The 55,791-nt window shown below is 68.2% G+C and carries 56 protein-coding genes and 3 tRNA genes (1 of these 59 only partly in view); 23 read left to right on the forward strand and 36 right to left on the reverse strand.

Annotated features, from left to right (window positions below; all coding sequences use genetic code 11):
- The 14 genes from C8D93_RS18220 to C8D93_RS20800 form a co-directional block, all read right to left on the reverse strand.
- A partial coding sequence (locus C8D93_RS18220) for a GTP-binding protein (RefSeq protein ID WP_146216657.1) occupies positions 1-95 on the reverse strand: 95 nt, incomplete at its 3' end.
- Between the two features lie 202 nt (positions 96-297).
- A tRNA-Thr gene (locus C8D93_RS18225) sits at positions 298-373 on the reverse strand.
- A 27-nt stretch (positions 374-400) separates the two neighbouring features.
- Positions 401-474 (reverse strand) — tRNA-Gly (locus C8D93_RS18230).
- Between the two features lie 29 nt (positions 475-503).
- Positions 504-589: transfer RNA gene (locus C8D93_RS18235), tRNA-Tyr, on the reverse strand.
- 216 nt (positions 590-805) lie between these two features.
- Complete coding sequence (hrpB, locus tag C8D93_RS18240) at positions 806-3,322, reverse strand: ATP-dependent helicase HrpB (protein WP_110266677.1); 2,517 nt, start codon at positions 3,320-3,322, stop codon at positions 806-808.
- Positions 3,323-3,458: 136 nt separating this feature from the next.
- Positions 3,459-5,246, reverse strand: a complete 1,788-nt coding sequence (locus tag C8D93_RS18245) for a pilus assembly protein TadG-related protein (RefSeq protein WP_170124101.1) — start codon at positions 5,244-5,246, stop codon at positions 3,459-3,461.
- Positions 5,247-5,291: 45 nt separating this feature from the next.
- Positions 5,292-5,810 (reverse strand): TadE/TadG family type IV pilus assembly protein, encoded by a 519-nt coding sequence (locus C8D93_RS20785; protein WP_170124102.1) that lies wholly within the window; start codon positions 5,808-5,810, stop codon positions 5,292-5,294.
- Entirely contained in the window at positions 5,807-6,667 is an 861-nt protein-coding gene (locus tag C8D93_RS21445) for a TadE/TadG family type IV pilus assembly protein (protein ID WP_110266679.1), read from the reverse strand. The genes C8D93_RS20785 and C8D93_RS21445 overlap by 4 nt, the downstream gene beginning before the upstream one ends.
- Positions 6,573-7,346, reverse strand: a complete 774-nt coding sequence (locus tag C8D93_RS18260) for a type III pantothenate kinase (RefSeq protein WP_245903992.1) — start codon at positions 7,344-7,346, stop codon at positions 6,573-6,575. The genes C8D93_RS21445 and C8D93_RS18260 overlap by 95 nt, the downstream gene beginning before the upstream one ends.
- The gene (locus C8D93_RS18265; protein WP_110266680.1) at positions 7,343-8,317 is read right to left on the reverse strand and encodes a biotin--[acetyl-CoA-carboxylase] ligase; all 975 of its coding nucleotides are present in this window, start codon (positions 8,315-8,317) and stop codon (positions 7,343-7,345) included. The genes C8D93_RS18260 and C8D93_RS18265 overlap by 4 nt, the downstream gene beginning before the upstream one ends.
- Positions 8,302-8,949, reverse strand: coding sequence for a glycerol-3-phosphate 1-O-acyltransferase PlsY (gene plsY, locus C8D93_RS18270; RefSeq protein WP_110266681.1), 648 nt, complete (start codon positions 8,947-8,949; stop codon positions 8,302-8,304). The genes C8D93_RS18265 and plsY overlap by 16 nt, the downstream gene beginning before the upstream one ends.
- On the reverse strand, positions 8,946-10,730 hold the full coding sequence (locus C8D93_RS18275) for a M61 family metallopeptidase (protein ID WP_110266682.1): 1,785 nt from the start codon (positions 10,728-10,730) through the stop codon (positions 8,946-8,948). Before C8D93_RS18275 ends, plsY begins: the two co-directional genes overlap by 4 nt.
- Before the next feature lie 50 nt (positions 10,731-10,780).
- Positions 10,781-11,485: a DUF4197 domain-containing protein gene (locus tag C8D93_RS20795; protein WP_170124104.1), complete on the reverse strand. Its 705-nt coding sequence runs from the start codon at positions 11,483-11,485 to the stop codon at positions 10,781-10,783.
- Between the two features lie 43 nt (positions 11,486-11,528).
- A complete protein-coding gene (locus C8D93_RS20800; protein WP_170124105.1) occupies positions 11,529-13,154 on the reverse strand; it encodes a CehA/McbA family metallohydrolase in 1,626 nt (541 codons plus the stop codon).
- Between the two features lie 70 nt (positions 13,155-13,224).
- Here C8D93_RS20800 and C8D93_RS18285 point away from each other — a divergent pair, with 70 nt between their 5' ends.
- From C8D93_RS18285 to purD, 7 genes are all read left to right on the forward strand, one after another.
- Positions 13,225-14,148 carry an alpha/beta hydrolase gene (locus tag C8D93_RS18285; protein WP_110266684.1) on the forward strand — a complete coding sequence of 308 codons (924 nt, stop codon included), beginning with the start codon at positions 13,225-13,227 and terminating at the stop codon, positions 14,146-14,148.
- A 19-nt stretch (positions 14,149-14,167) separates the two neighbouring features.
- Entirely contained in the window at positions 14,168-15,052 is an 885-nt protein-coding gene (locus C8D93_RS18290) for a hypothetical protein (RefSeq protein WP_110266685.1), read from the forward strand.
- 86 nt (positions 15,053-15,138) lie between these two features.
- Positions 15,139-16,020: an alpha/beta fold hydrolase gene (locus C8D93_RS18295; RefSeq protein ID WP_110266686.1), complete on the forward strand. Its 882-nt coding sequence runs from the start codon at positions 15,139-15,141 to the stop codon at positions 16,018-16,020.
- Between the two features lie 78 nt (positions 16,021-16,098).
- Complete coding sequence (locus tag C8D93_RS18300) at positions 16,099-17,427, forward strand: serine/threonine-protein kinase (protein WP_110266687.1); 1,329 nt, start codon at positions 16,099-16,101, stop codon at positions 17,425-17,427.
- Between the two features lie 4 nt (positions 17,428-17,431).
- Complete coding sequence (locus C8D93_RS18305) at positions 17,432-18,094, forward strand: DUF6989 domain-containing protein (RefSeq protein ID WP_110266688.1); 663 nt, start codon at positions 17,432-17,434, stop codon at positions 18,092-18,094.
- A gap of 49 nt (positions 18,095-18,143) precedes the next feature.
- A complete protein-coding gene (locus tag C8D93_RS18310; RefSeq protein WP_110266689.1) occupies positions 18,144-18,698 on the forward strand; it encodes a glycine zipper 2TM domain-containing protein in 555 nt (184 codons plus the stop codon).
- 119 nt (positions 18,699-18,817) lie between these two features.
- Entirely contained in the window at positions 18,818-20,110 is a 1,293-nt protein-coding gene (gene purD / locus C8D93_RS18315) for a phosphoribosylamine--glycine ligase (RefSeq protein WP_110266762.1), read from the forward strand.
- Between the two features lie 3 nt (positions 20,111-20,113).
- Here the strand turns inward: purD and C8D93_RS18320 are convergent, their stop codons facing one another.
- The 3 genes from C8D93_RS18320 to C8D93_RS18330 form a co-directional block, all read right to left on the reverse strand.
- Positions 20,114-20,605, reverse strand: a complete 492-nt coding sequence (locus C8D93_RS18320; protein WP_110266690.1) for a nuclear transport factor 2 family protein — start codon at positions 20,603-20,605, stop codon at positions 20,114-20,116.
- Between the two features lie 13 nt (positions 20,606-20,618).
- A complete protein-coding gene (locus C8D93_RS18325; protein ID WP_110266691.1) occupies positions 20,619-21,386 on the reverse strand; it encodes an SDR family NAD(P)-dependent oxidoreductase in 768 nt (255 codons plus the stop codon).
- 63 nt (positions 21,387-21,449) lie between these two features.
- Positions 21,450-22,937 (reverse strand): FAD-dependent oxidoreductase, encoded by a 1,488-nt coding sequence (locus C8D93_RS18330; RefSeq protein WP_245903994.1) that lies wholly within the window; start codon positions 22,935-22,937, stop codon positions 21,450-21,452.
- Between the two features lie 158 nt (positions 22,938-23,095).
- On the opposite strand from C8D93_RS18330, the gene C8D93_RS18335 reads away from it, so the two are divergent.
- Positions 23,096-23,614, forward strand: coding sequence for a hypothetical protein (locus tag C8D93_RS18335; RefSeq protein WP_146216658.1), 519 nt, complete (start codon positions 23,096-23,098; stop codon positions 23,612-23,614).
- Positions 23,615-23,638: 24 nt separating this feature from the next.
- On the opposite strand, the gene C8D93_RS18340 is transcribed toward C8D93_RS18335, so the two are convergent.
- From C8D93_RS18340 to C8D93_RS18370, 7 genes are all read right to left on the reverse strand, one after another.
- Entirely contained in the window at positions 23,639-24,142 is a 504-nt protein-coding gene (locus tag C8D93_RS18340) for a hypothetical protein (RefSeq protein ID WP_110266693.1), read from the reverse strand.
- Between the two features lie 85 nt (positions 24,143-24,227).
- On the reverse strand, positions 24,228-25,031 hold the full coding sequence (locus C8D93_RS18345; RefSeq protein ID WP_170124106.1) for an outer membrane lipoprotein-sorting protein: 804 nt from the start codon (positions 25,029-25,031) through the stop codon (positions 24,228-24,230).
- 41 nt (positions 25,032-25,072) lie between these two features.
- Entirely contained in the window at positions 25,073-26,074 is a 1,002-nt protein-coding gene (locus tag C8D93_RS18350; RefSeq protein ID WP_110266695.1) for a HupE/UreJ family protein, read from the reverse strand.
- A complete protein-coding gene (locus tag C8D93_RS18355; protein WP_110266696.1) occupies positions 26,074-27,012 on the reverse strand; it encodes a peptidylprolyl isomerase in 939 nt (312 codons plus the stop codon). Before C8D93_RS18355 ends, C8D93_RS18350 begins: the two co-directional genes overlap by 1 nt.
- 2 nt (positions 27,013-27,014) lie before the next feature.
- Positions 27,015-29,009, reverse strand: coding sequence for a DUF3604 domain-containing protein (locus C8D93_RS18360; protein ID WP_170124107.1), 1,995 nt, complete (start codon positions 29,007-29,009; stop codon positions 27,015-27,017).
- A gap of 118 nt (positions 29,010-29,127) precedes the next feature.
- On the reverse strand, positions 29,128-30,090 hold the full coding sequence (locus C8D93_RS18365) for an alpha/beta fold hydrolase (protein WP_110266698.1): 963 nt from the start codon (positions 30,088-30,090) through the stop codon (positions 29,128-29,130).
- A gap of 12 nt (positions 30,091-30,102) precedes the next feature.
- Positions 30,103-30,876 (reverse strand): SDR family oxidoreductase, encoded by a 774-nt coding sequence (locus C8D93_RS18370; RefSeq protein ID WP_110266699.1) that lies wholly within the window; start codon positions 30,874-30,876, stop codon positions 30,103-30,105.
- A gap of 157 nt (positions 30,877-31,033) precedes the next feature.
- Between C8D93_RS18370 and C8D93_RS18375 the strand changes: the two genes are divergently transcribed.
- The 8 genes from C8D93_RS18375 to C8D93_RS18410 all read left to right on the forward strand — a co-directional run bounded on the left by C8D93_RS18375 (position 31,034) and on the right by C8D93_RS18410 (position 37,727).
- On the forward strand, positions 31,034-31,864 hold the full coding sequence (locus C8D93_RS18375) for an alpha/beta fold hydrolase (RefSeq protein ID WP_170124108.1): 831 nt from the start codon (positions 31,034-31,036) through the stop codon (positions 31,862-31,864).
- A gap of 2 nt (positions 31,865-31,866) precedes the next feature.
- Positions 31,867-32,664, forward strand: a complete 798-nt coding sequence (locus C8D93_RS18380; RefSeq protein WP_110266700.1) for a fumarylacetoacetate hydrolase family protein — start codon at positions 31,867-31,869, stop codon at positions 32,662-32,664.
- Positions 32,661-33,566, forward strand: a complete 906-nt coding sequence (locus C8D93_RS18385; protein WP_110266701.1) for an acetaldehyde dehydrogenase (acetylating) — start codon at positions 32,661-32,663, stop codon at positions 33,564-33,566. Before C8D93_RS18380 ends, C8D93_RS18385 begins: the two co-directional genes overlap by 4 nt.
- Before the next feature lie 168 nt (positions 33,567-33,734).
- The gene (dmpG, locus tag C8D93_RS18390) at positions 33,735-34,796 is read left to right on the forward strand and encodes a 4-hydroxy-2-oxovalerate aldolase (RefSeq protein WP_110266702.1); all 1,062 of its coding nucleotides are present in this window, start codon (positions 33,735-33,737) and stop codon (positions 34,794-34,796) included.
- 11 nt (positions 34,797-34,807) lie between these two features.
- On the forward strand, positions 34,808-35,353 hold the full coding sequence (locus C8D93_RS18395) for a VOC family protein (protein ID WP_110266703.1): 546 nt from the start codon (positions 34,808-34,810) through the stop codon (positions 35,351-35,353).
- Entirely contained in the window at positions 35,350-36,315 is a 966-nt protein-coding gene (locus C8D93_RS18400; protein WP_110266704.1) for an SDR family NAD(P)-dependent oxidoreductase, read from the forward strand. The genes C8D93_RS18395 and C8D93_RS18400 overlap by 4 nt, the downstream gene beginning before the upstream one ends.
- Positions 36,316-36,329: 14 nt before the next feature.
- Positions 36,330-36,809: a carboxymuconolactone decarboxylase family protein gene (locus C8D93_RS18405; RefSeq protein WP_110266765.1), complete on the forward strand. Its 480-nt coding sequence runs from the start codon at positions 36,330-36,332 to the stop codon at positions 36,807-36,809.
- 39 nt (positions 36,810-36,848) lie between these two features.
- Positions 36,849-37,727, forward strand: coding sequence for an alpha/beta hydrolase (locus tag C8D93_RS18410; protein ID WP_110266705.1), 879 nt, complete (start codon positions 36,849-36,851; stop codon positions 37,725-37,727).
- A 12-nt stretch (positions 37,728-37,739) separates the two neighbouring features.
- Here the strand turns inward: C8D93_RS18410 and C8D93_RS18415 are convergent, their stop codons facing one another.
- The 3 genes from C8D93_RS18415 to C8D93_RS18425 form a co-directional block, all read right to left on the reverse strand.
- Positions 37,740-39,362, reverse strand: coding sequence for an ABC-F family ATP-binding cassette domain-containing protein (locus C8D93_RS18415; RefSeq protein WP_110266706.1), 1,623 nt, complete (start codon positions 39,360-39,362; stop codon positions 37,740-37,742).
- Between the two features lie 282 nt (positions 39,363-39,644).
- A complete protein-coding gene (locus C8D93_RS18420) occupies positions 39,645-40,172 on the reverse strand; it encodes an REP-associated tyrosine transposase (protein WP_110266707.1) in 528 nt (175 codons plus the stop codon).
- A gap of 40 nt (positions 40,173-40,212) precedes the next feature.
- Complete coding sequence (locus C8D93_RS18425; protein WP_110266708.1) at positions 40,213-41,832, reverse strand: phytoene desaturase family protein; 1,620 nt, start codon at positions 41,830-41,832, stop codon at positions 40,213-40,215.
- 160 nt (positions 41,833-41,992) lie between these two features.
- Between C8D93_RS18425 and C8D93_RS18430 the strand changes: the two genes are divergently transcribed.
- Positions 41,993-42,679, forward strand: a complete 687-nt coding sequence (locus tag C8D93_RS18430; RefSeq protein WP_110266709.1) for a hypothetical protein — start codon at positions 41,993-41,995, stop codon at positions 42,677-42,679.
- A 9-nt stretch (positions 42,680-42,688) separates the two neighbouring features.
- Here C8D93_RS18430 and C8D93_RS18435 read toward each other — a convergent pair whose 3' ends face one another.
- The 3 genes from C8D93_RS18435 to C8D93_RS18445 form a co-directional block, all read right to left on the reverse strand.
- Complete coding sequence (locus C8D93_RS18435; protein ID WP_110266710.1) at positions 42,689-43,495, reverse strand: substrate-binding periplasmic protein; 807 nt, start codon at positions 43,493-43,495, stop codon at positions 42,689-42,691.
- Between the two features lie 133 nt (positions 43,496-43,628).
- Positions 43,629-44,216, reverse strand: a complete 588-nt coding sequence (locus tag C8D93_RS18440; protein WP_110266711.1) for a TIGR00645 family protein — start codon at positions 44,214-44,216, stop codon at positions 43,629-43,631.
- 112 nt (positions 44,217-44,328) lie between these two features.
- Positions 44,329-44,826 (reverse strand): nuclear transport factor 2 family protein, encoded by a 498-nt coding sequence (locus tag C8D93_RS18445; protein WP_110266712.1) that lies wholly within the window; start codon positions 44,824-44,826, stop codon positions 44,329-44,331.
- 240 nt (positions 44,827-45,066) lie between these two features.
- Here C8D93_RS18445 and C8D93_RS18450 point away from each other — a divergent pair, with 240 nt between their 5' ends.
- From C8D93_RS18450 to C8D93_RS18475, 6 genes are all read left to right on the forward strand, one after another.
- Positions 45,067-45,612 (forward strand): DAHL domain-containing protein, encoded by a 546-nt coding sequence (locus tag C8D93_RS18450; protein ID WP_110266713.1) that lies wholly within the window; start codon positions 45,067-45,069, stop codon positions 45,610-45,612.
- Positions 45,510-46,925: an ATP-binding protein gene (locus tag C8D93_RS21255; protein WP_110266714.1), complete on the forward strand. Its 1,416-nt coding sequence runs from the start codon at positions 45,510-45,512 to the stop codon at positions 46,923-46,925. Before C8D93_RS18450 ends, C8D93_RS21255 begins: the two co-directional genes overlap by 103 nt.
- Before the next feature lie 14 nt (positions 46,926-46,939).
- On the forward strand, positions 46,940-47,878 hold the full coding sequence (locus C8D93_RS18460) for a response regulator (RefSeq protein ID WP_110266715.1): 939 nt from the start codon (positions 46,940-46,942) through the stop codon (positions 47,876-47,878).
- Positions 47,879-48,098: 220 nt separating this feature from the next.
- Complete coding sequence (locus tag C8D93_RS18465) at positions 48,099-49,208, forward strand: DUF1214 domain-containing protein (protein WP_110266716.1); 1,110 nt, start codon at positions 48,099-48,101, stop codon at positions 49,206-49,208.
- Positions 49,205-50,374: a sulfotransferase family protein gene (locus C8D93_RS18470; protein ID WP_110266717.1), complete on the forward strand. Its 1,170-nt coding sequence runs from the start codon at positions 49,205-49,207 to the stop codon at positions 50,372-50,374. The genes C8D93_RS18465 and C8D93_RS18470 overlap by 4 nt, the downstream gene beginning before the upstream one ends.
- Positions 50,375-50,561: 187 nt before the next feature.
- On the forward strand, positions 50,562-51,353 hold the full coding sequence (locus C8D93_RS18475) for an SDR family oxidoreductase (RefSeq protein WP_110266718.1): 792 nt from the start codon (positions 50,562-50,564) through the stop codon (positions 51,351-51,353).
- A 104-nt stretch (positions 51,354-51,457) separates the two neighbouring features.
- Here the strand turns inward: C8D93_RS18475 and C8D93_RS18480 are convergent, their stop codons facing one another.
- The 6 genes from C8D93_RS18480 to C8D93_RS18505 form a co-directional block, all read right to left on the reverse strand.
- Positions 51,458-51,937, reverse strand: coding sequence for a DUF2306 domain-containing protein (locus C8D93_RS18480; RefSeq protein ID WP_110266719.1), 480 nt, complete (start codon positions 51,935-51,937; stop codon positions 51,458-51,460).
- A 27-nt stretch (positions 51,938-51,964) separates the two neighbouring features.
- Positions 51,965-52,315, reverse strand: coding sequence for a DUF2200 domain-containing protein (locus C8D93_RS18485; RefSeq protein WP_110266720.1), 351 nt, complete (start codon positions 52,313-52,315; stop codon positions 51,965-51,967).
- Positions 52,312-52,746, reverse strand: a complete 435-nt coding sequence (locus C8D93_RS18490) for a hypothetical protein (protein ID WP_211307418.1) — start codon at positions 52,744-52,746, stop codon at positions 52,312-52,314. The genes C8D93_RS18485 and C8D93_RS18490 overlap by 4 nt, the downstream gene beginning before the upstream one ends.
- Before the next feature lie 6 nt (positions 52,747-52,752).
- Entirely contained in the window at positions 52,753-53,211 is a 459-nt protein-coding gene (locus tag C8D93_RS18495) for a styrene oxide isomerase (RefSeq protein WP_110266721.1), read from the reverse strand.
- A 200-nt stretch (positions 53,212-53,411) separates the two neighbouring features.
- On the reverse strand, positions 53,412-54,182 hold the full coding sequence (locus tag C8D93_RS18500; protein ID WP_110266722.1) for a YtfJ family protein: 771 nt from the start codon (positions 54,180-54,182) through the stop codon (positions 53,412-53,414).
- Positions 54,175-55,791, reverse strand: partial view of a TonB-dependent receptor gene (locus C8D93_RS18505; RefSeq protein ID WP_245903996.1) — the 3' portion only. Its footprint extends 1,005 nt past the window's final position; 1,617 of the gene's 2,622 nt are visible here — the last part of the coding sequence; its start codon lies beyond the right edge, outside the window — the gene reads right to left on this strand; it ends in the stop codon at positions 54,175-54,177. Before C8D93_RS18505 ends, C8D93_RS18500 begins: the two co-directional genes overlap by 8 nt.

Below are 55,791 nucleotides of genomic sequence, written 5' to 3' on the forward strand. Positions count from 1 at the left end.
AAAGCCGCCGTCGTCGTCGTCTTGCCATGGTCCACGTGACCAATCGTCCCCACGTTCACGTGCGGCTTCTTGCGCTCAAACTTTTCCTTCGACATGTCTCAGGCTCCGATCTTCTTGGGTCACGTGGCTAAAAAAGGAACAGCTCGATGGCCGCCGGCTTCTGCAAGTCCGCGACCGTCAAAATCTGGTGCCCACCACTGGAATCGAACCAGCGGGACTCGCTTCGCTCGTTCCCGCATGGCGGGCCATCTTCGCGCGGTCGCTGGTTCGATTCCCAACCACCGCGCGTACCGAAACTGGTGCCCACCACTGGAATCGAACCAGCGACCTCACCCTTACCAAGGGTGTGCTCTACCGACTGAGCTAGGTGGGCAAATGTTCTCTAAACGCTGCTACTTACTGGAGCGGGTGAAGGGAATCGAACCCTCGTCGTAAGCTTGGAAGGCTTCTGCTCTACCATTGAGCTACACCCGCTTCACGCCGCAACAGCGACACACTATCTATGGTGGAGGGAGGTGGATTCGAACCACCGTAGGCGTAAGCCAGCAGATTTACAGTCTGCCCTCGTTGGCCACTTGAGTATCCCTCCGCCGGGCCTGCCGAGGCGCATGCGCCCCGAAAGGGCCGCGTATTGTCTTCGTGTCAACCCACTGCGTCAAGGCAAACCGTGCACCTGCCTTCCATGGCGCGACAGCGCTCGATTTTCAGCCCCCTGCCCGCCCCTCCATGGCGGGCGCCGCCTCCTTCGCCCTGATCCACTCCCGGCGGATAGGCATGCGCCCATTGGACTTCCGGCCCGTCCGCCTCACCCCCGCGGTTTGGCGCGCCGGGTCGGCGCCGCCGCCAGCGGATCCTCGGGCCACGGGTGCTTCGGATAACGTCCGCGCAGGTCCTTGCGGACGTCGGCATAGCCGCGCGCCCAGAATCCGGCCAGATCCCCGGTCACGGCCACCGGCCGCTGCGCCGGGGACAGCAGGTGCAGCACCACCGGCACGCGACCATCGTCCACCGCCGGATGCCGCGCGCAGCCGAACAGCTCCTGCAGCCTGACCGCGAGCACCGGCGGCTCGGGCAGACGGTATTCGAGGCGGATGCGCGAACCGGTCGGCACCTCGAAATGCGTGGGTGCCAGCCGGTCGAGACGCTGCTGCCGGGGATAGTCGAGCTGCAGGCGCAGGATCGCCGCCAGGTCCAGCCGGGCCAGATGATCGCGCCGGGTAACGCCGTCCAGATGCGGGCGCAGCCACGCATCGAGACCGTCCAGCAGTGCCGCGTCGCCCAGGTCGGGCCAGTCCTCGTCGGCACGCCAGGCGCGCAGCGACATCACCCGGGCCTGCAACTGGCGCGCCGCTTCGGTCCACGGCAGGGCTTCCAGGCCCAGGGCCCGCACGCCCTCGCACATCGCATGGGCCATGGCGTGCGGATCGGCCTTCGCCAGCGGTTTGCGCGAGACGAGCAGGGCGCCGATCCGCATCTGGCGTTCGGCGACGACGGCCTGCGTCTGGCTGTCCCAGTACACCCGCGTGTCCTCGACCGGCGGGTGATCCTGCAGCAGCCGGACCTCGTCCGCCGCGCAGGCGAAGCGCACGCGGCGCGCGCCGCGGCGCGTGCCGGCATCGACGCTCCAGTGCGCGATCGCCAGCCACTCGCGGACCGACAGCGCATCGGACGCCGGCAGCGTGGCCTCGCCGCCGTCGGCGCACTGATAGGCTGCGTCGCGCCCGTCGCGAACGCCCGGACGGCGACGGGCGATGCGCTCGGGGTAGGCCCAGGCGACGACGCGCGCCACGTCCGCTGCCTCCAGACGCGCAGGCTCGGGCGTCGTGTCGGCCTCGACGTCGAGCAGACGCAGCATCTGTCGCACTGCCTCGCGCACGCGCCGCTGCGCCGCCGCGTCCCCGCGTCCCCGCAGATAGCGCTCGACCGCATCGACGAGATCGGCGCTGCCGGCATCGCGTTCGTCGAGCACCGCCGCCACCCAGCAGGCCAGTGCGCCGAGGCCGTGCTCGCGCGCGCGCAGCAGCATGTGCGCGCGTCGGGGCGTCGCCGGCAGACGCACAAGTGCGCGCCCGTGAGCGCTGATGCGGCCGTCGTCGTGCAGCGCCTCGAGTCCGCGCAGCAAGTCGCGCGCATAGGCCCACGCCGCCTCCGGCGGCGGGTCGAGCAGGGCCAGCGCGGACGGATCGGTCACGCCCCAGGCGGCCAGTTCGAGCGCGAAGCGCGTCAGGTCGGCTGCGAGAATCTCCGGCGTGTCGTGCATCGGCAGGCCGGCATGCTGCTCGCGGCTCCACAGGCGGACACAGACGCCGGGGCCGAGACGCCCGGCGCGACCGGCCCGCTGGTCGGCCGAGGCCCGCGAGACGCGCTCGGTATCGAGCCGGTTGGCCCCGGCACCGAGATCGAAGCGCGCCACGCGCACCAGCCCGCCATCGACCACGGTGCGCACCCCTTCGACCGTCAGACTGGTCTGCGCGATGTTGGTCGCCAGAATCACCTTGCGTCGACCGCCGGCATCCGCCAGCAACGCCGCATCCTGCTCGCGCGGCCCGAGCTCGCCGTACAGCGGATAGACGCCGATGGCGTCGGTCAGGCGCTCGCACAGCAGCGCCTGGGCCGCACGGATCTCGCGCGCACCCGGGAGGAAGGCGAGGATGTCTCCGTCCGCTTCGCCGCTCCCGCTCTGCTGCAGGACCTGGGTTGCGGCCTGCGCCACCGCGCTGCCGTGATCGAGATCGGCGCGAACCGCGACGTGGCGGACCTCCACGTCGTGAAGGCGTCCGCCGCTCTCGATCACCGGCGCTCCGCCGAGCAGCGTCGACACGCGGGCAATGTCCAGCGTGGCCGACATCACCAGCACCCGCAGATCCGGGCGCAGGTTGGCGCGCGCATCAAGCGCGAGCGCCAGCGCCAGATCGCCGTCGAGCGAGCGCTCGTGGAATTCGTCGAAGATCAGCAGGCCGACGCCCGGCAGCTCCGGGTCGGCCTGCAGCCGTCGCGCGAGCAGGCCCTCGGTCACGACCTCGATGCGCGTGCGCGCCGATACCTTGCGCTCGAAACGCACCTGATAGCCGACGGTCTCGCCAACGGATTCGCTGAGCAGACTGGCCATTCGTGCGGCCGCCGCGCGCGCAGCGACCCGGCGCGGTTCGAGCATGACGATGCGTTGCCCGGCGAGCCAGGGTTCGTCGAGCAAGGCCAGCGGCACCACCGTGGTCTTGCCTGAGCCCGGCGGCGCCGACAGCACCGCGCAGCCCTGCGCCAGCGCCGCACGCAGACGCGGCAGCGCGTCGAGAACCGGCAGCTCGGGAAGATCGAAAGTCATGGCGTCGTCAGCCGCGCAGTGTAGCGAGCACGCCGCGCCCCGGGACTGAGCCGAAGTTCTTTGCCCAAGGCATTCGCCGCTTCACTCCCCGGGCGCCGCTCGTCACCGGAGCGGGGCCCGCAGGCCGGGGACTCGCTCATTCCACGAGCGTCGCAACCCCCAGATTGCAGCTCAACCGCGCGCCGATCTCGGCGTTGGCCAGATTGACACCGAGAAGATCCAGCAGGCCGTTGAGGACGGGATCCAGCAACGGGCTCAGCAGGCTGCCCAGCAGTGCTCCGACCACCCCCAGCACGGCTTCCAGCAGATTGCCGAGCAGACCGGAGTTCAGGACTTTCACTTCCAGCTCGAGTCCGGCGAGGGTGTCCGTCAAGCTGCCGACGATATCCTGTGCCGAGATATTCTGGTACATCGCCGCGGTCTCCGCAGCGCCGATTTCCGGCAGCGGATCCGGATTGGCCGGGGTGGCGGAGTAGGTCAACGATCGGCTGGATCCGGCCACCGGCACATTGGCGGCGATGCCGATTTCGGCCACCGGGATCCCGAGAACCTTGAGCGAAAGAATGTTCAGCACATCAGCGTCCGGGAACGGCGTGCCGGAGCCGAAGAAGTCATTGAGGTCTGCGGCGCTGAAGGTGCCGATCGCCAGGCGGGCCAGCGCGGTCTCGGTATCGACCTCCAGCGCCTTGTCGCCGTTGAGGGCGCACTCATAGCCAGTCACGTAAGCTTCCGCGCCCCCTACATCCACGCCGACATCGAGATCGCTGTCCAGCACCTGGAGATCGAGCAATGGCAGGGCGTCGAGAACCTTGTTCAAAAAACCGATCACCCCGAGATCCACGCTCACCAGCGCCCGCACCTGTGCCGTACGCACATAGATTCGGCGCTCGCCTCCCTTGGGGTCGGCCGGATCGATCAGGGCCGGGTTGCCGATGACTGAAATCTGTGGTGGCTCAACCACCGAAGCGGCGATGCGGATGCCGAGCAACCCGGGAACATTCACACCCACGTCGGCGGCCAGCGCATGCTCCTGACTGGCCACCTGTACGAGCGCCTGCAGCAGATCGAAAGCGTTCAGTCCCAGATTCAGGCCGGAGGCTTCGCCGCCCGTCTGCAGGGTCAGCAAATCACCCAGGCGGATCGGCAGCGGCGGCAGGCCAAGGCTCAGCAACTGCGCCCCGAACGCCGACAGCACGACTCCGGCCGTGCTGCCGCTGCCCACTGCCTCGATCTGGGCCTGAATCAGGTTGAGCAGGTCCACCTCGGCATCGAGCAAGGCGTCGTAGCCGCCAACCTCGAGATCGACGTCAATGCCCTCCAGAAACGCGACGTTGTCGAGGAACTCCAGGAGACTCACGTTGACGTTGGCGACACCGTCCCAGCCGACCACGGTGAGCGCAACGTTGCTGCCCAGCAGTGCGCCGAGCAGGGCATTGACCACACCATCCTGCAAGGTCGCCACCGTCGAGCGGATGTTCAGCGCCGCCTGCGGCGTGCTGATCGTGGCGGTGGCCCGGCGGCTGATCTGCGGCGTGGCGATGAATGGCATGACGCCCGGGGGCGTACCGGAAATCACCACCTCGACAGTGTCGTGCAAACTGACGTCACCGCCAGTGTCCAGTCTCGGCGTCTCAAACGGCCGCCAGCGTCCGCAGGTGACCACGATCTGATAGTTTTTTCCGCCCAGATTATTCGCGGCTGCGAGTTCTGCCGCCGGCCGGGCCGTGCCACCGCAGGATTGCAGTCCGGCCTCGTCGTAGAGGTCCCGGGCGCCCGCGATTGCAGCCAGGTCGGCTGCCTTCTGATACTCGATATCGTAGTAGTAGAGCAGGCCGATGTCGGCCAGCGAGAGCATGATCACCAGCACGCTCAGGCTGATGGCCGCGAAGACGCTGGCCGAACCCTTCTGGCCCTTTTTGATCACCGGGAGGCGGGATCGGAAAGCCGTTCTCTGCACTGGCGCATGCCCCTACAAGTTGGCGACCGCACAGCCGGTCAGCGTATCGAACAGGCCGCCGCCCACACTGCCGACCATCGGCAGGGTGATGGGCGGCAAGATTCGGACGAGGTCATAGGGAAAGCGCACCTCGACACGCACCAACCCGGCTGCACCGTCGGTGCCGCAGCCCCCTCCATCGACACGGATGCGGGGCAGCACCTCACTCTGCAACAAGGCCAGGCGTTCCGCGTACTCGCCGCTATCCGCGGTCATCGCCAGCGACACCGCCAGCGAGTTGATGACCTGCTGTTTGATCGAATCCTTCTGTGTCTCTGTCAGCGTCTCGAGGCTGGACACTCCAGGCAACACCACGAGGGCGCGGGCGCCGTCTGTGGCCGCACGTGAAACCACCAGCTGGGCGTAAAACAGAACACCGAAGCTGATCAGGATGTACAACACCAGCACAAAGATCGGCAGCACCAGCGCAAACTCCACGACTGCCGCGCCGGATTGTCGCGGCTGCCGGACGTCCTTCAGGGGGCTGTTCACAACGTGAACCCCCGGGCGTCGATCAGCAGACGCCCCTGCCCGGTCAGCTCGTCCGGAGTCACCAGCCCCAGGCCAGGCAGACGCGGGACGAAGGGTGCGGCGGCGTAGTCGTAGCGCACGGTGACCACGATCTGACAAGCCGAAGCACCGCAGTCCGGCGGCGCTACGGCCGGACAGGCCTGCTGGTCGCAACTGGCCGAGGTGGCGTCGGTGCACTCGGCGCCGTCCGGGCAGATGCGCGCCACCACCTGCAGCGCCGTCGATCCATCGCGCAGCATCCAGCTCGCCTGCGCTGTCGCGACACCAAAGGCGGCTTTCAGCCGCTCGTTGAACTGATGTTGCTGCCGGTCCTCCGGATCGCAGGGAGCGCCCATCGCCTGCGCGCAGCTTTGCAGTGGATAACGCTGGGCGGCGCGCGCGCCGCTCTCTGCGGCATGCTGCAACCCGAGCCGCATCAGGAAGATCAGGCCGTAGGTCAGCGCGCCGTAGAACAGGACGAGCATGATCGGCAGCACGAATGCGAACTCGATCGCCGTCGCGCCGCCCTGCCTGTTGTTGCCGATCGTCCTGAATCCGTAGCTGCGCATCCTGGGTCCCCGCCGGTCCTGCGTGGACGCCGCTCCTGCACCGGGGAACCGGCACCTGGAGCCGTGCGTCCTGCACTCGGCTACACGATGCCCGGCCGGTGACCGGCATGGAGGGATGGCCCGCCCAGCGGGGGCGGCCGGCCGACGAGTTGCGCGGACGACCGTTTGTCGCCGATCAGCGGTCGTCGGCGAGCACGCGCAGGCCTTCGAGGACGAGGTCGGGCCGGTGCTCCCAGTCGCCGTGCAGATGCGGCAGCAGTACGCTCGCATCGCCGCCCGTGACGATCCGCCTGACAGCGGCGGTCGCCGACAGTGCCCGGTCGATCGCGCCAAGGCACGCCAGCATCGCGCCCTGACTGACGCAGGCCTCGGTGTCGAGGCCGAGGCCTGCGTGATAGGTGGTGCCCTGCTCGCGCGTCGCGAAGCGGGTCTGTCCCAGAACGGCGCGCTGCTGGGTCAGCAGACCGGCGGCGATGATGCCGCCAAGGTGGCGGCCGGCTTCGTCGAAGCCGTCGACGGTCAGTGCAGTGCCGGCATCGACGATGCAGGTTGCGACCCGGTGCTCGCTCCAGGCCGCAACCATGACCAGCCAGCGGTCGACGCCGAGTCGCGCCGGCTCGGCGTAGCCGTTGCGCAGGCCACGCCACTGTTCGGCGCTGCGGGCGAAATGCGGTGCACGGCCGAAGCGTTCGCGCACCGCTGCGGCCAGCGGCGCTTCGTTGGCGGGGCCGGTGACATGCGAAATCCAGACCTCGGCCGGCTGCACCGGCGCCAGGCTCGGCAGCGCCACGGCGGGCTCGCCGGCATGGACGATCACGCCGCAATCGCCGAGACCGGCGTCGGCCTGCCACGCCCACTTGAGTCGCGAGTTGCCGATGTCGAGCAACAGTCGCGGCGCATGGATCTGCGCCTTGCGGTTCCGCGGCGACCGTGCCGGGGCGTCGGTCACGACGCGATCCGCAGGCTGACTTCGCCCGAATGCAGGCGATGGCGGGTCCCGGCGGCATCGACCAGCAGCGCGCCATCGTCGTCGATGCCGCGGGCGACGCCGTCGAGCACCCGATCGCCGAGCTGGACCTTGACGGCGCGCTCGCGAGTCGCATCGAGTTCCTCCCAGGCCTGGGCGTGGGGTGCGAAGCCACGGCGCGGATAGTCGGCCAGCAGCGTCGCCAGCGCGCCGAGCAGGTCGGCGGCCACGGCATTGCGCGACGGCACCGCGTCGAGCAGCTCAGGCAGGTTGACCCAGGGCTGCGCGATGTCGCTGGCCTGCTGGGCCTGCAGCGCCAGGTTCAGGCCGATGCCGACGACGACGCGGCAACTGCCGCCGCCTTCGCCGCGATGTTCGATCAGGATGCCGGCCAGCTTGCGACCGCCGGCCACGAGGTCATTCGGCCACTTGACCTTAACGGCCGCTGCGCCGAGCGCGCGCAGGCGCTGCGCGCAGACGACGCCGACCGCAAGCGGTAGCGCGGTCAGCTGCGCCGGCATCGCCTCGAACGACCAGGCGACCGACAACGCGAGCTGGGCCGCGAACGGCGTGACCCAGTTGCGGCCGCGGCGACCACGCCCGGCGGCCTGGTATTCGGCGAGCAGGGCCTGCGGATCGTTGCCGGCGTCGGCTGCCAGCAACTGCGAGTTGGTCGAGTCGGTGACCGTGACGACCTGCACCCGCAGCGCGTGACCCAGCGCGGCCTGCAAGCGCGCCTGATCGAGCCGCTCGATCGGGCTTGCGAGTCGATAGCCGAGGCCGTGGCGGGCCTCGACGGCGAGCTGCCAGTCCTTGAGTCGTTCGACACGCTTGGCCAGCGCGGCGCGGCTGATTCCGCAGGCGGCCGCGAGCTGCTCGCCGGAATGCCAGGCGCCGTCGGCCAGGCGGTCGACCAGGGCCAGCAGTTCGGTCTCGCTCAGCGACTGTGCCATCGCCGCAGCACCATCGCCTTTTCGAAACGATGCTCGTTGCCGGCGAGCAGACGGCGCAGGTTGTCGCGATGCTTCCACACCACCAGCGCGGTCATCGCTAGCGTGAATGCACCGGCATCGGAGAACAGGCCGGCGGCGCTGAAGCAGGTCACGATCAGCACCGCGATCAGGGCCGACATCAACGTCGCCAGGCTGACATAGCCGGTCAGCATCACCACCAGGGCGAAGCCGGCGAGCATCCACGGCAGCGCCGCGCCCATCAGCGCGCCGAACACGCCGGCGAGCGTGGCCACGCCCTTGCCACCGCGAAACCCGGCGGTGATCGGGTAGCAGTGGCCGACCGCGACCGCGACGCCGCACAGATAGGCCTGCTGGCGGCGATCGAGCAGCGGCTCGCCGAGGCCCGGCAGCGCCGGCACGACCACACTGGCGACCACGCCCTTGATCACGTCGATCGCGAGCACGCCGACGGCGAAGCGCGCGCCCTGGGTACGCAGTGCGTTGGTCGCACCGAGATTGCCGCTGCCCTGGGTGCGCAGGTCGACGCCGCCGCGCAGCCAGCCGACGATCTGGCCGCCCATGATCGTGCCGATCAGGTAGGCCAGCGCGGTCTGCCAGACCGGGTCGATCATCGCGCACCCCCGAACCAGGCGTCGCGGCGCGCACGGCAATCGGCATCGACCTCGGCGAGGCTCAGCGTCCAGGTGTCGGCGGGCGGCGCCACCGGGGTCAGAGTCAGCGCCAGCAAGCGGTCGTCGCGGAACAGGTGCAGGCTCACGTCACGGCCCGGTTCGAGTCGCGCCAGCACCTCGGGCCAGCGACCGCCGGCGCGCAGGCCGTCGAGCGCGAGCAGCTGATCGTCCGGATGAACGCCGGCGCGCGCGGCCGGCGCGCCGCTGTGGACATGACGGACCCGCGCCTCGCCCGCGCGCAGCGTCAGCCCGCACCAGGACCGCGCCGGCTTGCCACTGTGGCGGCCACCCCCATCGCCGATCACCGCCGCCCGGCGTTCGACCTTCACCCCGAAATCCGCCAGCAGTTCGACCAGCGGCAGCGGCTCGGTCGAGCGCAGCGCCAGGTCGAAGAACGGTCGCAGGTCGACCGTCGACAGCTCGTTGGTCAGCGCCTCAAGTCCGCCTTCGGGCACCGGTACGCCGTCCCTGCCCCAACGTTGCCAGGCGGCGCGCATCACCGCGTCGAGACTGCTGCCGCCATCGCGGCGCAGCAGCAGGTCCAGGCACAGCGCGACCAGCGCGCCCTTGACGTAGTAGCTCACCGTCGCGTTCGGCGTGTTCTCGTCGGGCTGGTAGTACTTGGTCCAGGTCTCGAAGCTCGCATCGGCCAGATGCTGCACACGCGTACCCGGCGCACGCTCGATGCGCGTCGCGTTCTCGGCCAGCAGGTCGAGCCAGGTCGGCGCGTCGATGATGCCGGCGCGCAGCAGCAGCAGGTCGTCGTAGTACGAGGTGATGCCCTCGTAGTGCCACAGATCGCGGGTGTAGGCCTCGGCGCCGAGATCGGACTCGGCGAAGCGCTGCGCAGTGATGCGCTTGACGTTCCACAGGTGGAAGTACTCGTGGCTGCATAGCCCGAGAAAGCCACGGTAGTCCTTGCCGCATTCGTCGTCGCCCACCCGCGGCAGGTCCTTGCGCGCACAGATCAGCGCGGTCGAGCTGCGATGTTCGAGCCCGCCATAGCCGTTGCCGACGACATTGGTCAGGAACAGGTAGCGCTGCAGCGGTGGCTCGCCACCGAACAGCGCCCGCGCCGTCACACAGATCCGGGTCAGATCGTCGGCCAGCCGTTCGCCGTCGGCCTCACAGCGGCCGGCGAGCACCAGCGCATGCGGAATGCCATCGACATCGAAGCCGATCTCGCGGAAATCGCCCATCTCGACCGGGTGATCGATCAGCGCCTCGTAGCCATCGGCGCAATAGCGCCCGAATCCATCGGCACCGGTCTGGGCCGGATCGAGCGTGGTCGCCACCCGCCAGTTGCGGCAAGCCTCGTCCTCGGGCGGCAGCAGCTCGACCTCGAAGGCGCCGGTCTCGCAGCCCTCGGGGCAGTAGAACAGCGAACTGCCGTTGAAGAAGCCACGCTCGGTATCGAGATAGGCCTTGCGCACCGAGACATCGAATGCAAACACCCGATAGCGCAGTTCGAGCGTGCCCGACGCCGGGGCGCAGCGCAGGCTGCGCTTGTCGAGGCGCTCGACCGCGACCGGCTTGCCGTCGCAGGTCGCGACGACATCGACGACGTGCTTGGCAAAATCGCGCACCAGGTAGCTGCCGCGCAACCATGACGGCAGGCGGAAGACCTGACCGCGGGGGTCAGGCCGGTCGACCCGGCACAGGACTTCGAACAGATGCTCGCGCGGCTGCGCGATGCTCACGGTGTAGCGGACGGCGCTCATCGGGCGGCGGGTCGGGACAGGGCGCGTATTATGCCGGCGACCGGCCGCGCTCAGAGACGCCCGAAGACCCGGCGCATGAGTTCCGTGCCGCGTGCGCGCGGATCGCGGCGGATGCGCGCCTCTTCGGCCGCCATCAGATAGAAGACGCCGTCGACGGTCTTCTGCGTGATGTACGCGTCGAGGTCCAGCTCGCGGATGCCGGAACCGCGCAGCAGCACGCCGTAGTCGCCGATCAGATCCCTGTAGCGCTGCGTCACGCCGATGCGCGCGCCGGTGGCCTCGACATAGGGCCGCAGATACGCCACCAGCGCTTCGCCGTGGCTGGCCCGGAAGTGCTGCGTCACGGCATCGTCGCTCCCGTCGAGCAATGCGCGCACGTCGTCCAGCGTCATCTCGCGCACCGCGGCCGCGAGTGCTTCCGCCGCATACGGCACGGCCTGCTCGGCGACGGCGTTCAGCGAGTGGTGGAATTCGTCGACCTTGCCGCCGGCGCCGAGCTTGCGCAGGGTCTCGGCAGGCCGCGCCAGCGCTGCCGGCATCGGCACCCGCACCGCGGCGTTGCTCCAGTAGCCGTTGACGCGCCCGAGTTGCCCGACCGCCTGCGCGGCGCCCTGCAGCAGTGCCTCGCGCACGGCATCGGCGGGTGCCGTTTCCGGCAGCGGCGCCAGCGCAACCAGCGGGTCCTCGGCGGAAGGAGAGACCGCGCAGCCCGCAGCCGCCAGGCCGACCACCACCGTCAACGCGATTCGGATCATCGGGCCCACTCCAGAACGGACCGGCGCCGCCCGATGCCTGGCTTCAGGGGGGCGCCAGGAAGATCGGGTTGCCGAGCGTCGTCCGCGAGGCGGTGTCGCCGGTCTCGATACGCCACATGGTACCGAGAGCGCCCTCGCTGCGCAGGTGGCGCCCGATCTCGCGCACCTCGCTGAACGGATCGGCATCGATCGCCGTGCTCGCCACCAGGGTGCCGTTGCGATACCAGTACAGGCGCTGGCCCTCGCCGGCGCGGACCGTGACCTCGGCGCGCGCGGTCTGCGTCTCGCCGATGCGCAGCGTGTCGCCGAAGATGGCCGTCTGGCCATCGTCCACCGTCGCGCGAAACTCCAGGGTCGGGCTGCCGGCCACTCCGCGTGTGCGCACATAGGCGTGACCCGCGCGGATCGCCGCCTGCAGCGCCGGTCGCGACAGGGCATCGGCGAAGACTGCGGTGACCGAGGAGCCGTAGCCGCGACGCGCCCGTTCGGCATCGTCGGGTTCGGTCCCCTTGGAATCGGAACCGGACACCCCGGTGATGCGATAGCCCTGTGCCAGCCGCTCGTCCCACAGCCGGATCGCGGTGCGCATGAACGGGTTCTCGATCTGCAGGCCGGGGACCGGAATCCCCAGATCGGCGGCGGTGGCCATGACCGGCCCGTTCAGGATCTCGATCGTGTCGACCTGACTACAGTCGATGTCGTCGCCGAGCGTGAATTCGCAACCGCGGCAGAAGTTCTCGAACAGCAGCCCGGGAAAGCTGGTGGGGTGATTGACCTGGAACAGGGCGCCATCGGCCACCGCCGCGCGCTGCACCTCGCCCAGGCGCACATCTTCGAAACCGTGGCGGTACTCGATCGTCGACGGCGTTTCGCCGTGGGTGCTGGCGTGGCCGAAGTAGGTGATGATCTCGCGTCCCGGCCAGATCAGCAGGTCCGGGTTCGCCCGTTGCACCGCACCGAGCGTGCGCCAGTGCTCGCCGGTGACGTACTCGGTGACCATCAGGAAATCGAGCTGCGCCGCACGCGCCTGCGCCACGAAACCGGTCCAGTCCGGCGCATTGGCGTTGGAGTGGTAGGCGTGCATGTGAAAATCGCCGTGGTACCACGCCGGGCCCGCCCGGGCGACGTGCGTCGGGTCGACCGGATCGTCAGCAGGGGCGGCGCCCGCGGCGGCCTTGCAGTCGATCTCCAGCGTCCACGCCGCGCCCTGCGGGGAGACCGCGGCGATGCCCAGCTCGGCATGCCACACGCCGGCCTCGATCGCGCCCGGCACATAGCCCCGTTCGGCACGCGCAGCCTCGACGAAGACCGGGGCCTGGCCGAGATCGATTCGGCCTTGGCGCGAGCCGGACCAGCCGCGAAAGCCGGCCGGGCTGCGATAGCCGTCCGCGTCCCACAGACCGAGGTCCAGCATCGTCGCCGTCAGCGGTGTGCCCGGCAGCGCGCCGGACTCGCTCCAGCCGTAGGCCAGTTCGACGCGACCGGTGCCGGGCGCAACGGCGAAGGGCTGCAGCCGGTAGGTCTTCGCGTCGGCCGTCGTCACGCGCCCGTCGAAGCGAAGCGGCGCCGCCTCCGGCGCGCACAGGGGCAGGTCGGCGGGCAGCGCAGGGGGCGTCGAGCCGCCGCAGGCGGTCAGACCAAGAGCGATCAGCAGGATCGGCAGGCGCATGTAGCCAGTGTAGGTCAGCAGCCCGACCGCCTGATGACGGTCGGGCCCGCGGGTTGGGTATGCTTGGCCGATGACCGAAACCGCTCCGCGCCTGTCGCTGCGCTCGCACCTGTTCCGCCTGGCCGTGCGCAAACTCATCGCCCCGGCGCTCGACACCGCGCGGCCGATCGCCGCGCGGCGCGCGCGGCTCGAACAGTCGGCGCGCTGGTCGCGGCTGCCGCTGCCGCCATGCACGCGGGTGGAGCCGGCGACCTTCCGAGGCGTACCCGGCGACTGGGTGCGCAACACCCGCCGCCCGTCGCCGCGCACGCTGCTCTATCTGCATGGCGGCGGCTACCAGGTCGGCTCGCCGCAGATCTACCGCGAGTTCGCGGCCCAGCTCGCGCGCCGCTGGCAGGCGCAGGTGGCGTTGATCGACTATCGCCTTGCGCCCGAACACCCGTTCCCGGCGGCCACCGACGATGTCTTCGCTGCGTACCGCTCGCTGCTCGAACAGGGCGTCGATCCGCGGACATTGATCGTCGCCGGCGATTCCGCCGGCGGCGGCCTGACGCTGGCGTGCGCGCTGCAGGCGCGCGACGCGGACCTGCCGCCGCCGGCCGCGCTGGTCGTGTTCTCGCCGTGGGTCGACCTGACCGTCAGCGGCCAGTCGGCCCTCACGCGCGAGCACGACGACATGCTCGTCAGCGAGCACCTTCGCGTGGCCGCCGCCGACTATCTGGGCGGCGCGGCGCCGCAGACGCCGCTGGCCTCGCCGCTCCATGCAGACCTGCACGGCCTGCCGCCGACACTGATCCAGGCGACCGACAACGAGGTGCTGTGCGACGACGCGCGCCGCCTCGCGGACGCCTTGCAGGCCGCCGGTGTCGAGGCGCAACTGCGCCTGTGGCCGGGCCTGTTCCACGTCTGGCAGCTGTTCGCGGGCAAGCTGCCGGAAGCCGATGCCGCCGTCGTCGAGGCCGCCGCCTTTCTCGACGCACGCATGACCGTCTGACCCGCGATCGGAGCGCGCCATGCACGTCCTGCGTACCTGCCGGATCCTTGCACTCGCCGCAGGCGCCGCTGCAGCCGCCATCGCATGGCCGGCGACAGGCGCGACGGAAATCGCGGCCGATACCCGCTACGAGGGCCCGCAGACGCTCAGTGTCGCGGCACTGGGCGTGGAGATGACGATTCCCGCCGGGTGGATCGCGCAACTGCCGTCCGGCTCCGAGGTCATGGTGGTCGGATCGACGCGACACCAGGGCTTCGTGGTCATCGGTGCCGACGAGCTCGACGACGCCGGGGTTCGCGAAACCCTGCACGGACCGCTGCCGCTCGGCGGCGGCGTCACCCTGCTCCCGGTCGGCGAGCCGGAACGCCGCGACGGCACCTATGCCGCCCGGTTCACCGTTCAGGGGGGACAAGCCGGCATGCAGGCCAGCGGTCGCGCCATCGTCGGCCGTCACGGCTACAGCGCCTACCTGCTCGCGGTCTATCCCGAGGCGGAGGCCGGCGACCTCGGGTCATTGCTGGACAGCCTGACGGCCTCCGTGCGCCTGCAGGCCCCTGCGGCGGGCGCGGCGACGCGCACCGAAGGGACGGGCACGCTCAGCCCGGCGGTGGCCGGGCAGAAGATCACCCGCTTCTACTCCGGTTCGGGGTATTCCGAGTCGGAGACGATCCACCTGTGCAGCAACGGCACCTACTACCGGGGCTTCGAGGCCGGCGGCTTCACACCCGGCGTCGCCAGCGGCGCGGTCGCGAGCCGCAACGCCGGCACCTGGAGCACCCCGCCGGGACAGCTCGTGCTGCGTGCACCGAATGGCTCGACCTCGACCTACTCGATGCGCGTCGAGGGCAGCAAGCTGCTGCTCGACGGCACGCGCTGGTTCCGCGAGCCCACCGCCTGTGAGTAGTCCGGGTCCGTCGCGTATGCTTTTGCGATGGACAGACCTGCTTCGCCGCTCCCGGCGCCGTGCGGTGCCGCCCGGAGGCGCGCCGCATGAGCTATTCCCGCTGGCGCGACTCCGGCCTGCGCTTCGCATTCAACGGTCACGACATCTTCTATCAGCGTCATGGCGCCGGTAACACCGCGCTGCTGCTGATTCACGGATTTCCGACGGCGTCCTGGGATTACGAGGCCGTCTGGCCCGGCCTGTGCGCACAGTTCGAGCACGTGCTGGCACCGGACCTGCTCGGCTTCGGCTTCTCGGCGAAGCCGCCGCGGCATCGCTACACGCTGGTCGAGCAGGCCGATCTGTGCGAGCAACTGCTCGCGCGCTGCAGCGTCAGCCGCGTCCACCTGATCGCCCACGACTACGGCGTGAGCGTGGCGCAGGAGCTGCTGGCGCGGCAGCTCGATCAGCCGGAACGCGAAACCACCGTGCTGTCGGTGGTGCTGCTCAACGGCGGGCTGTTCCCGGAGACGCACCGTCCGACCGGCACGCAGAAGCTGCTGAAGAGTCCGCTGGGTCCGCTGATGGTGCCGCTGATGGGCGAGCGCCGCTTCGGCCGCGCGTTCTCGAAGGTCTTCGGCGCGCAGACACGACCCTCGCCGATCGAGCTGCACGATTTCTGGCAGCTCATCCGCTGCAACGACGGCCGCCGCGCCATGCCGCGGCTGCTGCGCTACATCGACGAGCGACGTGCGCAGCGCGCGCGCTGGGTTGGCGCACTGACCCGCACGCCGGTGCCGCTGCGCCTGATCAACGGCCCGGACGATCCGGTTTCGGGCGCCCACATGGCGCGCCGCTACGCCGAGCTGGTGCCCGATGCGGACATCGTCTCGCTCGAGGGCATCGGCCACTACCCGCAGGTCGAGGCGCCCGATCGCGTGCTGCGCGCGATCCTCGACTTTCACCGCCGGCGCGTGGGCGGCGGCTGAAACCGCTCGCGCTGGAATCCGTCTGCCTGCGCCGATAAGCTCGACGCCGGGGTAGTGGCACCTCTGGGGACGCGGCGGATGAACGAAGACACGACCAGAACCGATGCCGGCGGTCGCGCTCGTCTGCCCGACGCGCCGCCCGAACGCATCGGCAAGTACACCTTGCGTGGCGAGATCGGCCGCGGCGCCTGCGGCGTGGTCTACAAGGGCTTCGATCCCTTCGTGCGCCGCGAGGTGGCGATCAAGGTCGCACTGCAGGACGCCGCCGCCCGCGGCGACGCCGAGCACGAGCGTGCGTTCTTTGCCGAAGCGCACGCCGCCGGCATGCTGCAGCATCCGCACATCGTTTCGCTCTACGACGCCGGCGTCGAGGACGAGCTCAGCTACATCGTCATGGAGTTCATCGACGGCCAGACCCTGTTGCCGATGTGTCGCCCGAACACCGCGCGCATGCCGCTGGAACAGGTGGTCGAGATCGGCATCAAGTGCGCCCGCGCCCTGCATTTCGCGCACGGCAAGAACGTCCTGCACCGGGACATCAAGCCGAGCAACATCATGCTGACCCGCGACGGCACGCCCAAGGTCATGGATTTCTCGATCGCGGAGATCGGCGGCGGCGACGCGTCGGGCAAGCGCAACCTCGTCGGCTCACCGCTGTACATGTCGCCGGAGCAGGTGGCGCGCGCACCGCTCGGGCCGGGGACCGACCTGTACTCGCTGGGCGCGGTGCTGTTCCAGTTGCTCACCGGCATGCCGCCGTTCTCGCATGCCGAGATTCCCGAGCTGTTCCGGGCGATCCGCGGCCAGCCGGCACCCGACGTGCGCACGCTGCGGCCCGACGTCCCGGAGGCCCTGTCGAAGATCGTCACCCGGCTGCTGCTGAAAGACCCGGAGCAGCGCCCCTCCAGCGGCGACGAACTTGCCGCCGCACTGGGACGCGTCGTCGACCGCCTGCGCAGCGACGGCCAGCGCAGCAACCGGCGCGATTCGCGCGACTCGATCCGGCGACTGCACTTCTTCAGCGCCTTCTCCGACGACGAAGTCGACGAGATCCTCAACGCCAGCACGATGGCGACCTACTCACCCGGCGACATGCTGATCCGCGAAGGCGAGATCGACAACGCCTTCTTCATCATCGCCGTCGGCGCCGCCGATGTGCTCAAGGGCGGCAAGCTGATCAACCGGCTCGAGCGGGGCGACTGCGTCGGCGAGATCGGCTTCCTGTCGGCGACGCGGCGGACCGCGACCGTCACGGCGACCACCAGCCTGCTGGCGCTGAAGATCAACGCCGGGCTGATGGAGCAGGTCTCGCGCGACTGCCAGCTGCGCTTCTACAAGGTGTTCACGGAGACGCTGATCTACCGGCTGTCGCTGACCAGCGCCAAGCTCTCGGCGCTCAGCGGCTGACGGCATGCACCGGCACCTGCGCGAAGCCCTGCTGTTCCACACCGCGTTCTTCGTCGCGGCCGCCGCGGCCATCGCGCTGACGCCGATGCGCGCCTTCGGCAGCGTGCTGCTGATGGCCGCCGTCGCCTACCAGATCGCGCTGCCCGCCTGGAGCCTGATGCGCGGCCACGGCGACTGGCTGGCGCTGTGGGCGTTCCTGCTGCCGTTGTCGCTGTGCCAGCCGCTGGCGGACTGGGTCCTGGTCGACGTCGCGCAGACACTGACGTTTCCCGACCACGGCATCTACCGCATCGGCGGCGCGGTGCCGCTGTACTTCTGCGGGCTGTGGACGATGGCGCTGTTCCCGGTGCTGCTGGCGGCCCAGCACAGCCGCCGGCCCTGGCTCGCGGTGACGGGCGCGGGCTTGCTGGTGTTCGCCGCCTGCGAGTGGATCGCCCGCCCGCTCGGCCTGTGGCATGCACGCAACGTCGCGACCGTGGCCGGCGTCGCCGTCTACGTGCTGACGGCCGAAGTGCTGCTGTGCTGGGCGGCCCTGGCCGCGTATCGCGGCACGCGCGGATCGGCGCTGCCGGTGCGCGTGGGCGCGGCAGCCGGCGTGAGTCTGCTGTACACCGGCGCCCTGCTGTGGGCGCTGCTCGTCGTCGATCCACTGTTCAGCCGGGGCTAAGCGCTCCATCCTAGGCTGACGCCCATATCCTGACCCCCGGGGGCACCCAATGAGCCTGAATCCCTTCCTGCGCGTCATCGCCGTCACCTCGCTGGCCGCCTGGCTGGCGGCCTGCGCGCCCGAGGCGCCGCAGGACGCCGTCGCCGAGGCCGAACCCACCGCGGAGCCGACGGCAGAACCCACGCCGGAGCCGACACCGGTACCGACGCCGGCACAGGCCGCGGCCGCCAAGCCGCGCCCGGCTGCGCCACCGCAACCGCGGCCGACCGTCTGCGCCGATTGCGGCACCGTGGCCGCCATCACCCCGGTACAAGTCAAGGGTGAAGGCAGCGGTGCCGGCGCCGTCGCGGGTGCCGTCGCGGGTGGCGTCGCCGGCCATCAGGTCGGCGGAGGGCGCGGCAAGGATCTGGCGACCGCGGCCGGCGTGATCCTCGGTGCGATGGCCGGACACGAAGTGGAAAAGCGCGTGCGCTCGACGACGGTCTACGACGTCAGCATCAACATGGACGCCGGCGGCCAGCGCGTGGTCCGCGTGATCGATCCCGCCAGTATTGCCATCGGCACGCCGGTGATCGTCGAGGGCAACAACATCCGCCTGCGCTGACACCGAGCGCCGCATCCGCAGACCCCGCGTCCGTCTGACGCGGGGTTTTTGTTTGCGCGACCGTTTGTAGCTACCCTAGCGCCCCTTTTTCGCGCCGGAGCGCCGCCATGTCGCAAGCCATCAAGGTCCTGGTCATCGGAGCCGGCGGCCGCGAACACGCGCTGGCGTGGAAGCTCGCGCAGTCGCCGCGGGTGTCCGAGGTGCTCGTTGCCCCCGGCAACGCCGGCACGGCGCGCGAAGCCGGCTGCCGCAACGTGGCGGTGAGCGCGGAAGACGTCGCCGGCCTCGTGGCGCTGGCGCAGCGCGAGCAGGTCGGCTTCACCGTCGTCGGTCCCGAGGCGCCGCTGGCGCTGGGCGTGGTCGATGCCTTCGAGGCCGCCGGCCTGCGCATCTTCGGACCGCGCCGCAAGGCCGCGCAGCTCGAAGCCTCGAAGGCCTTCACCAAGGACTTCCTCGAACGCCATCGCATCCCCACCGCGCAGTACCGCGTGTTCACCGAGATCGAGCCGGCCGTGGCCTACATCGCCGGGCGCGGCGCGCCGATCGTCGTCAAGGCCGATGGCCTGGCCGCCGGCAAGGGCGTGGTCGTCGCGCAGACGGTGGACGAGGCGCAGACCGCGGTGCGCGACATGCTCGGCGGCACGATGCTCGGCCAGGCCGGCGCGCGCGTGGTCGTCGAGGACTTCCTCGACGGCGAGGAGGCGAGCTTCATCGTCGTCGCCAGCGGTGCGAACACCGAGCCGCAGTACGTGGCGCTGGCCACCAGCCAGGACCACAAGCGCATCGGCGACGGCGACACCGGCCCGAATACCGGTGGCATGGGCGCCTATTCGCCGGCCCCGGTGGTCACGCCGGAGATCCACGCCCGCGCCTGCCGCGAGGTCATCGAGCCGACGCTCAAGGGCATGGCCGCGGAAGGCGCGCCGTTCACCGGCTTTCTCTACGCCGGCCTGATGATCAACGGCCGCGGCGAACCGCGCGTGCTCGAGTTCAACGTGCGCATGGGCGACCCGGAAACCCAGCCGATCCTGTACCGGCTCGACTCCGACCTGCTCGACCTGCTCGAAGCCGCCGTCGACGGCACGCTCGACCGGGTGCAGCCGCAGTGGTCGGCACAGCCGGCGCTGGGCGTGGTCATGGCCGCCGGCGGTTATCCGGGCACGCCGCGCAAGGGCGATGCGATCAGCGGCCTCGACGCCGATCTGGGCGCCGCCAAGGTGTTCCATGCCGGCACGACCGAGCGCGACGGCCAGGTCGTGACCAGCGGCGGCCGCGTGCTGTGCGTGGTCGCCCGCGGCGACACCGTGCGCGCCGCCCGGCAGACCGCCTACGCGGCGGTGAAGCAGATCGGCTGGGACGGCGTGCAGTACCGCAGCGACATCGGCTATCGCGCGATCGCGCGCGAGGACTGACGCCTACGCGCCTTCGGGCAGTCGCTTGCCGTGTTTGGCGAGCCAGTGCGCCGTGATGTTCGGCGCCTGCTCGAACGGCGTGACGATCTCGAAGATGCGCTCGTAGGTCGCGCGCTGGATCAGCCAGCGTCCGTCGCGCTTCACGTAGGTGTCGCGGTACAGCGCCGAGCCGTCGGTGACGATCTTGCGGCGCAGGTCGCAAAACCAGTCCTTCAGGTACCAGATGCCGGTGGCCTCGGTCGGCGAGGTCACGGTGATTTCCGGATGGTTCACGTGATGCAGCGCGATCGCCTCGGCATGGAACGCATACTCGAGCGCGCCGATGATCTCGTCGCGGCCCTGCGCCTCGAACAGGTAGCTGCCGCCCTGGTAGCGCACGCTGGCGTCCTCGGCGAACAGCTCGCGCAGTTCGACGATGTTGGCCATGTCGATGCAGCGGCAGTAACGGTACTTGAGCTGACGGATCAGCTCGATGTCTTCCAGCGGCAGACTCATCCCACGCTCCCCTTCAGATGCCGAAGCCGCCGGACACGTTGATCTTCTGTCCGGTCACGTAGCCATTGGTGGCGAGGAACACCGCGGCGTTGCCGATCTCCTCGGGCTTGCCCCAGCGCTTGATGCACAGCAGCTTCTGCGTCTCGTCGGTCCACTTCTGGTCGAAGACGCCGCGCTTGAGCAGTTCGAGGAACATGCCGGCCTCGATGACGCCGACCAGCACCGAGTTCGCACGGACGTTGAAGCGGCCTTCTTCCTTGGCGATGCCGGTGATCAGCGCCTCGTTGGCGGCCTTCGGGGCCACCGACAGGCCATCCTTCGCCGGCCACCAGACGTGGCCCGCTGAGCCCAGATGCACGTAGGACCCGCCGCCGGCCTCGCGCAGATGCGGCAGTGTCGCCTGCACCGCGTTGAAGAAGCCGTGCACCTCGATGTCGATGGATTTCTTCCACAGCTCGGCCGAGGTCTCGGCGATGTGCACCTGCTCGACCACCGGGCCGGCCGCCCAGACCACGGTGTGGATGCGTCCGTGGGCGGCGACCGCCGCCTTCACCGCCGCCTCGACCTGTGCGGCCTCGCGCACGTCGGCCGCGTGGATCGTCGCCTTGCGTCCGCCGCTGCCGATGTCGGCCGCGACCTTCTCGGCGACGTCCTGCTTGGAGCGGTAGACGATGGCCACGTCCGAGCCGGCCTTGCCGAAGCTCTTCGCGACCTCCTGGCCGATGCCGCCGCTGCCGCCGAACACCAGCGTCGCGCCTGCGGGAAATGCCGGCTGTGTCATGAATCGGTCTCCTCACCGGATGATCTGATCGCCGGATGATGCGTGCGCGGCGACGGCCGGGCGTCACCCTTTCGCGTGAGACGCCGCGGCGAGCCCCGCCTGCCGCCCGAAGAAGGTCGCGTCGGCCAGCGACATGCCGGAGCTGTAGCCCGCACCCCAGCGCGGCAGGCCACAGGCGGTGCGGCCAGCGGCATACAGCCCGGGGATCGGCCGGCGCGACGCATCCAGCACCTCGCCGCTCGGCCGCGTGTCGAGGCCGCCGAGCGTGAAACTGAAATAGACGGCGTGGTCGATGCGGCAGTCGAGCGCGACGAACGGCGGCTGCGTCAGCGGCTTGAGCCACTTCGGCTGCTTGCGGAACAGCGGGTCGCGCCCTTCCGCGGCGTGGCGGTTGTAGACCGCGACGGTGCCGGTCAGCGAACCGGCGGGCAGTTCCAGGTCGCGCTCGACTTCGTCCCAGGTCTCGCCGGCGGCGCCGATACCGATCTTCGCGAACTCGCTGAAGGCCGGCTCGGCGTAGATGTCCTGGTCGAGCAGCAGCCAGAAGCGCGTGCCGCTCTGCTGCAGGATGTGCTGCGCGGTGCGGCCGTGGTAGCCGTCCTCGTTGACGAAGCGCTGGCCCTGCTCGTTGACGAAGATGCCCTTGATCAGCTGCTCGGGCGGATACCAGGGCAACGTCACGAAGCCCTCGCTCATGTGGATCGCGTGCCCGCCGACGCTCTGGCCGAGCTGGATGCCGGAGCCATCGTCGACGGTGCCGATCGGCATGTTCGAGCGCGCCATCTGCGGGGCGTGCTGGCGGATCATGTCGCGGTTCATCACGAAACCGCCGGCGCACAGCACCACGCCGCGCTGCGCACGCGCGCAGCGGTCGACGCCGGCGCTGCGCAATACCATCCCGCAGACGCGGCCGTCGTCGTCATTGATCAGCGCCTGCGCGCGTGTGTCGTAGCGCACCTCGACCGGCAGCTCGGCGACGCGTGCGGCCAGCGTGTCCATCAGCAGCTTGCCGCCGCCCAGGCCCTCCCACTGCGGTGTGTGACCGCGCGGGCACGGCTTGGCCTGCTCGCAGAACGGCCAGGCCTGCTCGCTGCCGCTCCAGATCAGGCAGTCGTCGGTGAACGGTTCAACGATGCGTTCGGCGATGAACGAGTTCTTGTAGACCAGCCCCTGCGCCTGCAGCCACTCGAAGTGCGCGAGGCTGTGGTCGGCGTACAGCCGCACCTTGTCCGCATCGGCATCGGGACCGCCGGCGAGCATCAGGTAGCGATACAGGTCCTCGGTGTCGTCGGAGAAGCCCGCGGTGCGCTGCTGCAGCGTGCCGCCGGAGCCGCCGACGTAGATCTCGCCGCCGGACAGAGCCGAGGTGCCGCCATGCGCGGACGCGGCCTCGACCAGCAGCGTGCGCGCACCGGCGCGCGCCGCCTCGATCGCGGCGCAGGCACCCGCCGCGCCGAAGCCGACGACGATGACATCGGCCTCGCCGTCCCAGCGCGCGACCGCCGCCGCCCGGCACGGACGGTTGCGCGAATACGGCAGCGTCTGTTCCACCACGTCTCTCCCCGACAGGCCGTGGCGGCACTCTCGCAGAGCGAAACGGTCGCGGGCTCGTCCGGATGCAGCAGGCGCCGGCAACGGGCAATATCCTGCCGATGCATCCCCGTCCTTCCCTGTTCCGTGCGCGCCCGGGGCCTTCGGCTTTCCGCGTCGTGCTGCTGCTCGTTGCGATGATCGCCGGCGGCTGCGCCTCCGTCCCCTGGTCCACCTTGCTCCAGCTGCGGCAGCTCGACGAGCAGCGCTGGAGCCGGATCGATCCCGCCGAAATCCGCGTGCGCGTCACCCTGCCACCGGAATTCGTGGTCGACGCCGAGGGTTCGCACCTGCAGGTGCGGCTCGACACCCGCGCCGGCAGCTCGCAGTCGCGCTTGCAGCTGCAGGCGATCGGCCAGCACCGGCGCCAGTCGCCGGCCGGCCTGCTGCGCGACAGCCGCGTCGAGCAGCTCACGGAATATCGCCTGACGGACGCGGCGCAGCTCGACTTTGCGCGCCTGCAGACGCTGGCGGCCAGGGGCGCCTACGAATCGTCCGACATCGAAGTGAAGGTGCGCTTTGCCGAGACGCCGGACGACACGCGCGAAGCGGAGCTGACCGTCGAGGTGCAGCTGTTCGCCGCCGAAGGCTACTTCACGCTGATCGACGCCTACACCCTGCAGCTCGACGCCCGCTGAGGCCCGCGCGATGCGGGCGGGCGCTCAATACGACTGACCGCGATAGGTCCGCTTGGGCTTGGGCGCAGCGTCCGTCGCCGGATCTTCGTCGCCCGACGTGCTGGGCGAAGTCGGTGCATCGATGGCCACGCCGCGGTAGGTGCGCTTGGCACTGAGTTGTGCGGCGGCCTGGCGCGCCGCGGCTTCCGCATCGGCACGGGCGCGCGCCAGCGCGCGTTCGATCGCGCCCTGCAACGTCTGGATCAGCACCTGCATGCGGATCGGTCGCGCGATGTCGACGTCCACGCGCAGATGTCCGGCAAAGCGGATGACCTCCCGGGGGCGAAGCTGATGCAGTCCTTCGAGCGTCTTCGCCGTGAGCGGGTGGTCGACATCGGCGACGACGATGGCAGCGTCGTCGACCTTGGTCCACTCCAGGTCCGCCGGCAGCAAGGCCGGCCCGGATACCGCGCTGATCGCCGCCAGCAACACACGTCGTTCGTGGTCGCCGACGCCGAGCAGCGCCACCGTGACGGACGGCCGTGGCATCGCTCGCTCGAACCCCCGCTCGAACCCAGTACGGGTTCAAGCTCAGCAAGATCGGTGCCATGCCCGCGCCGACCGCGGGCCGGGGTCAGCGTGCGAGGTAGAAGCGCTCCGGATCGAAGTAGCGCGCCGGTGTCTCCTGCTCGGTGCGCACGTCGAGCACACGCAGCACCGTGTGACCGCCGTCGACGAGGTCCGTCATCGTCATCGATCCCACATACCAGTGGCCGTTCGACTGGACCATGGCATCGGGATCGGCACGCAGTCGCTTGACCACGCGCTCGCCCTCCAGGAACTCGAGCTGCCGGGTCAGGCAGGTGCGCCGATCGACCCAGCCGCGCACGCCGGTGTAGCGCGCGCCGGCATCGGCCTCGGGCGCGAAGCTCATCAGCCACGCCGGCTCGCCGTCGAGCTCGGCCTCGCCCTCGAAACGCGGCGTCGCGTCGCTGAAGGCGTTCTGCATCTGCTTGAACTCGTAGTAGCTGAAGTTCGTGCCCAGCAGCGCGCCGTCGGCGAACTCGCCGCTGACGCGGCGGACCCGCTTCACCGAGGGCAGATAGACCCACATGCCGTCGCGCTCTTCCTCTTCGGCCTGGCGGACGAGGTAGGCCGCGCCGTCGAGATAGTCCGGGGCATCGATGAGCAGCGTCGCCCGCACCAGCGGGTAGCCGGACTCGACGCCCTCGCGCTGCGCATACAGCCGCCCGCGCAGCACGCGCTCGCCCCCCTTGGGATCGGTGGCCGTCATCTCGATCTGCTGGATGCGCAGCCGGTCGGGCACGCTGGCCTGCATGCACGCCAGCACCGCACCGAGATCGGCCTGCGCCGCACCCGGCAACGCCAGCCCCAAGGCGATCAGGATCGCCGCCCCCACCCTCCGATCGTTGTTCATCCCTGTCTCCCTTAGTGTTCCGCCCGTCGTCGCCTGCGCCGTCAGAGCCACAGAACCGCCCCACGGTCCCAGCACCAGTAGGCCGCACAGCTGCCGATACCGTACGCCGCCGCGACCCGCGCCGCCATCCATCCACGCTGCCGGAATCCCGCCCGTCGCCACAGCGCGGCGATACCGAACGCGACGCCGACGGCGACGAGCTGGCCGAGCTCGATGCCGAGATTGAAGGCCAGCAGCGCCTGAGGAATCTCGTCGAGCGGCAACCCGGTTTCGGCCAGCGCACCGGCGAAGCCCAGGCCGTGCAGCAGGCCGAAGCCCGCGGCCATGGCCCAGGGCGGCGACCGCCGCGATGCCGGCGCCTCGCTACGGCGCAGGATCGCCGTCGCCAGCCACAGGATGCTGGCAGCGATCGCCAGCTCGGTCAGCACCGGGCTCACGCGCACCAGGCCCAATGCGGCCAGGCTCAGCGTGACGCTGTGGCCGAGCGTGAACGCCGTGAGCGTCCACACCAGCCGGCGCAGCCCGGAGACGAGCAGCAGCAGGCCGAGCACGAACAGCAGATGATCCGGACCGAGCAGCAGGTGTTCGATGCCCAGCGCCAGGTACTGCAGGAACACCGGCACCGCCGCGTCGGCGGGGGCGATCACGTGCACGCTGCGTCCGGCCTCTAGCAGCACCTGCTGCGCCGCGCCGTGCAGCCACTGGATACGCAGGATCACGTTGATGCCGGCGCGCTCGAGTCCATCGACGCCGATCCGGCGATGCACGATGCCGCCGGGGCAGCGCAGCGCCCAGTGCTCGACCCAGGCCGCGTCGCCGTCGACGGCCGTGCCCAGCTGGCGCTGCGCCGTGCAGCCGTCGGGCCACTGCGGCTGCAGCGGCGCCCCGGGTGTGCGCACGCGCGAACTGCGCCAGAGCACCTCGTAGTGGTCGGGCGCCGTTTCGTGCACCGACAGCAGCGCCGGCGCCAGCGGGTGTGCTCCGGCCGTCGCGGCCAGCAACAGGCCGGCGGCGGCGATCAGTCCGGACAGCGCCCCGCGCATCAGCCCGACTCCGCGCCGGCGGCGAACGGGGAAAGTTCGACGCGATAGCGCGCGCGCAGCGCCTGCAGCGCCGCCTGCCTGCGCTCATCGCGCTGCGAGACCGCCCAGGCGGTGGCGGCGCGCGCGCCGACGCGCGCGAGATCCGGCGAACGCGCCTCGACGCGCGATTCGACGAAGACGAAGTGCATGCCGAACGTGGACCGCAGCGGTCCGACCCACTGCGCCGCGGGTACGGCGGCGAGCGCGTGCGCGAAATCCGTGCCGTAGCGCCGCGCCAGTTCGGCCTCGCTGGCCGGGGGCTGGCGTGCGCCGAGCGGAAAGGCATCGCCGAGCGCGTGCGGGACGCCCCCGCGCACAAGCTCGGCCTGCACCGCCGCGATGCGCGGATCGTCCGCGTCCGCGAACCAGATCTGGCGGAAGCCGTGCCGCGCCGGTCCGGCATAGCGCGTGTCATGGTCGTGGACGTAGGCGCGCAGCGTCGCCTCGTCGGGCACCGCCGGCGCCAGCACGCGACGCTCCATGACCTGCAGCAGGCGCCGTCGCACGACCGGATCGCTGCGCGACATGCCGAGCGCGCGCGCCTCGAACAGCAGGGCGTCCTCGCTGGCGCGACGCTCCGGAAACACGAAGCGCATGTTCGCCAGCAGGCGTGCACGCGCGACCGGGTCGACGCCATCGAGTTCGAGCCGCAGGGCTTCGGCGAGCAGCAGCTCTTCGTCGACCGCCCGCGCGAGCTGCGCCTGCCACTCCGCATCGGCGGGTGCGCGGTCGAGCTGACGGCGCCACTCCGCATGCAGGTTCGCCTGCATCGCGGCGTCCACCGTGATCACCGCATTCGCGGGTGCCGGCGCATCCGCGCGCCACGCGTGCTCGGCGGCGAACAGCAGGCCGCCGATCAGCGCGAAGTGCAGCAGGGGCTGGCGCAGTACGCGTCGCATGCTCAGTCGGTTCCGGGCGCGTACCAGATCGGCGAGGTCCAGGCGCGTTCCTGCACGGTCCTGGGATAGTCCGCGTCGCAGCAACCGGCCCATTCCTCCGGTACCGCGTCCGGATCGCTGCAGTCGATGCCGGCGGCGACGCACTGGCGCGTGGCCCAGCGGCACCCGGGGTTGTCGATCACCCGCGCGTACCAGAACGCGGACTGCGCAGGGTCGAAATCCGGGTCTTCCCAGACGGCGCACAGGCTCGAGAAGCCGTTGCCGCTGGTCTCGCAGTTGGCGAGGTTCACGCTCGCGCCGTTGTCCGGGTCGCCGGCGACCTCGTAGACGCGCTCGTGGCGGCCATCGGCATCGACCCAGCCCTTGACGATCTGGATGCGCTGCAGCGGCTCGGCCGGATCGCCGGGCGCGCCCGGATCGCGCAGCGCCGACACCGCGAAGCGCGGTCGCGCCGCGACGGGCGACGACAGATCGCCGCCCATCGGCACGCCCTGCGCGTAGCCGGTCTCGACGAGATCGCCGCGCGCGCACAGATCGGGCGGCAGCGTCCAGCCGCCGAAGAAGCGGACGACCGGGCGGTGTCCGCTGGTCGCGTAGGCTTCGCGTCGACGCAGCGCCGCGAACAGCGCAACGCGCGTGTTCTCCTCGGCCCAGACCACGGCCAGCCCGCCGGGACTGTTCTCGATCAGGTCCGGCAGACCGGCCGGCAGCTCGTTGCGCGCGCCACCGCCGGCGCCGCCATGCCCGGGATAGGCCGCCTCCGAGGTCAGGCCGGGCGTGCCCAGATGCGTGTCCGAGCTGCCGACGAAGCCGTACTTGAAGGGATTGGCGCCGAGCGTGCGCTCCAGCGCCAGGCCCTCGGCGAGCGCATTGCGCAGGAAATCCTGTTCCAGCGGCGCGCCGCTCGCCGACGGGCTGATCTGGCTGCCGATGAAGTTGCGGTAGGCCAGCAGCTCGAAGCCGCAGAGCTCGTCGTTGGCACCGGCACCCACCGTCCCCAGGCATTCGGACTGACCCTTGTGCTGGTAGATCTCGGCAAGCGGCTCGTTGGCTTGGCGGATCTGCGCGAACTCGCGGGTGTAGTCGTTGTTGAAACGGTCCTGGGCCTCGAACATCAGGCCGCCCGACAGATTGGAGTTGTGCGGAATCGTCAGGTAGTCGCAGCCCTCGACCTGCGCGCACTGCTCGTCGAGCGCCTGCCACAGCAGTTCCGGCCGCGGATACTCCTGGTAGGCCGGCGGAATCTGCGGCACGACGTCGCTGCGGAAGATGACGTTGCGATGCAGGTTGTTTGACAGCGGCGCGCCGGTCCACTCGTAGCCGACAAAGGTCGTGAAGCGGCACTCGTCGCTGCCGTCATTGAAGGTCGCCGCTGCGAGCTGGATGTCCTGCCAGGGCGTCATCGCCGCGTCGAGGCAGATCTGGCCGCCCAGACCGCAGTACGGCAGTCGCGGGATGCTGCCACCCGTGCCAACGATGGGCAGGTCCGAGATCAGCGGAATATCCGGCGGTACCGGGAACTGCGGCAGCTCCGGCAGACCGACCGCGGCGAGATTGAAGATGATGAACGACTGATCCGGGAATCTGCGGTAGAGGATGCACTCTGCGCCGTAGTAGCCCAGATAGTCCGGGTTGGTGCAGATCTCGGTCTCGCCGAACAGCTCGGCGTGGTCGGTGACCGCGGCAAAATCCAGCGGCCGCGCCAGCTGGGTCGTGCGCAGCGGCTCGCCGTTGGCGTCATACGGCTGGATGCCGAGGCGCTCGCCGGCGGCGAAGCGATAGGCCTCGTGCGGGCCGACGATCGTGCCCTGCGTATTCGCATCCAGCGAATAGCGCGTATGCACGTGCAGATCGCCGAAGTACGGATTGCGCAGCGCGCTGTAGCCGACGCAGCGGCCGCTGCCGTCCGGCGGCGTGTCGACCTGCGTCGTGCTGTCGCCGCAAGCGGCGAGCAACATGCCGGCGAGCAGTGCCGCCGAGTGTTTCGTACCTCTCATCCCCTCTCTCCCACTGTGGTCTGTCATTCCCGCGCAAGCGGGAATCCAGGACGCAGACACGTGCCTCGCGATCACTGGATGCCCGCCTGCGCGGGCATGACGTCTCCGATCGCGCCTCTTACCGGCTCTCGCCCAGCGGCTGCAAAAATGCCTGCACCGCTGCCAGCGTGCGCGCCGGATCTTCCTCGTGCGGCACATGGCCAAGCTCGTCGAACATCACCAGCTCGCTGCCGGCAATGTCCTGATGAAAACGCTCGCCGTCGGCCGGCGGAATCAGGCGGTCCTGGCCGCCCCACAGAATCAGCGTCGGCACCGTCAGCTCGCGGATGCGCTCGGACCCGGGACCGGCCTGGGCCTGGGCGAAGCGCTGGCGCAAAGCCTCGCGGTTGCCGGCGCGCAGCGTCAGCTCGTAGTAGCGGTCGACCAGCTCCGGCGTGACCTTGCCCGGATCGCCATAGACGTTGCGCACGCTCGCATCGATCATGCCGCGCGGCAGCGTGACCCGCATCAGCGGCGCCAGCCACGGCGTGCGCGCGATGCGAAAGCCGATCGGCACGTCCTCGGGCTTCAGCGGGTAGCCGGCGGCATCGACCAGCACCAGCGCCGCAACCCGCCGCGGATGCGCGAGCGCGGTCTGCCAGGCGACCTGGCCGCCGAAGGAATTGCCGGCAATGATCGCGCGACGCACGCCGAGCCGATCGAGCAGCGCGACCACGGTTTCGACATAACGCTCGATCCGGTAGACGCCGTCCGGCGTCGGCCCGGTCAGACCGAAGCCGGGCAGATCGAGGCGGATCACCCGACGCTGCTCGCTGAGGCCGGCGGCCCAGCCATCCCAGGTATGCAGCGACGCCGAGGTCCCGTGCAGTAGCACGATCGGCGTGGTGCCCTTGCGCGGCCCTTCGTCGCGCAGGTGCACGCGCATGCCGCCGATGCGCACGAACTCCGACGGCGGCGGCGCCCAGCGCGCGCTCAGTTCCTCGACGCTGCGGTCGGGCGCCCAGCTCAGCACCAGGGCGGTGCCTACGGTCAGCACCAGCAGCAGGCCGACGCCGAACAGAAAGCGATAGAAGACGCGCATACCGGTTCGGCCTCAGCTCTTGTTGACGTTCGCGGCGTCGAGAAATGCCGGCCGCTCGCCGCCGCCGTGCAGCATCAGGTTCGTCCCCGAGACATAGGCTGCGGCATCCGAGGCCAGCCAGACGCAGGCGGCGCCGATGTCGGCCGGCTCCGCCAGCCGCTGCAAGGGGATGGTCTTGGCGACGGCGGCGACGCCGGCCTCGTCGCCGTAGTGCAGCGCCGACAGCTCGGTGCGCACCGGTCCGGGACTGACGCTGACGACGCGCACCTTCGGCGCCCATTCGACCGCGAGCGACTGCACCAGGCTCAGCACCGCCGCCTTCGAGGCGCCATAGGCCGCAGTGCCCGGCGACGGCCGCAGCGCACTGACGCTGCCGACGAACTCGATCACGCCGCCGCCGTCCTGCCGCTGCATCAGCGCGTTGGCCTTCTGGGCGAGATGGAACGGCGCCAGCAGGTTGAGCGCGAAGATCTTCTCGTGGAAGCGCGGCGAGGCGGTGTCGGCCATCGCGAACGGCGCCCCGCCGGCGTTGTTGACCAGCACGTCGAGCCCGCCGAGACGCTGCTCGATCTGCGCGAACAGCGCATCGACGGCCGCGGTATCGCGCACGTCGCAGGCGATGAATCCGGCGGCACGGCCGCCGTCTGCAACCGGCTCGGCCGGTGCCTCGCGGCCGCAGATGACCACCTCGGCCCCGGCGCGCAGGAACGCCCGGGTGATGCCGCGGCCGACGCCCTTGGCGCCGCCGGTGACCAGAACACGCTGTGCTGCCCCCTGCTGCGACATGAATCCTCCTGTGCGAAGCGCATCCTAGGCGATGCGGCCGGCGCACCCGTAGTCCAATCGGGTGAAGCCGCCGATTTGCGCGCTGCGGGACCATGCGCCCCTCACCGCCGCAGCGGCCTGCGCGCCTGCGCGCCGCACGACCGGACGCCACCTGCCCATGTCCAGCAAGCCCATTCCCGAGCATCAGTACGCGACGCTGCCCAACGGCTATCGCATCCACTACCTTGATGAAGGCAAGGGTCCGGTCGTCGTGTTCCTGCACGGCTCCGGCAACGGTGCCAGCGGCTACTCCAACTTCAAGCACAACTACCCGGCGCTGGTCGAGGCCGGCTACCGCGTCATCGTCCCGGACATGATCGGCTTCGGCTACTCCGACAAGCCGGACGACGTCGAGTACCCGCTGGACTTCTTCATCGAGTGCATGAAGCAGTTGCTGGACGTGGTCGGTATCGGTCGCTACACCCTGGTCGGCAACTCGCTCGGCGGCGCCGTCGCCCTCGGCTTCGCACTGGCCCATCCGGATCACGTCGAGCGCCTGGTGCTGATGGCGCCGGGCGGCCTCAACGACCTGCCGGATTATCTGGCGATGCCGGGCATGGCGATGATGTTCGGCCTGTTCAACTCCGGCGAGCCGGTGACCGAAGCGCGGATGAAGGAGTTCTTCCGCAAGGCCTTCGTCGTCGATCCCGACTGCGTGACCGACGAACTGGTGCGCGAGCGCTTCGGGATCATGAAGCTGCAGAACCCGCAGGTCATCAAGACCATGAAGGTGCCGAACATGACCGATCGCCTGGGTGAGATCGGCTGCCCGGCGCTGACGCTGTGGGGCCTCAACGAGAACATGATGCCGGACAGCGGCATCATGAAGCTGGCCAAGGGTCTGAAGAACGGCCGCATGGTGCTGGTGCCCAACTGCGGGCACTGGGTGATGATGGAGCACCGCGAACTGTTCAATCGCATGGTGCTGGATTTCCTGCGCAACGGCTGACCATGGCGATCTCCGACGACCGCATCGCCGCACTCGGCGACGAACTGTTCACGGCACTGCGCACGCGCGCGGTGCTCGCGCCGCTGACCGAGCGCGAGACTGGCATCGACATCGAGGACGCCTACCGGATCTCGCTGCGCTTTCTCGAACGCCGTACCGCCGAGGGCGAGAAGGTCGTCGGCAAGAAGATCGGCGTGACCAGCAAGCCGGTGCAGGACATGCTCGGCGTGCACCAGCCGGACTTCGGTTTTCTGACCGACCGCATGTGGGTGAAGAACGGCGCCGTCGTCGGCATCGCGGGCAGCGGCCTGATCCAGCCGCGTGCGGAAGGCGAGATCGCCTTCGTGCTGAAAAAGGACCTCAAGGGCCCCGGCGTCACCGAGGACCAGGTGCTCGACGCCACCGACTACGTCCTGCCGTGCTTCGAGATCGTCGATTCCCGCATCAGGGACTGGAAGATCCGGATCCAGGACACCGTCGCCGACAACGCCTCCTGTGGCGTCTTCGTCGTCGGCGACGATCGCGTGAAGCCGCATGCCCTCGATCTCGCCGCGGTGAAGATGGACATCACCAAGAACGGCGAGCACGTCGCCTCCGGCCTCGGCTCGGCGGTGCAGGGGCATCCGGCGACGGCCGTCGCCTGGCTCGCCAACACGCTCGGCCGCTACGGCATTCCGTTTCTGAAGGGCGAGATCATCCTGTCCGGTTCGCTGGCGCCCTTGCTGCCGGCGAGCCCGGGCGACCGTTTCCACATGACGCTGGCCGGCATCGGCGAGGCGTCCATCGGGTTTGAAGCATGAAAAAGATCAAGTGCGCCATCATCGGTCCCGGCAACATCGGCACCGATCTGCTGTACAAGTTGCAGCGCTCGAAGGTTCTGGAGCCGGTGTGGATGGTTGGTGTCGATCCGACGTCCGAGGGCCTGGCGCGCGCACGGCAGATGGGCTTGAAGGCGACCGACCAAGGCGTCGATGGGATGCTGCCGCACGTCAAGGAAGATGGCGTGCAGATCGCCTTCGACGCGACCAGCGCCTATGTCCACAAGGACAACTCCGACAAGCTCAATGCGCTCGGCGTGATGATGATCGACCTGACGCCGGCCGCGATCGGGCCGTACTGCGTGCCGCCGATCAATCTGAAAGAGCACGCGGGCAAGCGCGAGATGAACGTCAACATGGTCACCTGTGGCGGCCAGGCGACGATTCCGATGGTCTACGCGGTGTCGCGCGTGCAGAAGGTCAAGTACGCCGAGATCGTCGCGACGGTGTCGAGCAAGTCGGTCGGCCCCGGCACGCGCAAGAACATCGACGAGTTCACCCGCACGACCGCCGGCGCGGTCGCGCGCATCGGCGGCGCCGATGAAGGCAAGGCGATCATCGTCATCAATCCCGCCGATCCGCCGATCATCATGCGCGACACCATCCACTGCCTGACCGTGGATGCGCCGAAGCAGAAGGAGATCGAGCAGTCGGTGAAGGACATGGTCGCCGAAGTGCAGAAGTACGTGCCCGGCTACACCCTGGTCAACGGCCCGGTGTTCGACGGCAACCGCGTGACCAGCTTCATGCAGGTCGAGGGCCTGGGTGACTTCCTGCCCAAGTACGCCGGCAACCTCGACATCATGACCGCGAGCGCGACGCGCACCGCCGAGATGTTCGCGGAGGAAATCCTGTCCGGCCGGCTGACGCTGGAAGCGGCATAGAACCCGTCACTCCCCTCTCCCGTGAGCGGGAGAGGGGTCGGGGGAGAGGGCCGCGCGCAGCGCGGGACACACACCGACGCGCCTGCGGCGCGCCCTCTCCCGGCCCTTTCGGGCCACCCTCTCCCGCAGGCGGGAGAGGGAAGCAGAAGCGATGCAAGGAGTATCGAGATGAGCCAGAACCTCAAGGGCATCAGCATCAAGGTGCATGACATGTCGCTGCGCGACGGCATGCACCCCAAGCGCCACCAGATCACGGTGGAACAGATGAAGAGCATCGCCAAGGGTCTCGACGAAGCGGGCTGCCCGCTGATCGAGGTCACGCACGGCGACGGCCTCGGCGGCGCGTCCGTGAACTACGGCTTTCCCGCCGCGACCGACGAGGAGTACCTGCGCGCGGTGATTCCGTTGCTCAGGCAGGCCAAGGTCTCGGCACTGCTGCTGCCGGGCATCGGCACCGTCGATCACCTGCGCATGGCGGCCGATTGCGGCGTGACGACGATCCGCGTCGCCACGCATTGCACCGAGGCCGATGTCTCCGAACAGCACATCAACCTCGGCCGCAAGATGGGGCTCGACACCGTGGGCTTCCTGATGATGGCGCACATGATCGAGCCCGAGCAGCTCGTCGAGCAGGCGCTGCTGATGGAGTCCTACGGCGCCAACTGCCTGTACGTGACCGATTCCGCCGGCTACATGCTGCCGGACGACGTGACCGCGCGGATCGGCCTGCTGCGCGAGAAGGCCAAGCCGGAAACCGAGATCGGCTTTCACGGCCATCACAACCTGTCGATGGGTGTCGCCAACTCGATTGCCGCGGTCGCGGCCGGTGCGCGTCGCATCGACTGTGCCTGCGGCGGCATGGGCGCCGGTGCCGGCAACACGCCGATGGAGGTTTTCGTCGCCGTGTGCAATCGCATGGGCATCGAGACCGGCGTCGACGTGTTCAAGATCAGCGACGTCGCCGAGGATCTGGTGACGCCGATCATGGACTTCCCGGTGCGCATCGACCGCAACTCGCTGACCCTCGGTTACGCCGGCGTGTACTCCTCGTTCCTGCTGTTCGCGAAGCGGGCCGAAGCCAAGTACGGCGTGCCGGCGCGCGAGATTCTGCTCGAGCTCGGTCGCCAGAAGATGGTCGGCGGCCAGGAAGACATGATCGAGGACACCGCGATCACGATGGCCCGCGCGCGCGGGCTGCGGGACAAGGCCCCCGGGGCCAGCGCCGCCTGACGAACCTCGCGATGGGCGCGGACACGTCGGGGCCGATCCGCCAGCTCGCCTACGTCGTCGACGATCTCGACGCGAGCATCGATCGCTGGGTGCGGCTGCACGGCGTCGGCCCGTGGACGGTGTTCCGCAACGCGGCGATGCGCGGCAGCTGCCGCGGCGAGCCGACCGAGGTGCGCATGCACGTCGCGCTGTCGTACCGCGACGAGCTGCAGATCGAGCTGATCCAGTCGCTGAGCCGCACACCCTCGCCGTACCAGCATGCCGACGGCCGGCCGCGCCGCGGCATGCATCACATTGCCTGGCATTCGACGGATCTGGATCGCGATATCGCCGACGCGAAACGGCGCGGACTGGCTCCGGTCTTCGAGGCCGGCAACGGTGTCGTGCGCGTCGCAGACTTCGAAGCGCCGGATGAATCCGGCCCGCTGTACGAGCTGATCGAAGCGGTGCCGGCGGTACTCGACGGCTTCGCCGACGGCTGCCGGCAGTGCGCCGACTGGGACGGCATCACGGCAATCGCGGCGGACTTCGATCTCGGCAAGCCGGCATCGCCATGATCCGCCGCTGGATCGTGCGCCCGCGTCATGCGCGCCCTTGCCGGCTCGATGGCCGCCGCATCACCGGCGCCGCACCCGGGTCGATCGGCTACGAGACTGCACGCCAGCTCGCCGCCTGGGGTGCGGATGTGGTCGTCACCACACGTCGCGAGCCGCAGGCGCTGGCCGAACACCTGCGCAGCGCCGTTGCCGGAACCGCAGCCGGCGCCGGGGATCGAGGCCGCGTCGATGCGCAGGCACTGGATCTGGCTGACGCGGCATCGGTCGAGCGCTTCGCCGCGTGGCATGCGGACACCTGCGATCGGCTCGATGTGCTGATCAACAACGCCGGCATCCATCTCGATCTGCTGTCGAAGTGGAAGCAGCCGCAGCTCAGCGCCGACGGCCACGAGATCCACTGGCGCACGAACTACCTCGGCACGATGCACCTGACGCAGCGTCTGCTGCCGCAGCTTGAACGCAGCGGGAATCCGACGCGCCCGGCACGTGTCGTCAACGTCGTCTCGCAACTGCACGACAAGGGCGGCAATGCCGGCCTGTTCGACCAGACGCGGCCGTATAACTCCTGGGTCGCCTACGGCAACTCGAAACTCGCGCTGGTGCATGCGAGCTTCGAGCTGCAGCAGCGCTATCGCGCGCGGGGCGTGCAGGCCTATTGCCTGCATCCGGGCGCGGTGTTCACGCACATCGCCGATCGCGGCCTCGAGGGCACCGGCACAATCGAGAACATTCGCAAGTTCTTCGCCCCGGTCGAGGCCTTCTTCCTGCTGACCCCGGCCGAAGGCGCGCAGACCTCATTGCGTTGCGCGACCGACGCGCACGCCCAGGGCGGCCACTACTACCGCAATTGCGCGGTCGCCGCGCCGAGCATGGACAGCGCCGATGCCGCGGTCTCGTCACGCCTGTGGGACCAGACCTGCGCGTGGATCGACTCGCTGGCACCGACACCTGCAGCGCACTGAACCCGGAGCATCCGATGCCTCGTATCGATGTCACTGACGATCTCGGCAGCTGGATGGCCCTGCGCCCGGACATGGCGCCGGGCCTGGTCGCGTTCAGCGATGCGGTCTACGGCCGCAGCCAGCAACCGCGGCGGGTGCGCGAAATCGCGCGCATGCGCATCGCGCTCGCCAACGAATGCGAGGTCTGCCGCAACGCGCGCTATGCCGACGGCGCCGACGACGGCATCGATGAGAGCTTCTATGCCGACGCCGCCGACTGGCGTCGGTCGCCGCGCTTCGATTCTCGCGAACGCCTCGCCGCCGAATACGCCGAGCGCTTTGCCGCCGATCACGTCGCCCTGCGCGCCGATGACGACTTCTGGCTGCGCCTGCGCGCGGCCTACAGTGACGCCGAGATCGTCGACCTGGCGATGTGCTGCGCGCTGTGGCTGGGCACCGGCCGCACGATGCGCACGCTCGACGTCGGCCAGAGCTGTGCGCTGACCCTGCGCTGACGCGCGTCCGCTCGGGCGCTGCAGCCGTAGAGAACCGACATGAAAACCCGACGATTGCCCGCCGTGCTGCTGATCGGCGCGACCGCATGGCTCGCCAGCGCCTGCGGCAGCCGCCACATCGACAAGCCGGATACGCCGCCTCCGCCGCCGGTGCAGGCGACGTACACGATCGCGCGCGACATCCGCTTCACGCCGGACGATTGGCCGCAGCCGCTGCTCGCCGACCTCTACCGTCCGGACGGTCCCGGCCCGCATCCCTCGGTGCTGCTGATTCATGGCGGTGCGTGGAAGCGTGGCGATCGCGAGCAGGTCGAAGGCCTGGCTGAGCGGATTGCCGAGCGCGGCTATCTGGTCGTCAACACGACCTACCGCCTGGTGCCGGCGTACATCTATCCGGCGCAGCTGCAGGACATCCAGCAGGCCCTGCGCTGGATGCGCACCGACGGTCGCCACCACGGCATCGATCCGCAGCGCATCGGCGCGTTCGGCTACTCGGCCGGCGGTCATCTGGCCGCACTCGCCGGTCATGTCGCCAACGATCCGCGCCTCGGCGATCCGCAAACCCGGGTGCAGGCGATCGTCGCCGGCGGCACCCCGGCCGATCTGACCCTGTACGAAGGCGGCAAGCTGGTCCCGGCGTTTCTCGGCGGCAGCCGCGAGCAGATTCCCGAGCGCTTCCGCGAAGCCTCGCCGGCGTTTCATGTCGACGCCGCAGACCCGCCGGTGTTCATCTACCAGGCGACGCTCGACTACCTCGTGCCGCTGGCGCAAGCCGAGCGTTACAAGTCAGCGCTCGACGAGGCCGGCGTCGTCAACGAGCTGTTCCTGATCCGCGGCCATGGCCACATCAGTGGCTTCTTCGCCGATGGGGCCGCGGTTGAGGCAGCGTTGGCCTTCCTCGACCGCCACCTTCGGTGACGCCGGCGCGGTTCAGCTGATCCGGACCGCTCGCTGCGCCTTGCGGCGTTCGTCGCGCAGCCACGCGGCGTAATCGTCGAGATCGCCGTCGAATACGGCGCAACCGCGATCGGCCACGCGCCACAAGGTGTCGCAGACATTCTGGACCAGATGGCGGTCGTGGCTCACGAGCACGACCGCGCCCGGATAGTCGTTGATCGCCATCTCCAGCGCCTGGCGCATTTCCAGATCGAGGTGGTTGGTCGGCTCGTCGAGCAGTAACAGGTTGGGCCGCTGGTACACCACCAGGGCCAACGCCAGGCGCGCCTTCTCGCCGCCGGAAAACGGCGCGATCGCCTCCATCTGGCGATCGCCCTGGAATGCGAAGCGGCCGAGATAGTCGCGCAGGCTCTGCTCGCTGGCGCGCGGATCGATCCGGCGCAGATGCAGAAAGCCGCTCGCCTCGGGGTCGAGCTGCTCGAGCTGGTGCTGGGCGTAGTAGCCGACCTTGAGATCGGGCGAGCGCACGATGTCGCCGCCGACGAAAGGCTGGGCGCCGGCGAGACTCTTCATCAGTGTCGACTTGCCGACGCCATTGGCGCCGAGCAGGGCGACGCGCTCCCCCGGCTGCAGCGACAGCCGCAGGCCGCGCAGCAGCGCCGCGCCGGCATAGCCGACCGCGCCGTCGGTGATGTGGATCAGCGGACTCGGTACCTTGGCCGGCTTGCGGAAGCTGAAGTCGAACTCGTTCTCGGCCAGCACCGGCGCCACCTGCTCTATGCGCTCCAGCGCCTTGATCCGGCTCTGCGCCTGACGCGCCTTGCTCGCATGGGTCTTGAAGCGACTGATGAACGACTGCAGGTGCACGACCTTTTCCTGCTGCTTGGCATGGGCCTGCGCCTGCTGGCTGAGGCGTTCGGCGCGCTGACGCTCGAACTGCGAGTAATTGCCGGCGTACAGCGTTGCGCTTTCACGCTCCAGATGCAGGGTGTGCGTGCACACCGCATCGAGGAATTCGCGGTCATGGGAGATCAGCAGCAAGGTACCGCGGAACGCCGCGAGTTCCTCCTGCAGCCACAGCGCCGCATCCATGTCGAGGTGATTGGTCGGCTCGTCGAGCAGCAGCAGATCCGAGCGTCGCAACAACGCACGCGCCAGGTTCAGGCGCATGCGCCAGCCGCCGGAGAAGCTGGCGACCGGATTCTCCTGCTGCCCCGGAATGAAGCCCAGCCCGTGCAGCAGCTGTGACGCACGCGCCTTCGCCGCGTAGCCGTCAATCGTCGTCAGCCGGTCGTGCGCCCCGACCAGAGCCTCGACGTCGGCGTCGGTGGCATGCAGCTCGATGCGTTGCTCAAGTTCGCGCAGCCGGGTCTGGATCTCGCGCAGCTCGATATCACCATCGAGCGCGTACTCGATCGCCGGCTGCTCCAGCGCCGGCGTTTCCTGCGCGACGTTGGCGACAACGACATTCTTCGACAGGTCGATCGTGCCGCCGTCCGGCGTCAGCTCGCGCCGGATGGCCGCAAACAGCGTCGACTTGCCGACCCCGTTCTTGCCGATCACGCCAACCCGCTGGCCGGCATGGATCGTTACCGAGACGTTCTCGAGCAGCGTACGGGTGTGACGCCGCAGCGTCAGGTTCTGGAGGGCGAGCATGGGGCGCGGAGTGTACGCGCCCAGCGCCTGCCGATGGTGGGTTTCGCTGTGCTCTACCCACCCTACGGGCACAAGGCGACTTGTAGGGTGGGTAGAGCGCAGCGAAACCCACCGATACCTCACGCTCACTCGCCGACATCGATCTCCGAAATGCCGGTGCCGCCCCAATCGAGCGGCAGCACGCCATCGCGCACGTAACGAATAGCCGTTTATCCGTCGCACGATCCGCACACAGTGCCCGTAGGGTGGGTAGAGCGCAGCGAAACCCACCGGACTGCACCTTCACTCGCCGGCACTCAAGTCCGGGCCACCCGCGTCACCCCAATCGAGCGGCAGCAGCACATCCCGCACATAGCGATGAAACGACGAATGCGGCCAGTCCTGCACACGCTGCACGTACCCGTGCTTCACCGGGTTGTAGTGAATGTAGTCGACATGCGCCGCCAGATCGCGCTCGTCGCGAATCAGGTGCTCCCAGTAGCGCCGCTGCCAGATGCCGCGCTCGCCATGCCGGCGACGGCTGGCGGAGCGCGGTTCTGTATCGGGGATAGCTGCAGAAAACCCAGCCTTGATGCGGCGCCAGCGCTTGGGGAAGTCACAGTCGCCGGCCGGCATCGTCCAGACGCCGTGCAGATGATCGGGCAGGACGACCATGGCGTCGATGCGAAAAGGGTGGCGCCAAAGTTCAGTTCGAAACGCACTGCGCAGCAAGTCGATGCGATCCGTCAGCAGAGTGCGGCGACGATCGGCCAGCGCGACCGTGAAGAAGTAGCTGGCACCGGGAACGGCGGCGCGGAGATAGTTCGGCATGTCCCCGGTGGGTTCGCTGCGCTATACCCAGCCTACGCGGCTACGCGGGCTCCGGCGGCTGCCATTGCTTGAGCAGCTTGAACACGCGATCAGCGCGCCGGCCCATCATCGCTGCAGTGGTCATCACGCCGCCGAGCAGGGCGCCGCCGACGCCGGCGGTGACGACATCCTGGCCAGTCAGGTACAGGTTCTTGACCGGCGACACCGGGTGCAGCCATTTCTGCTCGAAGCGTCCCAGATCGTGGTCGAGGCCGTAGATCTCGCCGCGATCGTTCATCTGGAACCACTGCGTCGACAGCGGCGTCGACAGCTCGCAGTACTCGAGCTTGTCGCGCAGCTGCGGCATCTGCGCGTACAGCGCTTCGAGCAGGCGCTCGGTGAAGCGTGCCTTCAGGGCGTCGTAATCCTCGCCGCGTTGGTTCCAGGTCTTGTCGGCCCACGGCGCGAACCACTCGTAGCGACCCAGGGTGATCACCTCGACCGTGCTCTTGCCCGGATAGTGCTGGTCCCACTCGGGGTCCTTGGCCGACGGAAACGAGATGTACACCATCGGCAGCGCATTGAACGGATCGTCGATGAAACGCTTCAGGTTGCCTTCGTGATCGGCGCTCGGATAGATCCACAGGTTGGTGCGCGGCAGACCGAGTTCGGCGGCGCTGCCGCGAAAGCCGGCGTAGACGCACAGGTGCGCGGCCGATGGCCGGACCTCGTCGAGCTTGCTGGCGTAGCCGTGCTGTTCACGCACCTCGGCGGACAGCAGCTTGCCGTAGGTGATGCGGGCACCGGCGTTGCTGACGACGGTTTTCGCGCGGAGGCTGCTGCCGTCGCTCATCTGCACGCCGACCGCGCGACCGTCTTCGACCAGGATCTGCTCGACCTTGGCGTAGGTGAAGACTTCGCCGCCGGCCTGACGGATCACCGGAATGATGCCGTCGGCGATCTTCCACGAGCCGCCGACCGGGTAACAGCCGCCGTCGAAATAATGCTTGGCAACGGAAGCATGCATCAGGAACGCCGCGTCGCGCGGCGGCAGGCCGTAGTCGCCCCATTGCCCGGTCAGCACCGCAATCAGCTGCTGATTCTGTGTCAACGATTCGAGCACCGCGCGCGTCGACATGAAGCACTCGCGCGGCACCCGCAGCGGACGCAAGGCCTCGGCAGCGCGGGCGAGGATCGGCGGCATCGCCTGCCCCGAGAAGTAGGTCTTCATGCTGCGGGCGACGCGCATCACCAGGTCGAAGTAGGCATCGATCGCCGCAGCCTCGTCCGGGAAATGCGCCTTGAGTGCAGCCTTCAGGTTCTCGCGGCCGGCAACGAAGTCGTAGGCCTTGCCGCCGACGATGATGCGGTCGTAGACCGCGTCCATCTGCGCCCAGCGGATCCGTCCATCGGAGATCACGTCGAAGATGCGACGCAATGCGGCGTGGGGCTTGTGGACCTCGCCGATGTAGTGGACGCCAACGTCCCACTCGTAGCCTTCGCGCTCGTAGGAATGGGTGAAGCCGCCGGCGGTGTAATGCTGCTCGAGCACGCACACCTTGCGGCCGAGTCGCGACAGCAGTGCAGCACACGCCAGCCCGCCGATGCCCGAGCCGATCACGATCACGTCGTAGTCGTTCGCTGCGCGCCCGGGACGATACCGCCGGCCGGTTCTTTTCATGTCCACCCCAGATGACTCCCCGGCGCATCTTAGACCGCACACAGGCACGGCGCTGCGCTCACCTGCATCCGCGCTATGCTGGCCGCCGGGGAGAGATCAGCGCCATATCAATGGCGCACGGTTGGGAGCGCGGCATGCGCACAGGGTCGGCGGCAACGCCATGCACCGGACACAGCAGATGATGCGCTGGCCGTTTTCGCGCGCGCAGCCGGCGGCTGTCCCGGAACCGGTGCGCCACCGACCGTATCAGGACGAGCTGGCCGACCGGCTGTACAACCTGCTGTTCTGCGACGATCTCGAGCTGGCGCGGCGCGAGCCCGGCCCGCTGTCCGGGCCGTGGCGGCTGCTGATGGGCCCGCCGCCGCGAAGCAGTGCGCTGCAGACGATCGCCGCCGCCAGCAATGCCGACAGCCGGGCGCGGGCGCTGGCCGCGTCCCTGCTTCGCGCGCGCGGCGCCTCGATCGTGCGCCTATGCACTCTCGGCGTGGTCGTCGAGGTCGCCTTGCCGCAGGGTCTCGAATCGCTCGCCGCCTACGCTGACGGCGCGGTGCGCTACATTGACGCCACCGGCGACGCCGCAGTCTTCGACAGTGGCCCGGATGAGGCGCGCAAGCTGGCGCGCGAGATGGTTGCGCACGGCGAGACGTTCGCCCAGCGTCGCGAGGCCTGGCTGCAGCCGCGCCTGCCGCCGCCGCGTGGCGGCGAGCTGCGGGTCAGCGTGCTCGTGACCGACGGCCCCCGTTTCGTCGACGGCTCTTTTGCCTCGCTGCAGACCGATTCCGATGTCGCCGCGATCGTCGGACGCGCAACCCGGCTGCTGCGCCGGCTGCAGCAGCGCAGCCGCTGAACACCTGCCTCAGTTCTGATATTTCGCGATCAGCTGCGCCAGCGAGCCATCGGTCTTGCGCTGCATCAGCGCACGGTCGAGCCGCTTGAGCACGGCCTCGTCGACGCCAGCCTGCGAATACATCAGTGACACCTCGCCACTGTGGATCTGCAGCGGATGGCGACTGATGCGCTGGTCGAGGCCCTTGCGCCGCAACACTGCGGCGGCGACGAAGGGGTCGTCGAGCAGGGCATCGACCTCGCCGCCGGCCAGCCGTGTGTAATTCAGTTCGACGATCGGCGCCGACACGAAAGCCTTGCCAGTCTGCTCGCCGAGAATCAGCTGGGTCGCCGCCTCGCCGTAGTAGTAGCCGTCGGTCACCGCAATGCGGCGCTCGTCCGCAACCAGCTCGGCAAGCCCTTGGGCGGCGTAGGCGTCGGCATCCTCGGCGCGCGTATACAAAGCGAACGATTCGCTGCGGTAGGCTGGCGAGAAATGGGCGAAGGCACGCCGCTCTTCGGTCGGTGTCGCCGCCATCAGCACGTGAGTTTCGCCCTCACGCAGGCGCCCGAGCAACTCCCCCCAGTTGCCGCGGATGAACTCGAGTTCGCAGTCAGCGTCGCCGCCGATCAGGCGGATGATCTCGACGTCGAGCCCCTGCATCGAGCCATCGGCGCCCTCGTACTGGTAAGGCTCCCAGGGGTCCCAACCGACCCGCAGCTTGCACGGCGGTGGCGTCGCCGCAGCAACGGTCTGCGCCTCGACCGCGGACTCACGCTGACAGGCCGCCAGCGCCAGCGACAGGACCAGTGGGGTCAACCAGCTCCAGATGCGCATCTCGATGCCTCCTCGTGCATGCCGGATCGCGCTTTGTGCGGGGCATTATGCGCCTGCGCGATCGGGATTCCACTCGGATGCACGCGGCCGGCAAATGGTTGCAGGTCGCGTCAGCGCACAAGATCCGGCTGGATCAGTGCCCGGCCTTCGTGCGGGTGATGCCGGCCTGCATGATACGGTCGGTCCAGGCGATACCGATCGCCGAGACGATGAAGGCCATATGGATGATGGTCTGCCACATGACGCCTTCTGAGGTCGTGTTGGTGCACTTCACGCCTGCGGCCACCTCTGCGCACAACGGCAATGCGCCCACCGATCCGGCCTCGATGAAGGTCTTGAGCAGGTGGATCGACGAGATGCCGATGATCGCCATCGCCAGCTTGACCTTGAGCACCGAGGCATTGACGTGGCTGAGCCATTCCGGCTGATCCGGATGGCCCTGCAGGCCGAGCCGGGACACGAAGGTCTCGTAGCCGCCAACGATGACCATCACCAGCAGATTCGAGATCATCACCACATCGATCAGCGCGAGCACGATCAGCATGATCTGCTGCTCGCTGAGTTCCAGCGAGCCGTGGATCAGGTGCCACAGCTCCTTGCCGAACAGGATCACGTAGACGACCTGGGCAACGATCAGGCCGAGATACAGCGGCAGCTGCAGCCAGCGCGAGGAAAAGATTAGGGCCGGCAGCGGGCCGAGCTTGGTATTCGGGTCGGACATGGCGAGGGGACGCGGCGGCGTCGGGTGAGGGCGATGGGGGGACAGCGGGCCCGAATCATAGCAGGGCCACCGTCGTCGCCGATGACGCCGCGCTGCCTCGCTGGCGCGGGCCTCAGGCCGCGGCTGGCGGCTTGCCCGCCATCACCACCTTGATCGCGTCGGCATCGAGCTTCAGCACCATCAGCGAGGTGCTGAAGAAATGTGTCTTGACCATCTTCCACTCGCCGCCAACGCGCCGGTAGCCATCCTCGTACCAGCCGGCGAGCTGGGTCAGGGTGTTCTCCTGGGTGTTGATCAGGCCGTACTGCAGGCTCCACGTGGCGCGCGCGGTCGTCGCGTCGACGATTTCAATCTGCGGATTGACGCCGTGGTGCATCTCGACCATGTGCGGATGGCAGCCGACCTCGACGTAGATCTTCACCAGCGCATCGGCGTTGTCGAAGCGGCCGATCGCGTCATAGAAGATGTCGATGCTGCCGTCGGCAAAGCACGAGCGCATCGCCGTCGGATCCTTGCGGTCGCAGGCGACCAGGTAGCGCGCCTTGAGCCGACGGATCGCCTCGATGTCCTCCAGCGCCTGCACCCGCGCCGCGATGTCCTGTCCGCTCATCTGCACTCTCCGATAAAGGAATCGCCGCAGTTGAACCCAGCACGTCGGACGGCGAATCCCCCGTTCGGCTGAACCGGCCCGTCACCGCGGCGGACCCTACTGCAAACAGGTGACGCTGCCCCCAGGGCTGGCGTCTACCGTGCAAACTCAGGCATAACACGGCCTGCGGAGCCGCTTCGTCACGATTCGAACCGGCCCGGAGGAGAGGTGCGGGGGACATGACAGGCAAGGGGGTCGCCGATGGCAGCCAATGAAAAGCGCGGGCGCAAGCGCGGCTCGGTGCTGCGCAAGCTGCTGAATACGCTGGCGGTGGTGATCGCCATCGCTGCAATCGGGCTTCTGGTATTCCTCGCCCGGCAGGCGCAGACCGTCGACAACGAGTTGCACTTGCAACGCCTCTACAACGTGCGCGCGGTCGACGCGTTGGACGTCGGGCTCAATCGCGCCGTCACCCAGGTCGGCGTCAGTACGATGGTCAACGTGGCCGACACCCGCGCGGTGACAACCGCCCAACTCGGCGATGCGCTCGATGCACTGGAAAACGGTGCGGCGGGCCTGAGCGGACTCAGCCCGCCGATCGACGAGGCACTGGTGCGCTTCCTCGATACCGTCGAATCAAAGTTCGAGCTGGCCTTCGATTTCGAGGCGCGCAACATTCGCACCAACCAGCTGTTGATCGCGGCATGGACGCGGTGCCGGTCGCCGCGGACGCCCTGCTTGCCGAGGTCGATGCGACCACCGCAGAAACACTGGCACCGCTGCTCGCACAGATTCGCACCGAGGTGACCACCTTCGGCGTCGTCCAGACCCCGCTCAATGAGGCAAGCATCCGCCAGTTGCTCGACGATATCGCCGCTGCCGTCGATGGCCAGCCAGAACCGGTCCTGGCCGCTGCGCAACGCCTGCGCACCGCTGCGAGCAACGTCATCGCCGACAAGAAGGAGCTGGTCGAGCGTGTCTCGGAGTTCCTGTCCAAGCCAACAGCCGAACTGCTGCAGGCCACCGAGGCGTCTTACATGGCTTGGCACGGGACCCAGGTCGCCGTTGCCAACCAATACCGCCAGTGGCTGGTCGCCTACGCAGCAATCCTGCTGCTGATCCTGGCTCTGGTCGGCATCCGCCTGGTGCGCAGCTTCCGCGAGCTCGACGAGGCCAACGATCATCTCGAGGAGCAGGTCGAAGAACGCACCCACGATCTCAGCGACGCGCTCAAGGAGCTGAAGGCCTCGCAGGCGCAGCTGATCCAGTCGGAGAAGATGGCTTCGCTCGGCCAGATGGTTGCGGGCGTCGCCCACGAGATCAACACGCCGCTCGGCTACGCCCGCAGCAATGCGGAGATCGTGCGCACGTCCCTGGGCGACCTTCGGGCACTGGTCGACGCGCAAAGTCGCGCGCTCGACCTGATGACCCACGAGGAGACCGATGTCGAGCAGGTGGCCGATGCGCTGGCGACGGCCCAGGGCATCGGCGAGTCGCTCAACGCCACCGAACTGACCGGCGAACTCGACGCCCTGCTCGGCGATACCGAGCACGGCCTCAAGCAGATCGCCGAACTGGTCGGCTCGCTCAAGGACTTCTCGCGCGTGGATCGATCGCGCAGCGACCTGTTCGATGTCAACGACGGCATCGACGCCTCGTTGAAGATCTGCCAGAACCAGCTCAAGCACCGCGTCGAGGTGGTCCGGACCTACGGCAAGCTGCCGCAGATCGAGTGCTCGCCGTCGCAGCTCAACCAGGTCTTCCTGAACCTGATCAACAACGCCGCGCAGGCGATCGACGGCGAAGGCAAGATTCACATCCACACGACGCCGACGCCCAGCGGGGTTTCGATCCGGTTCCTCGACAACGGCTGCGGCATGAGCGAGGAGGTCCGCGCGCGGATCTTCGAGCCTTTCTTCACGACCAAGCCGGTCGGCAAGGGGACGGGCCTGGGCTTGTCGATCGTCTATCGCATCATCGAGGATCATGGCGGTACCATCGAGGTCCGCTCGACGCCGGGTAAGGGCAGCGAGTTCAACATCGAATTGCCACTCAAGCAGCACTCCAACAATCCGGCGCGCGAGAGCACCCGCGACGCTACCCAAGCCGTCACCGCCTGACCCGGAGCAAACCCGTGACCGAAACTTCTGACGTCGCCGCCCCCAAGGCCCGCGTCCTGTTCGTCGACGACGAGCCGCGTGTGCTGACGACGATGCGCATGCTGTTTCGCGCGAACTATCAGGTGTTCACGGCCGAGGGCGGACCGCAGGCGCTCGAACTGCTCAAGACCCAGCCGATCGACGTCATCGTCAGCGACCAGCGCATGCCCGGCATGACCGGTATCGAGATGTTGCGCGTGGCCCGGGAACTCAACCCGAACGCGATGCGCATCCTGCTGACCGGCTATTCGGATCTCAGTGCGATCATCGGCTCGATCAACGAGGGCGAGATCTTCCGCTTCGTCAGCAAGCCCTGGGCAAACGAGGAGCTGACGACGACGGTTGCCCGCGCCGTCGCGGCCGCCCGCGCCAGCGAGGCCGCCGCGGCGGCTGGCGATGCGCCGGCGCCGGTCGGGCCGCCGCCCGGCGTGCTGGTGCTCGATGACGACCCGACCGTACCGTCGAAGATCCAGGACATCCTCGGCGGCGACTTCCGGGTCGTCGGCGCAACGACGATGGACGAGGCCGTCGGCCTGATGGAACGCGAGCGCATCGGTGTCGTCATCTCGGAGACCCGGGTGCAGTCGAGTCCCGTGATCGGCCTGATCGGTACCCTGAAGCAACACCACCCGGAACTGGTGTCGGTGATCCTGACCGACCGCGCCGATGCCGGCACCGCGATCGAGCTGATCAATCAGGGCCAGATCTACCGTTTCATCACCAAGCCGATCCACGACAGCCAGTGCAAGATCACGGTCAGCTCTGCGCTGCGCCATCATCACCGGCTCGCGCAGAGCCCGGAGCTGCACCAGCGCTACGAAGTCGCCGCGCCGCCGCCGACCGCCAGCGCCCCCGCCGGCAAGCTGATGGACCGGATTCGCGGTCTGCGCACAGTGGTGAAGCGCTGGGTGTGAACGCGCATGTCTTTGCGAGTGCCAGTGGCACTCGCAATGCGCGTGAACGCCCGGCCAAGGATGGCCGGGCAACTACTCAACGGTGCGCCGCTACGCCAGGGATGGCCTGACGATAGAAGCAATCGCGAGGATTCCGGCGTCTCCTACAAACAGGTGAAGCCCCCGCGCCGGCCCGCGCTTACCGTCTGACGCTCACGACCACGATGAGGAGACGGGCGCCGTGTCAGCGAAGGATGACGTCATCTCCGGGCGCGCCTGGGAAGAATTCTGCGACACGCTCAAGCGCGCCGGCCAGCAGATCCTGCGACCGGAGGCGCCGGTCAGCGAACTCGATCGCGCCGAGGGCTGGCGCTATCTGACGCGCCTGCTGCGCATCGGCCTCGAGATGCATCTCGAATGCGCCGATCCGGATTTTCCGGCGTTCTTCATGCCCTCGCACGAGACCGGCAAGATCGGCGCCGACAATCCGGACAACCTGTACCTGATGGCGCGGATCAACGGCGCCAACCAGTACGTGCTGCGCGGCACCCGCGGCACGGTGTCCTACCTGTCGATCGGCACGCAGAAGGGTGGCTACGAGACCGACGGCAAGATGGAGCCGACCGGCTTTCTCGACGCCAAGGACCTGGCCCTCGATGACGAGGGCCGCTTCGAGGTCATCGTCAGCGCCGAGCAACCCGCCGGTGCGAAGAACTGGCTGCGCATCGAGGCCACGTCCAACGCCGTGCTCGTGCGCCAGACCTTTCTCGACCGCAAGACAGAACGCCCGGCGACGATCCACATCGAACGCCGCGGCAGCGATGCGCGTCCGCAGCCGCTGAGCGCGGCGCGCATCCAGCAGGCCCTGCAGCGCACCGCCGGCTTCGTCGACGGCACCGCAACCGTGTTCGCCAACTGGGCGCAGTCCTACCTGCCGCATCCCAACCAGCTGCCGCTCGCCGACCAGAAGGTCTGCCAGGCCGCCGGCGGCGACCCCAACATCGTCTACTACCACTCGTACTGGCAGCTCGCCGATGACGAAGCTCTGGTGATTCACCTGCCGCGCATTCCGGACTGCCGTTTCTGGAATCTGCAGATCAACAACTGGTGGATGGAATCGCTCGACTACCGCTACCACCGCGCGCACTTCAACAAGCACAGCGCAACGATGGCCGCCGACGGCAGCGTCACGCTGGTGCTGGCGCACCGCGATCCGGGCGTCGCCAACTGGCTGGAGACCGCCGGTCACGACCGCGGCACGATGTGCCTGCGCTGGGTCGGGTCGAAGGAGAACGTCGATCCCGAGCTGCGCGTGGTCAAGTTCAGCGAACTGAAGAAGAGCGCAGCATGAATCCGGCGATCCGTTTCGACCCCGACACCCTGCTCGCCGAAGCGCAGGCGAAAACCGGCCTGTCCGACTTCGGCGAGCCCTCGTTCCGCGAAGGTCTGCGCGTGTTCTGTGCGGCACTGGAGCGCGACGCGAAGCTCTCCGACTTTGGTCGCGGTCTGCTGCACCAGAAAGTCATCGAGCTGCTGACCAACCGGCTCGGCATCGAGGACTGGTACCGGCGCCATCCCGAAATCGACGACGAGGTGATTGCGGCGCCCATCGTCATCGTCGGACTGCCACGCACCGGCACGACGCTGCTGCAGCGCCTGCTGGCGCAGGACCCGCAGTTCTATTCGATGCCGTGGTGGGAGTCGCGCTACCCGGTGCCCTTCCCCGGTGAATCGCTGGCGGCGCCCACCCAGCGCATCGAACAGGCACGCGCCGAAGTGACGGTCATGGTCGAGGCCATGCCCAAGCTGCTGTCGATCCACCCGATGGATGCCGACCAGGCCGACGAGGAAGTGATGCTAATGGAGCACAGCTTCATCGCGGCGATGAACACCTACGCCTGCATCCCCTCGTACATGGACTGGCTCGCGCAGACCGACGAGCGCCCGGCCTACGAGTACCTCAAGCGGATGCTCAAGTTCCTGCAGTGGCAGAAACGCCAGCGCGGCATCAGCGCACAGCGCTGGGTGCTCAAGGCGCCTCACCACCTGCTGCGCATCCATCTCGTGCTCGAGCTGTTTCCCGGCGCGAAGATCGTGCAGACCCATCGCGATCCGGTCGACACGATTCCGTCGATCGCGAGCTTCCTCGACACGCTGTGGCGTATCTACAGCAACGACGTCGATCCGACCGCGGCCGGTCGCGAATGGAGCGCACTGATGGCACGCGCGTTCAAGCATGTCATGCAGGTGCGCGACACCAACGCGGCCCCGTTCTTCGACGTCGATTTTCTCGACACGGTCAAGAAGCCGCTCGATGTTGCGCGCGCGATCTACGCCTGGGCCGGCCTCGAGCTGAGTCCGGATGCCGAGGCTGCGATGCAGCGCTGGCTCGACGTCAATACCCGCAACACCCGGGCCGCGCACGAGTACGACACCAGCCAGTTTGGGCTGACAGCAGGGCAATTGAAGGAACAGTTCGCCGAATACCGCGCGCGCCATATTGCCAGCACGGTTTGATGTCGTTGCCGCTCGAATACCTGTCGACGTTTGTTCCGTTCGCCCCGAGTGCCGCGCAGCGGCGTATCGAGGGGCATTGCAGCCTGAAGCCTGTGCGGCGTCTCGATACGCGCCTTGCGGCGCTACTCGACGCGAACGGATCGTCGTTCGGTCACCTGCCCCATTCGCATACAACGAGGAGAACCCCATGCTGCTCAAGGACAAGGTCGTCATCGTCTCCGGCATCGGCCCGGGCCTGGGCGTCAAGCTCGCGATCGAGGCCGCGCGCGAAGGCGCGAAGGCGCTGGCGATCGGCGCCCGCTCGGCCGACAAGCTCGACGACGCCGCCCAGCGCATCGCCGAGATCAATCCGGCTTGCAAGGTGCTCAAGCAGGTGACCGACATCACCAAGCCCGCCGACTGCACGGCGATGGTGGCCGCTGCCACCCAGGCCTTTGGCCGCATCGACGCGCTGATCAACAGCGCGTTCTTCCACGGCAACATGGACTACGTCTCGAGCGCCAATCTCGACGAGTGGCAAGAGGTCATCAACACCAACCTCATCGGCACGCTGCGCCTGACCCAGGCGGTGTTGCCGCAGATGAAGAAGCAGGGCGGTGGCGCGATCGTGATGATCAACACCATGGCCGCTCGCGTGCCGCCGCCGCTCGGCGAAGCCGGCTACGCCGCATCCAAGGCCGCGCTGGCCAACTCGGTGAAGTACCTGGCCAAGGAGGTCGGCCCTGACAACATCCGCGCCAACAGCATCCACATGGGCTGGATGTGGGGCGCGCCGGTGCAGGGCTACTTCGAGTGGCAGGCACATGAGCAGAAGACCACGGTCGATGCGCTCAAGGAGAAGATCGCCCGCACGATTCCGCTCAACCGCATTCCCACCGACGACGAATGCGCCCGCGCCGCGCTGTTCCTCGCGTCCGACTACGCCAGCGCCGTGACCGGCGCGGCGCTCGACGCCAACGGCGGCGCGTTCATGCCCTGAGGATGCTGCGCCCGGTCATTCCGGACACGCCAGAAGCGTGATCCGGCATCCGGGCCCGCCGTCGCATCCGCGCGAGTCACGAAGCGGCCCGCGGCCCCGTCCGCTCAGGCGCCGGTCACATGGCCTGCAGCTTGGCGCATGTGTCGTCGGTTGCGATACACCCAGGCGCCGCCGCCGACGAACACCGCGAGGGTTCCGGTGATGATCGACGGCCAGTAGGCGATTCCCGGGATGCGGAACACCGCCTCCGCCACGGCCGCCGCGATCAGGCCGACGAACGACCACGACATCAGCTCCCAGTGCAACGGCAACCAGCCGCCGCGCGGACGCCGCAGCATCACCGGCACTGCGCCGGCCGTCAGCGTGGCCAGCGACAGCAGTGCCGCGATGTGAAACGGCCCGAAACTGCCATCGCGCGCATAGAGCATCAGCGCCGAACCGTTCAGCGCCAGCATCGCGCCGATGTAGACGTAGCCGAGCCGCCGATGCACCGGCGTGCCGCGCCGGATCGAAAAGATCACCACGCCGACCGCGATCGCGAGTACCGAGAACAGCACGTGGATCGTCGCAATCGGCCCGCTCATGGAACCCTCCTTGCCGTCGCCATCGCGCTACTGCCGAAGAATCTTGTGCATGGCCTTGCCTTTCGCCAGCTCGTCGATCAGCTTGTCGAGGAAGCGAATCTTCTGCATCAGCGGGTCTTTAACGTCCTCGACGCGCACACCGCAGACCACCCCGGTGATCAACGCACAGTTCGGATGCATTGTCGGCGCCTCGGCGAAGAAGGCTGCGAAATCGGCCTGTCGCTCGATCTGCCGCTGCAGGCCAGCGGCGTCATAACCGGTCAGCCAGCAGATGATCTGGTCGACCTCGACCCGCGTGCGGTTCTTGCGCTCGGCCTTCTGCACATACATTGGATAGCCCCTGGCGAAGGGCATCGTGAAGATGTGATGTTCGGTCATGTGCGTCGCTCCATGCCCGCTGCGCCGGAGGCCTGCACCCGCCCGCGGAGTCGGGCGGCGACCCACGGCGCGAGCAGCGTCACCGCGAGGACCAGCGGCCACAGGTTCCCACCCTGGAACGTGTAGGCGCTGAACAAATCGGCCCAGGCCTTGTGCTGCACCAGCCTGCCGAATCCGAACTCGAATGCCAGCGTCAGCCCCAGCCAGAACAGGCCGATGAGCCGCCATTCACGCGCCGGCAGAGCACCGAACCACGGCACCGCAAGCCAGGCCACCAGCAGGATGCCCACCGACAGGAGTACGCCGCTCGACACCAGTGCAGCGACATCTCCGAACATCGGCAGCAGCAGCTTCTCCCTGAGCATGCCGTTGAGCATGGCGAGCATCAGGATCGCCACCCACAAGCCCGATGCCTTGAACGCTGCATTCACCCGAGGCTACCGCTGCGCCCGCGCCTGCCAGAGGATCAAGGCGAAGGCCACGAAGGCGAGCACCGAGAGATTCAGCAGCACCGCGACGATCCACTCCATCCAAGGCGCAGCCCCACCCGGCATTGCTGTGCCTGAAACGACGAACATCTGTCGCGCACTCCACAGGCTGGCAAGCTGCGCCCCGAGCCAGTTCGCATAGAAACCAGAGAGCAACGTCCACTTGATGATCAGCGCTTTTCGGCCCGACACCCCGATCAGCCGCCAGGCTCCGGCAAGACCGAACAGCACCGCGCCTTCGAGCAAGCCGATGCTGTGTGCGCTCAGTGCCGCGCTCGGCGCCTTCGCGAACAGCGTCGTGAACCCGGAAACGAGTCCGAGCACGCTCAGGAGTGCGGCGTGCCAGACGAGTGTGCGAGCGAGGTGACGCTGCGCGTCGGCATTCGAATCAGTAATTGTTGGCGTCATGTCGGCCTTCCGTTCAGAACAGCACCCCCAGGCGTTGTCCGATTTAAAAGCCGATCAGGCCAGTGGGCAAGGGGCTCGGCGAGCTCGGCCAGCGTTGTTCCAGCGGTGTGCTTCTGTCGCTGGAGGGTCGCGGCTGAAGCTGCTCCTACAGGGAAGAGGGATTGTGCTTATTTGTTGACTATTAGTTGTTATTATTGTTTTTATTGCACTTTGCCTTGGGAGCTGCACGGACGGGCCTGCAGGGCGTCATCGATGCGGCCGAGGAATTGCCGGACCTGCTCGGCGCTGAAGGCGCCCTGGTGGTGCTTGACGATCTGGCCGCCGCAATCGTGGAGCAGGACGTGGATGTCGCCTTCGGCGAGGTCGAGCGCTTGGCGTGCCGCGCCTTGTTCGTCGACGACGAGATGGGCGGCCGGTTTGAGTTTCTTCTCGTCGCTGAGCTTGGTCTCGACCATCAGGCCGGCGCCGAAGGTGGCGTCGTCGAGATTGACGATGGTCGTGGAGACGAGGCCGCGGGCTTCGTCTTTGCGGCTGCGCATCGCGGCTTCGAACAGGCGCAGGTCCTTGCGGCTGGACGGGCGTGCGGGCAGCACCATCAGCAGACCGGCGCGCGCGGTTGGCGGCAGCGGTGCGAGTTGCCAGGGCTGGTAGCGGACGTCGCCTTGCGCGTCGAGCAGCAGTTCGCCGCGGGTGTCGATCATCAGCGCGGGAAGCGTGCGGACATCGGCATGCGCATGGGTCCATGCGAGTGCACTGGCGAGCAGTGCGACGGCGGAAATGTCCTTCGCAAGCGTTGTCCTGGCCATGCGTGGCGCGACCTTGTCCCGTTGAGAGTGCCCGGCCCGGCCATCCCTGGCGTGGCGTTCGGGATCTCGGCAAGTGCCACTGGCACTCGTAAAGACGCAATTCCTCACCTTCTCCCCCACCCCTCTCCCGCCTGCAGGAGAGGGGAAACGGCTGACCTTATTCATAGCGGTAGATCACGTCGACACCGACAGCGCGCGGCTCTCCCCACACCACCGCGCGGTCCGCCTGCGGCAGGTTGTCTACGATGCTGAGCTCATATTCCTTGTCGAGCAGGTTTTTCCCCCACAAAGCCAAATCGAGGCGTCCGTGGTTACCGACTCTCAGGTCATTGAGCATCAGTCGCGCGCTATATAAGCCGTACCCCTTGAAGGCCGTCAGGCCGCGGCGCTCTTCGACAATGACCAAACCTTTGCGCTCACCCACATAGTTCCAGCTGCCGTAGGCGCGCAGATTTCCCCAACCAAAATCGGCAACGTTCCAGTCGATGTACGCCACGCCCGAATGCGGCGGAGCCTGAATGAACGGAAACAGATTGGCGACGTTATTGCCTTCGATATCGATGACTTCCTTGACCTCCGCGTCAAGATATCCATATTGAAAGCCCACCATCAGGCTTGCAGCGGGAATGAATGCGCCTTCCAGTTCGAAGCCCGTAATGCGAGCTTTGCCCGCATTGCGGGACTTGGTGTCAGAGATGGTGCCCGCAATCAGGAAGTTGGTCTGCATGTCGGCGTAGTCGGTGTAAAACGCCGCTCCGTTAAGCCGTAAGGCTCGTTCAAACCACTCACTCTTGAGTCCAATTTCCAGTGATTCGACACGCTCTGGCTTGAAGCCGTCTACGAACCCAAAACCGTAATTCGTACCATCGGATGCCGCGCCCGACTCGCCCGAGACCTGTGGATCGCGCAGGTTAAAGCCGCCACTTTTATAGGCAGTGGAATATGACAGATAGGTACTCGCGGTATCACTGAGATCGAATTGCACGCTTGCTGATGGCGAGAAATCTTCGTACACGCTTCGAGCGGTCACGCCGACAAAATCGTCTGCGCTGCCAGCGAGTTCCGCCGGAACCGGGATCGGCAGCAACCCGAGCTCTGCAAGACGCACCTCGATGTACTGCCTTTGAATGAAGTCCTTGTAAGCATCTCGCTCGTCGCGCGATGCCCGCATTCCGACCGTCAGGTTGAACCGCTCGTCGAAGATGCCAGGGCGAAAGCTCAGCTGCCCGTACGCAGCATAGGCCTTGTTCTCGATGCCATAAAAATAGTCCCAGTAAGCCGCGATCCGCGGCAGGACGTTGTTCTGCAGCAAGGAACGCAATGCCGTCGGCAGCAGGCCAAGCACGACATCAGCCTGCTGCGGATCGACGGTGGCGCTTTGGATGTGATGGAAGGGACCGCCGTCCTCACTGCCCTTTTCAGTAAAGTAGTACAAGCCTGCAATGTAGTTGATCCGATCGCTGAACAACGATCCAGTGAATTGCAATTCGTGCGACCACTGCTCCTGTTCGGTTCTAGGAATCACCAGCGGCGTGGGGCCACCATTCGCAAACCGCGCGGAAACGCTGTCAAACGCATTGGTATCGACCCTAAACCCGCCAAAGCCCGATCCACCGCTGAGATCGGCGTACTGGTTGTCGATCAGCTCCCGATAAGCGCCGATGTATTTCATCTGCACAGAGTCGAACTGCTGGGCCAGCGTCAAGGTGTGGCCGCTAACTCTGGCGCTCGATGCTTGCATGGGCGATGCCGAAGCCAGCGCTTCGAGGCGCCG

The organism is Sinimarinibacterium flocculans (assembly GCF_003201205.1).
GTDB lineage: Bacteria > Pseudomonadota > Gammaproteobacteria > Nevskiales > Nevskiaceae > Solimonas > Solimonas flocculans.

What these genes read in the sequence shown, in the direction of transcription:
- C8D93_RS18325 (WP_110266691.1), bottom strand. Translation starts at nt 21,386, where the DNA reads ATGACACAGCCGGCATTTCCCGCAGGCGCGACGCTGGTGTTCGGCGGC.
- C8D93_RS18450 (WP_110266713.1), top strand. Translation starts at nt 45,067, where the DNA reads ATGGCAGCCAATGAAAAGCGCGGGCGCAAGCGCGGCTCGGTGCTGCGC.
- C8D93_RS18400 (WP_110266704.1), top strand. Translation starts at nt 35,350, where the DNA reads ATGATCCGCCGCTGGATCGTGCGCCCGCGTCATGCGCGCCCTTGCCGG.
- C8D93_RS18480 (WP_110266719.1), bottom strand. Translation starts at nt 51,937, where the DNA reads ATGAGCGGGCCGATTGCGACGATCCACGTGCTGTTCTCGGTACTCGCG.
- C8D93_RS18275 (WP_110266682.1), bottom strand. Translation starts at nt 10,730, where the DNA reads ATGAGCGCCGTCCGCTACACCGTGAGCATCGCGCAGCCGCGCGAGCAT.
- C8D93_RS21255 (WP_110266714.1), top strand. Translation starts at nt 45,510, where the DNA reads ATGGACGCGGTGCCGGTCGCCGCGGACGCCCTGCTTGCCGAGGTCGAT.
- C8D93_RS18425 (WP_110266708.1), bottom strand. Translation starts at nt 41,832, where the DNA reads ATGAAAAGAACCGGCCGGCGGTATCGTCCCGGGCGCGCAGCGAACGAC.
- C8D93_RS18295 (WP_110266686.1), top strand. Translation starts at nt 15,139, where the DNA reads ATGAGCTATTCCCGCTGGCGCGACTCCGGCCTGCGCTTCGCATTCAAC.
- C8D93_RS18290 (WP_110266685.1), top strand. Translation starts at nt 14,168, where the DNA reads ATGCACGTCCTGCGTACCTGCCGGATCCTTGCACTCGCCGCAGGCGCC.
- C8D93_RS18410 (WP_110266705.1), top strand. Translation starts at nt 36,849, where the DNA reads ATGAAAACCCGACGATTGCCCGCCGTGCTGCTGATCGGCGCGACCGCA.
- C8D93_RS18310 (WP_110266689.1), top strand. Translation starts at nt 18,144, where the DNA reads ATGAGCCTGAATCCCTTCCTGCGCGTCATCGCCGTCACCTCGCTGGCC.
- C8D93_RS18385 (WP_110266701.1), top strand. Translation starts at nt 32,661, where the DNA reads ATGAAAAAGATCAAGTGCGCCATCATCGGTCCCGGCAACATCGGCACC.
- C8D93_RS20800 (WP_170124105.1), bottom strand. Translation starts at nt 13,154, where the DNA reads ATGCGCCTGCCGATCCTGCTGATCGCTCTTGGTCTGACCGCCTGCGGC.
- C8D93_RS18405 (WP_110266765.1), top strand. Translation starts at nt 36,330, where the DNA reads ATGCCTCGTATCGATGTCACTGACGATCTCGGCAGCTGGATGGCCCTG.
- C8D93_RS18265 (WP_110266680.1), bottom strand. Translation starts at nt 8,317, where the DNA reads ATGGCACAGTCGCTGAGCGAGACCGAACTGCTGGCCCTGGTCGACCGC.
- C8D93_RS18485 (WP_110266720.1), bottom strand. Translation starts at nt 52,315, where the DNA reads ATGACCGAACATCACATCTTCACGATGCCCTTCGCCAGGGGCTATCCA.
- C8D93_RS18380 (WP_110266700.1), top strand. Translation starts at nt 31,867, where the DNA reads ATGGCGATCTCCGACGACCGCATCGCCGCACTCGGCGACGAACTGTTC.
- C8D93_RS18375 (WP_170124108.1), top strand. Translation starts at nt 31,034, where the DNA reads ATGTCCAGCAAGCCCATTCCCGAGCATCAGTACGCGACGCTGCCCAAC.
- C8D93_RS18355 (WP_110266696.1), bottom strand. Translation starts at nt 27,012, where the DNA reads ATGCGACGCGTACTGCGCCAGCCCCTGCTGCACTTCGCGCTGATCGGC.
- C8D93_RS18445 (WP_110266712.1), bottom strand. Translation starts at nt 44,826, where the DNA reads ATGAGCGGACAGGACATCGCGGCGCGGGTGCAGGCGCTGGAGGACATC.
- C8D93_RS18420 (WP_110266707.1), bottom strand. Translation starts at nt 40,172, where the DNA reads ATGCCGAACTATCTCCGCGCCGCCGTTCCCGGTGCCAGCTACTTCTTC.
- C8D93_RS18435 (WP_110266710.1), bottom strand. Translation starts at nt 43,495, where the DNA reads ATGCGCATCTGGAGCTGGTTGACCCCACTGGTCCTGTCGCTGGCGCTG.
- C8D93_RS18495 (WP_110266721.1), bottom strand. Translation starts at nt 53,211, where the DNA reads ATGACGCCAACAATTACTGATTCGAATGCCGACGCGCAGCGTCACCTC.
- C8D93_RS18340 (WP_110266693.1), bottom strand. Translation starts at nt 24,142, where the DNA reads ATGCCACGGCCGTCCGTCACGGTGGCGCTGCTCGGCGTCGGCGACCAC.
- C8D93_RS18440 (WP_110266711.1), bottom strand. Translation starts at nt 44,216, where the DNA reads ATGTCCGACCCGAATACCAAGCTCGGCCCGCTGCCGGCCCTAATCTTT.
- C8D93_RS18415 (WP_110266706.1), bottom strand. Translation starts at nt 39,362, where the DNA reads ATGCTCGCCCTCCAGAACCTGACGCTGCGGCGTCACACCCGTACGCTG.
- C8D93_RS18365 (WP_110266698.1), bottom strand. Translation starts at nt 30,090, where the DNA reads ATGCGCGTCTTCTATCGCTTTCTGTTCGGCGTCGGCCTGCTGCTGGTG.
- C8D93_RS18320 (WP_110266690.1), bottom strand. Translation starts at nt 20,605, where the DNA reads ATGAGTCTGCCGCTGGAAGACATCGAGCTGATCCGTCAGCTCAAGTAC.
- C8D93_RS21445 (WP_110266679.1), bottom strand. Translation starts at nt 6,667, where the DNA reads ATGCGAGCGTACTGCTGCCGCATCTGCACGGCGACTGGGAGCACCGGC.
- C8D93_RS18345 (WP_170124106.1), bottom strand. Translation starts at nt 25,031, where the DNA reads ATGAACAACGATCGGAGGGTGGGGGCGGCGATCCTGATCGCCTTGGGG.
- C8D93_RS18370 (WP_110266699.1), bottom strand. Translation starts at nt 30,876, where the DNA reads ATGTCGCAGCAGGGGGCAGCACAGCGTGTTCTGGTCACCGGCGGCGCC.
- plsY (WP_110266681.1), bottom strand. Translation starts at nt 8,949, where the DNA reads ATGATCGACCCGGTCTGGCAGACCGCGCTGGCCTACCTGATCGGCACG.
- C8D93_RS18395 (WP_110266703.1), top strand. Translation starts at nt 34,808, where the DNA reads ATGGGCGCGGACACGTCGGGGCCGATCCGCCAGCTCGCCTACGTCGTC.
- C8D93_RS18305 (WP_110266688.1), top strand. Translation starts at nt 17,432, where the DNA reads ATGCACCGGCACCTGCGCGAAGCCCTGCTGTTCCACACCGCGTTCTTC.
- C8D93_RS18475 (WP_110266718.1), top strand. Translation starts at nt 50,562, where the DNA reads ATGCTGCTCAAGGACAAGGTCGTCATCGTCTCCGGCATCGGCCCGGGC.
- C8D93_RS18360 (WP_170124107.1), bottom strand. Translation starts at nt 29,009, where the DNA reads ATGAGAGGTACGAAACACTCGGCGGCACTGCTCGCCGGCATGTTGCTC.
- C8D93_RS18300 (WP_110266687.1), top strand. Translation starts at nt 16,099, where the DNA reads ATGAACGAAGACACGACCAGAACCGATGCCGGCGGTCGCGCTCGTCTG.
- C8D93_RS18430 (WP_110266709.1), top strand. Translation starts at nt 41,993, where the DNA reads ATGCACCGGACACAGCAGATGATGCGCTGGCCGTTTTCGCGCGCGCAG.
- C8D93_RS18350 (WP_110266695.1), bottom strand. Translation starts at nt 26,074, where the DNA reads ATGCGCGGGGCGCTGTCCGGACTGATCGCCGCCGCCGGCCTGTTGCTG.
- hrpB (WP_110266677.1), bottom strand. Translation starts at nt 3,322, where the DNA reads ATGACTTTCGATCTTCCCGAGCTGCCGGTTCTCGACGCGCTGCCGCGT.
- C8D93_RS18470 (WP_110266717.1), top strand. Translation starts at nt 49,205, where the DNA reads ATGAATCCGGCGATCCGTTTCGACCCCGACACCCTGCTCGCCGAAGCG.
- C8D93_RS18500 (WP_110266722.1), bottom strand. Translation starts at nt 54,182, where the DNA reads ATGAATAAGGTCAGCCGTTTCCCCTCTCCTGCAGGCGGGAGAGGGGTG.
- C8D93_RS20795 (WP_170124104.1), bottom strand. Translation starts at nt 11,485, where the DNA reads ATGATCCGAATCGCGTTGACGGTGGTGGTCGGCCTGGCGGCTGCGGGC.
- C8D93_RS18285 (WP_110266684.1), top strand. Translation starts at nt 13,225, where the DNA reads ATGACCGAAACCGCTCCGCGCCTGTCGCTGCGCTCGCACCTGTTCCGC.
- dmpG (WP_110266702.1), top strand. Translation starts at nt 33,735, where the DNA reads ATGAGCCAGAACCTCAAGGGCATCAGCATCAAGGTGCATGACATGTCG.